The sequence below is a fragment of the Paenibacillus sp. USHLN196 genome, assembly GCF_037144955.1.
Lineage (GTDB): Bacteria > Bacillota > Bacilli > Paenibacillales > Paenibacillaceae > Paenibacillus > Paenibacillus xylanexedens_C.
Window position 1 is genome coordinate 1 of the sequence record NZ_JBBCYH010000026.1, and the last position, 55,767, is coordinate 55,767.

At 46.0% G+C, this 55,767-nt stretch carries 69 protein-coding genes, 1 rRNA gene and 1 other annotated feature (1 of these 71 only partly in view); of the genes, 69 read left to right on the plus strand and 1 reads right to left on the minus strand.

What is annotated here, in order from left to right:
* The 9 genes from rrf to pssA all read left to right on the plus strand — a co-directional run.
* Window positions 1–109: ribosomal RNA gene (gene rrf / locus WFI24_RS32510) — 5S ribosomal RNA — on the plus strand; the annotation flags it as partial.
* A 188-nt stretch (window positions 110–297) separates the two neighbouring features.
* Entirely contained in the window at window positions 298–1,473 is a 1,176-nt protein-coding gene (locus tag WFI24_RS32515; RefSeq protein ID WP_336765969.1) for a GNAT family N-acetyltransferase, read from the plus strand.
* 461 nt (window positions 1,474–1,934) lie between these two features.
* Window positions 1,935–2,396 (plus strand): CtsR family transcriptional regulator, encoded by a 462-nt coding sequence (locus tag WFI24_RS32520; protein WP_062836165.1) that lies wholly within the window; start codon window positions 1,935–1,937, stop codon window positions 2,394–2,396.
* A gap of 31 nt (window positions 2,397–2,427) precedes the next feature.
* Complete coding sequence (locus tag WFI24_RS32525; protein ID WP_336765970.1) at window positions 2,428–2,952, plus strand: UvrB/UvrC motif-containing protein; 525 nt, start codon at window positions 2,428–2,430, stop codon at window positions 2,950–2,952.
* A gap of 28 nt (window positions 2,953–2,980) precedes the next feature.
* Window positions 2,981–4,051, plus strand: coding sequence for a protein arginine kinase (locus tag WFI24_RS32530; protein ID WP_145326582.1), 1,071 nt, complete (start codon window positions 2,981–2,983; stop codon window positions 4,049–4,051).
* A 182-nt stretch (window positions 4,052–4,233) separates the two neighbouring features.
* Window positions 4,234–6,696 carry an ATP-dependent Clp protease ATP-binding subunit gene (locus WFI24_RS32535; protein WP_145326581.1) on the plus strand — a complete coding sequence of 821 codons (2,463 nt, stop codon included), beginning with the start codon at window positions 4,234–4,236 and terminating at the stop codon, window positions 6,694–6,696.
* 255 nt (window positions 6,697–6,951) lie between these two features.
* Window positions 6,952–8,319 (plus strand): DNA repair protein RadA, encoded by a 1,368-nt coding sequence (radA, locus tag WFI24_RS32540; protein WP_036671578.1) that lies wholly within the window; start codon window positions 6,952–6,954, stop codon window positions 8,317–8,319.
* Between the two features lie 13 nt (window positions 8,320–8,332).
* Window positions 8,333–9,409: a DNA integrity scanning diadenylate cyclase DisA gene (disA, locus tag WFI24_RS32545; RefSeq protein ID WP_062836168.1), complete on the plus strand. Its 1,077-nt coding sequence runs from the start codon at window positions 8,333–8,335 to the stop codon at window positions 9,407–9,409.
* Window positions 9,410–9,453: 44 nt separating this feature from the next.
* Window positions 9,454–10,185: a CDP-diacylglycerol--serine O-phosphatidyltransferase gene (gene pssA, locus WFI24_RS32550; protein ID WP_145326580.1), complete on the plus strand. Its 732-nt coding sequence runs from the start codon at window positions 9,454–9,456 to the stop codon at window positions 10,183–10,185.
* 123 nt (window positions 10,186–10,308) lie between these two features.
* On the opposite strand, the gene WFI24_RS32555 is transcribed toward pssA, so the two are convergent.
* Window positions 10,309–10,704 (minus strand): hypothetical protein, encoded by a 396-nt coding sequence (locus WFI24_RS32555; RefSeq protein ID WP_017692049.1) that lies wholly within the window; start codon window positions 10,702–10,704, stop codon window positions 10,309–10,311.
* A gap of 173 nt (window positions 10,705–10,877) precedes the next feature.
* Here WFI24_RS32555 and WFI24_RS32560 point away from each other — a divergent pair, with 173 nt between their 5' ends.
* The 60 genes from WFI24_RS32560 to WFI24_RS32855 all read left to right on the plus strand — a co-directional run.
* A complete protein-coding gene (locus tag WFI24_RS32560; protein WP_336765974.1) occupies window positions 10,878–11,963 on the plus strand; it encodes a PIN/TRAM domain-containing protein in 1,086 nt (361 codons plus the stop codon).
* 82 nt (window positions 11,964–12,045) lie between these two features.
* Window positions 12,046–12,738 (plus strand): 2-C-methyl-D-erythritol 4-phosphate cytidylyltransferase, encoded by a 693-nt coding sequence (gene ispD, locus WFI24_RS32565; RefSeq protein ID WP_336765976.1) that lies wholly within the window; start codon window positions 12,046–12,048, stop codon window positions 12,736–12,738.
* Window positions 12,735–13,211, plus strand: coding sequence for a 2-C-methyl-D-erythritol 2,4-cyclodiphosphate synthase (ispF, locus tag WFI24_RS32570; RefSeq protein ID WP_076254730.1), 477 nt, complete (start codon window positions 12,735–12,737; stop codon window positions 13,209–13,211). Before ispD ends, ispF begins: the two co-directional genes overlap by 4 nt.
* A gap of 33 nt (window positions 13,212–13,244) precedes the next feature.
* Window positions 13,245–14,708 carry a glutamate--tRNA ligase gene (gltX, locus tag WFI24_RS32575; protein WP_336765977.1) on the plus strand — a complete coding sequence of 488 codons (1,464 nt, stop codon included), beginning with the start codon at window positions 13,245–13,247 and terminating at the stop codon, window positions 14,706–14,708.
* 530 nt (window positions 14,709–15,238) lie between these two features.
* Window positions 15,239–15,919 (plus strand): serine O-acetyltransferase, encoded by a 681-nt coding sequence (gene cysE, locus WFI24_RS32580; RefSeq protein WP_145326576.1) that lies wholly within the window; start codon window positions 15,239–15,241, stop codon window positions 15,917–15,919.
* Between the two features lie 14 nt (window positions 15,920–15,933).
* Window positions 15,934–17,334, plus strand: coding sequence for a cysteine--tRNA ligase (cysS, locus tag WFI24_RS32585; protein ID WP_145326575.1), 1,401 nt, complete (start codon window positions 15,934–15,936; stop codon window positions 17,332–17,334).
* Window positions 17,331–17,810: a Mini-ribonuclease 3 gene (locus WFI24_RS32590; RefSeq protein WP_336766009.1), complete on the plus strand. Its 480-nt coding sequence runs from the start codon at window positions 17,331–17,333 to the stop codon at window positions 17,808–17,810. Before cysS ends, WFI24_RS32590 begins: the two co-directional genes overlap by 4 nt.
* 43 nt (window positions 17,811–17,853) lie before the next feature.
* A complete protein-coding gene (gene rlmB, locus WFI24_RS32595; protein WP_017692057.1) occupies window positions 17,854–18,600 on the plus strand; it encodes a 23S rRNA (guanosine(2251)-2'-O)-methyltransferase RlmB in 747 nt (248 codons plus the stop codon).
* A 5-nt stretch (window positions 18,601–18,605) separates the two neighbouring features.
* Window positions 18,606–19,127, plus strand: a complete 522-nt coding sequence (locus tag WFI24_RS32600; RefSeq protein ID WP_062836174.1) for an NYN domain-containing protein — start codon at window positions 18,606–18,608, stop codon at window positions 19,125–19,127.
* Window positions 19,128–19,299: 172 nt separating this feature from the next.
* Window positions 19,300–19,944, plus strand: coding sequence for an RNA polymerase sporulation sigma factor SigH (gene sigH, locus WFI24_RS32605; RefSeq protein ID WP_017692059.1), 645 nt, complete (start codon window positions 19,300–19,302; stop codon window positions 19,942–19,944).
* A 303-nt stretch (window positions 19,945–20,247) separates the two neighbouring features.
* The gene (gene rpmG, locus WFI24_RS32610; protein WP_072735843.1) at window positions 20,248–20,397 is read left to right on the plus strand and encodes a 50S ribosomal protein L33; all 150 of its coding nucleotides are present in this window, start codon (window positions 20,248–20,250) and stop codon (window positions 20,395–20,397) included.
* Between the two features lie 17 nt (window positions 20,398–20,414).
* Window positions 20,415–20,606 (plus strand): preprotein translocase subunit SecE, encoded by a 192-nt coding sequence (secE, locus tag WFI24_RS32615; RefSeq protein WP_105406954.1) that lies wholly within the window; start codon window positions 20,415–20,417, stop codon window positions 20,604–20,606.
* Window positions 20,607–20,627: 21 nt separating this feature from the next.
* Window positions 20,628–21,161 (plus strand): transcription termination/antitermination protein NusG, encoded by a 534-nt coding sequence (nusG, locus tag WFI24_RS32620; RefSeq protein WP_024633599.1) that lies wholly within the window; start codon window positions 20,628–20,630, stop codon window positions 21,159–21,161.
* Window positions 21,162–21,229: 68 nt separating this feature from the next.
* Complete coding sequence (rplK, locus tag WFI24_RS32625; protein WP_056697655.1) at window positions 21,230–21,655, plus strand: 50S ribosomal protein L11; 426 nt, start codon at window positions 21,230–21,232, stop codon at window positions 21,653–21,655.
* Between the two features lie 94 nt (window positions 21,656–21,749).
* Window positions 21,750–22,442, plus strand: a complete 693-nt coding sequence (rplA, locus tag WFI24_RS32630; RefSeq protein ID WP_017692063.1) for a 50S ribosomal protein L1 — start codon at window positions 21,750–21,752, stop codon at window positions 22,440–22,442.
* 67 nt (window positions 22,443–22,509) lie between these two features.
* Window positions 22,510–22,657 (plus strand) — a sequence feature (ribosomal protein L10 leader region).
* A 23-nt stretch (window positions 22,658–22,680) separates the two neighbouring features.
* The gene (rplJ, locus tag WFI24_RS32635; RefSeq protein WP_017692064.1) at window positions 22,681–23,184 is read left to right on the plus strand and encodes a 50S ribosomal protein L10; all 504 of its coding nucleotides are present in this window, start codon (window positions 22,681–22,683) and stop codon (window positions 23,182–23,184) included.
* A gap of 73 nt (window positions 23,185–23,257) precedes the next feature.
* Entirely contained in the window at window positions 23,258–23,617 is a 360-nt protein-coding gene (rplL, locus tag WFI24_RS32640; protein WP_145326574.1) for a 50S ribosomal protein L7/L12, read from the plus strand.
* A 96-nt stretch (window positions 23,618–23,713) separates the two neighbouring features.
* Window positions 23,714–24,334: a class I SAM-dependent methyltransferase gene (locus WFI24_RS32645; protein WP_336765981.1), complete on the plus strand. Its 621-nt coding sequence runs from the start codon at window positions 23,714–23,716 to the stop codon at window positions 24,332–24,334.
* A gap of 395 nt (window positions 24,335–24,729) precedes the next feature.
* Complete coding sequence (gene rpoB, locus WFI24_RS32650; protein ID WP_145326572.1) at window positions 24,730–28,275, plus strand: DNA-directed RNA polymerase subunit beta; 3,546 nt, start codon at window positions 24,730–24,732, stop codon at window positions 28,273–28,275.
* Between the two features lie 112 nt (window positions 28,276–28,387).
* Complete coding sequence (gene rpoC / locus WFI24_RS32655; RefSeq protein WP_145326571.1) at window positions 28,388–32,002, plus strand: DNA-directed RNA polymerase subunit beta'; 3,615 nt, start codon at window positions 28,388–28,390, stop codon at window positions 32,000–32,002.
* 207 nt (window positions 32,003–32,209) lie between these two features.
* Window positions 32,210–32,458, plus strand: coding sequence for a ribosomal L7Ae/L30e/S12e/Gadd45 family protein (locus WFI24_RS32660; RefSeq protein ID WP_017692069.1), 249 nt, complete (start codon window positions 32,210–32,212; stop codon window positions 32,456–32,458).
* 153 nt (window positions 32,459–32,611) lie between these two features.
* The gene (rpsL, locus tag WFI24_RS32665; protein WP_017692070.1) at window positions 32,612–33,034 is read left to right on the plus strand and encodes a 30S ribosomal protein S12; all 423 of its coding nucleotides are present in this window, start codon (window positions 32,612–32,614) and stop codon (window positions 33,032–33,034) included.
* Between the two features lie 87 nt (window positions 33,035–33,121).
* Window positions 33,122–33,592, plus strand: a complete 471-nt coding sequence (rpsG, locus tag WFI24_RS32670) for a 30S ribosomal protein S7 (protein ID WP_018753997.1) — start codon at window positions 33,122–33,124, stop codon at window positions 33,590–33,592.
* Between the two features lie 48 nt (window positions 33,593–33,640).
* Window positions 33,641–35,719: an elongation factor G gene (gene fusA / locus WFI24_RS32675; RefSeq protein ID WP_124118838.1), complete on the plus strand. Its 2,079-nt coding sequence runs from the start codon at window positions 33,641–33,643 to the stop codon at window positions 35,717–35,719.
* 95 nt (window positions 35,720–35,814) lie between these two features.
* Window positions 35,815–37,005: an elongation factor Tu gene (gene tuf / locus WFI24_RS32680; protein ID WP_062836181.1), complete on the plus strand. Its 1,191-nt coding sequence runs from the start codon at window positions 35,815–35,817 to the stop codon at window positions 37,003–37,005.
* Between the two features lie 437 nt (window positions 37,006–37,442).
* The gene (gene rpsJ / locus WFI24_RS32685; protein ID WP_017692074.1) at window positions 37,443–37,751 is read left to right on the plus strand and encodes a 30S ribosomal protein S10; all 309 of its coding nucleotides are present in this window, start codon (window positions 37,443–37,445) and stop codon (window positions 37,749–37,751) included.
* A 46-nt stretch (window positions 37,752–37,797) separates the two neighbouring features.
* Window positions 37,798–38,421 carry a 50S ribosomal protein L3 gene (gene rplC / locus WFI24_RS32690; protein WP_024633587.1) on the plus strand — a complete coding sequence of 208 codons (624 nt, stop codon included), beginning with the start codon at window positions 37,798–37,800 and terminating at the stop codon, window positions 38,419–38,421.
* Between the two features lie 25 nt (window positions 38,422–38,446).
* Window positions 38,447–39,070, plus strand: a complete 624-nt coding sequence (gene rplD, locus WFI24_RS32695; protein ID WP_017692076.1) for a 50S ribosomal protein L4 — start codon at window positions 38,447–38,449, stop codon at window positions 39,068–39,070.
* Window positions 39,070–39,360, plus strand: a complete 291-nt coding sequence (gene rplW / locus WFI24_RS32700; protein ID WP_017692077.1) for a 50S ribosomal protein L23 — start codon at window positions 39,070–39,072, stop codon at window positions 39,358–39,360. The genes rplD and rplW overlap by 1 nt, the downstream gene beginning before the upstream one ends.
* A gap of 30 nt (window positions 39,361–39,390) precedes the next feature.
* Window positions 39,391–40,221: a 50S ribosomal protein L2 gene (gene rplB, locus WFI24_RS32705; protein ID WP_017692078.1), complete on the plus strand. Its 831-nt coding sequence runs from the start codon at window positions 39,391–39,393 to the stop codon at window positions 40,219–40,221.
* Between the two features lie 71 nt (window positions 40,222–40,292).
* The gene (gene rpsS, locus WFI24_RS32710) at window positions 40,293–40,571 is read left to right on the plus strand and encodes a 30S ribosomal protein S19 (RefSeq protein ID WP_062836183.1); all 279 of its coding nucleotides are present in this window, start codon (window positions 40,293–40,295) and stop codon (window positions 40,569–40,571) included.
* 36 nt (window positions 40,572–40,607) lie between these two features.
* Complete coding sequence (rplV, locus tag WFI24_RS32715) at window positions 40,608–40,940, plus strand: 50S ribosomal protein L22 (protein ID WP_024633583.1); 333 nt, start codon at window positions 40,608–40,610, stop codon at window positions 40,938–40,940.
* Window positions 40,941–40,955: 15 nt separating this feature from the next.
* Entirely contained in the window at window positions 40,956–41,621 is a 666-nt protein-coding gene (gene rpsC / locus WFI24_RS32720) for a 30S ribosomal protein S3 (RefSeq protein ID WP_076216858.1), read from the plus strand.
* Window positions 41,622–41,623: 2 nt separating this feature from the next.
* Window positions 41,624–42,058: a 50S ribosomal protein L16 gene (gene rplP, locus WFI24_RS32725; RefSeq protein WP_017692082.1), complete on the plus strand. Its 435-nt coding sequence runs from the start codon at window positions 41,624–41,626 to the stop codon at window positions 42,056–42,058.
* Window positions 42,048–42,245, plus strand: coding sequence for a 50S ribosomal protein L29 (rpmC, locus tag WFI24_RS32730; protein WP_017692083.1), 198 nt, complete (start codon window positions 42,048–42,050; stop codon window positions 42,243–42,245). The genes rplP and rpmC overlap by 11 nt, the downstream gene beginning before the upstream one ends.
* A 48-nt stretch (window positions 42,246–42,293) precedes the next feature.
* Window positions 42,294–42,560, plus strand: a complete 267-nt coding sequence (rpsQ, locus tag WFI24_RS32735; RefSeq protein WP_017692084.1) for a 30S ribosomal protein S17 — start codon at window positions 42,294–42,296, stop codon at window positions 42,558–42,560.
* A gap of 34 nt (window positions 42,561–42,594) precedes the next feature.
* Window positions 42,595–42,963, plus strand: coding sequence for a 50S ribosomal protein L14 (gene rplN, locus WFI24_RS32740; RefSeq protein WP_017692085.1), 369 nt, complete (start codon window positions 42,595–42,597; stop codon window positions 42,961–42,963).
* A 39-nt stretch (window positions 42,964–43,002) separates the two neighbouring features.
* Window positions 43,003–43,356: a 50S ribosomal protein L24 gene (gene rplX / locus WFI24_RS32745; RefSeq protein WP_017692086.1), complete on the plus strand. Its 354-nt coding sequence runs from the start codon at window positions 43,003–43,005 to the stop codon at window positions 43,354–43,356.
* Window positions 43,357–43,388: 32 nt separating this feature from the next.
* Entirely contained in the window at window positions 43,389–43,931 is a 543-nt protein-coding gene (gene rplE / locus WFI24_RS32750) for a 50S ribosomal protein L5 (RefSeq protein ID WP_062836185.1), read from the plus strand.
* A 73-nt stretch (window positions 43,932–44,004) separates the two neighbouring features.
* Entirely contained in the window at window positions 44,005–44,190 is a 186-nt protein-coding gene (locus WFI24_RS32755) for a type Z 30S ribosomal protein S14 (RefSeq protein WP_013312154.1), read from the plus strand.
* Between the two features lie 32 nt (window positions 44,191–44,222).
* Window positions 44,223–44,621 carry a 30S ribosomal protein S8 gene (gene rpsH / locus WFI24_RS32760; protein WP_017692088.1) on the plus strand — a complete coding sequence of 133 codons (399 nt, stop codon included), beginning with the start codon at window positions 44,223–44,225 and terminating at the stop codon, window positions 44,619–44,621.
* Between the two features lie 30 nt (window positions 44,622–44,651).
* Window positions 44,652–45,194, plus strand: a complete 543-nt coding sequence (rplF, locus tag WFI24_RS32765; protein WP_017692089.1) for a 50S ribosomal protein L6 — start codon at window positions 44,652–44,654, stop codon at window positions 45,192–45,194.
* A 117-nt stretch (window positions 45,195–45,311) separates the two neighbouring features.
* Window positions 45,312–45,680, plus strand: a complete 369-nt coding sequence (rplR, locus tag WFI24_RS32770; RefSeq protein WP_017692090.1) for a 50S ribosomal protein L18 — start codon at window positions 45,312–45,314, stop codon at window positions 45,678–45,680.
* A 27-nt stretch (window positions 45,681–45,707) separates the two neighbouring features.
* On the plus strand, window positions 45,708–46,205 hold the full coding sequence (gene rpsE, locus WFI24_RS32775; protein WP_017692091.1) for a 30S ribosomal protein S5: 498 nt from the start codon (window positions 45,708–45,710) through the stop codon (window positions 46,203–46,205).
* Between the two features lie 13 nt (window positions 46,206–46,218).
* A complete protein-coding gene (rpmD, locus tag WFI24_RS32780; RefSeq protein ID WP_017692092.1) occupies window positions 46,219–46,404 on the plus strand; it encodes a 50S ribosomal protein L30 in 186 nt (61 codons plus the stop codon).
* 43 nt (window positions 46,405–46,447) lie between these two features.
* Window positions 46,448–46,888: a 50S ribosomal protein L15 gene (rplO, locus tag WFI24_RS32785; RefSeq protein ID WP_062836188.1), complete on the plus strand. Its 441-nt coding sequence runs from the start codon at window positions 46,448–46,450 to the stop codon at window positions 46,886–46,888.
* Window positions 46,888–48,186, plus strand: coding sequence for a preprotein translocase subunit SecY (secY, locus tag WFI24_RS32790; protein ID WP_047841120.1), 1,299 nt, complete (start codon window positions 46,888–46,890; stop codon window positions 48,184–48,186). Before rplO ends, secY begins: the two co-directional genes overlap by 1 nt.
* Window positions 48,187–48,276: 90 nt before the next feature.
* Window positions 48,277–48,921 carry an adenylate kinase gene (locus tag WFI24_RS32795; protein WP_145326568.1) on the plus strand — a complete coding sequence of 215 codons (645 nt, stop codon included), beginning with the start codon at window positions 48,277–48,279 and terminating at the stop codon, window positions 48,919–48,921.
* 3 nt (window positions 48,922–48,924) lie between these two features.
* Window positions 48,925–49,677 carry a type I methionyl aminopeptidase gene (gene map, locus WFI24_RS32800; protein ID WP_062836189.1) on the plus strand — a complete coding sequence of 251 codons (753 nt, stop codon included), beginning with the start codon at window positions 48,925–48,927 and terminating at the stop codon, window positions 49,675–49,677.
* A 10-nt stretch (window positions 49,678–49,687) separates the two neighbouring features.
* Window positions 49,688–49,996: a KOW domain-containing RNA-binding protein gene (locus WFI24_RS32805; RefSeq protein WP_145326567.1), complete on the plus strand. Its 309-nt coding sequence runs from the start codon at window positions 49,688–49,690 to the stop codon at window positions 49,994–49,996.
* A 3-nt stretch (window positions 49,997–49,999) separates the two neighbouring features.
* Window positions 50,000–50,215, plus strand: coding sequence for a translation initiation factor IF-1 (infA, locus tag WFI24_RS32810; RefSeq protein ID WP_017692098.1), 216 nt, complete (start codon window positions 50,000–50,002; stop codon window positions 50,213–50,215).
* Between the two features lie 152 nt (window positions 50,216–50,367).
* Window positions 50,368–50,481, plus strand: coding sequence for a 50S ribosomal protein L36 (rpmJ, locus tag WFI24_RS32815; RefSeq protein WP_003333770.1), 114 nt, complete (start codon window positions 50,368–50,370; stop codon window positions 50,479–50,481).
* A 20-nt stretch (window positions 50,482–50,501) separates the two neighbouring features.
* Window positions 50,502–50,870: a 30S ribosomal protein S13 gene (gene rpsM / locus WFI24_RS32820; protein ID WP_062329455.1), complete on the plus strand. Its 369-nt coding sequence runs from the start codon at window positions 50,502–50,504 to the stop codon at window positions 50,868–50,870.
* A gap of 19 nt (window positions 50,871–50,889) precedes the next feature.
* On the plus strand, window positions 50,890–51,285 hold the full coding sequence (rpsK, locus tag WFI24_RS32825) for a 30S ribosomal protein S11 (protein WP_017692100.1): 396 nt from the start codon (window positions 50,890–50,892) through the stop codon (window positions 51,283–51,285).
* A 136-nt stretch (window positions 51,286–51,421) separates the two neighbouring features.
* Window positions 51,422–52,366 carry a DNA-directed RNA polymerase subunit alpha gene (locus tag WFI24_RS32830; protein WP_017692101.1) on the plus strand — a complete coding sequence of 315 codons (945 nt, stop codon included), beginning with the start codon at window positions 51,422–51,424 and terminating at the stop codon, window positions 52,364–52,366.
* A gap of 34 nt (window positions 52,367–52,400) precedes the next feature.
* Entirely contained in the window at window positions 52,401–52,766 is a 366-nt protein-coding gene (rplQ, locus tag WFI24_RS32835) for a 50S ribosomal protein L17 (RefSeq protein WP_017692102.1), read from the plus strand.
* A gap of 160 nt (window positions 52,767–52,926) precedes the next feature.
* Window positions 52,927–53,700, plus strand: a complete 774-nt coding sequence (gene truA / locus WFI24_RS32840; RefSeq protein ID WP_336765995.1) for a tRNA pseudouridine(38-40) synthase TruA — start codon at window positions 52,927–52,929, stop codon at window positions 53,698–53,700.
* 205 nt (window positions 53,701–53,905) lie between these two features.
* The gene (rplM, locus tag WFI24_RS32845; protein ID WP_024633564.1) at window positions 53,906–54,343 is read left to right on the plus strand and encodes a 50S ribosomal protein L13; all 438 of its coding nucleotides are present in this window, start codon (window positions 53,906–53,908) and stop codon (window positions 54,341–54,343) included.
* A 19-nt stretch (window positions 54,344–54,362) separates the two neighbouring features.
* Window positions 54,363–54,755: a 30S ribosomal protein S9 gene (gene rpsI, locus WFI24_RS32850; protein ID WP_017692105.1), complete on the plus strand. Its 393-nt coding sequence runs from the start codon at window positions 54,363–54,365 to the stop codon at window positions 54,753–54,755.
* A 785-nt stretch (window positions 54,756–55,540) separates the two neighbouring features.
* Window positions 55,541–55,767 carry the 5' end (the start) of a phosphoadenylyl-sulfate reductase gene (locus WFI24_RS32855; RefSeq protein WP_336765998.1) on the plus strand. The gene runs 466 nt beyond the window's last position, so only the first 227 of its 693 coding nucleotides appear in the window; it begins with the start codon at window positions 55,541–55,543; the stop codon falls past the right edge of the window.

A 55,767-nucleotide genomic window follows, 5' to 3' on the forward strand; every position in this document is an offset into this window, starting at 1 on the left:
CGATGGCGGAGGGGTTCCACACGTACCCATCCCGAACACGACCGTTAAGCCCTCTAGCGCCGATGGTACTTGGACCGCAGGGTCCTGGGAGAGTAGGACGCCGCCAAGCAACACAGAGACACACTTGAATGATTTCGAGTGTGTCTTTTTTATTTGTTTATTCAAGGGGATGCGAAAGCATCTCTTATTTGACTTTGTAGGAATCCTCTGACACACTCATAGTGGATATATAGATTGCGTATCAGACTTTCATATGAAAATGATCTCAACATTCTAGAGAACGGGGTGCAGGATGAGATGGAAATTCAGAAATTGACGGTAGATGATTTTGAACCAGCGATGGCACTCTCCCAATATGCTTTTCAAGTGGTAATGAGTGAAGAACAAAAAGAAAAGCGGCGGAGTCAGTTTTCGTCACAGGATATATGGGGTGTATACGAGGAAGGGCAATTAGGAGCCAAACTTCACATTATCCCTTTTCAAACTTATATTCATGGTAGATCGTTCGAAATGGGTGGTATTGCCGGTGTAGCCACCTGGCCAGAGTATAGACGCAAAGGCTGGGTAGCGGGTCTGCTGAAGCATGCGTTGGAAGAAATGAACCGCAACAAACAAAGTATATCGTTCTTGCATCCATTCTCTTTTGCTTTCTATCGGAAATACGGATGGGAAACCTATGTTGAATTTAAACGATATAAAGTGCCTACAGCGCATTTGCCTTCGAAAAAAGCGACACCTGGAACGATTCGGCGTGGCGATCCGGGTCTCAGCACATTAAAGCAAGTATACAGTGCTTATGCTGAGCGTTATAACGGAACCTTGGTCCGGGATGATGCACGGTGGGATAATTCAGTTCTTGTACATGGGACCAGCCAGAAGGCTGTATATTACAATGAAAATGATGAAGCACAAGGTTATCTCTTATATGAGGTGAAGGAAAGTAAATTTACCATTAAAGAGATTATCTATCTGAATGAAGAGGCTAGGCAAGGGCTATGGACCTTTATTGCCAATCATGATTCCATGATTGAGGAAGTGACGTTGCAGGCACCTGCCAGTGATACGCTTGCTTTCCAATTGGATAACCCACGGATTCAACAGGAGATTGTACCTTATTTTATGGCACGCATCGTTAGTGTAGAGCAGTTTATATCCCAGTATCCCTTTGCAAGCCAGGACTCACCGGTGCAGATTGTTCTTCAGGTAGAAGATGCCCACGCTCCATGGAATGAAGGGGTATGGCAACTAAACGTTGCAATGAACGGAACGGCGTCCATATGGAAGACATCCGAGCCAATCAATGATGATCAGACCATTAAGGTGGATATTCAATCCCTTACCGCGGTCTTGATGGGGTATCGCAGACCGACGGAAATGGCACGGATCGGAAGAATTCAAGGACCAGAAGCAGCCATCAAGGCTTTGGAACAAGCGATTCCTGTACGAGAAACCTACTTGCTTGATTTCTTTTGATTACGATTTCTCTTCTTCATTTAACTTGATTATCTTATATAGAAATACAGCGTTATTGTAAGACAAATGGACTTCTCCGGCAATTTTGGAGAGGTTTTTTTGTGTCTGGCGAATATTTCGTGTAAAATCGTAAAAAATGAATAGTGACCCCACTTGGCAAACCCACAAAATATGCTATAATGTATATAAAGTCAAAGAAAGTCAAAGTCAACTAAAGGTTTAATACTTAAGTAGCTTTTCTTTCTGCAATCTGATGGATGAGCGCCCATATACGGTATTCATTTCATCGGAGGATCAAGGGAATATTAAAGGACCTTCGTGCTTCCTTCGCTCTCCTGTTAACGTCTGTGGAAGCAAGATTCGCTGTTTCCCTGATTGGTTAAATGGGTAGAGAAGGTGTACTCTGTGGGGGCGTGTGGGTCCTTATTGACTTAACGTTTCAGACAGTGGAGGATGATTGGATGCGTAATATCTCTGATATTATCGAACGATATCTGAAGAGTATTTTGCATGAAAGTCCCGAAGGAATGGTTGAAATTCAGCGTAATGATCTGGCAGATCAATTTTCATGTGTACCTTCCCAGATCAATTATGTCATCAGCACACGTTTTACCCTCGAGAAGGGATACCTGGTAGAGAGTAAACGCGGCGGTGGTGGTTATGTTCGCATACAGCGCATTGAATTACCGGCCCAATCAGCTCTGCATAATCATTTGCACCATAGTATTGGTGATGAGATCGGGCAGACTGCTGCCGAAGGTCTGATCTATCAACTGGAAGAAGCACGTTTCTTGAGCAAGCGGGAAGCCGGGTTGATGCGAGCGGCTGTATCTAGAGAGGTTATATTGGTCAAACTTCCTTACCGGGATCAAATTCGTGCCAGAATGTTGAAGGCGATGTTAATATCTTTGCTCGGTAAATGAAAACTATCGGGGTCAAAGGAGGTACATCAATATGCTGTGCCAAGAATGCAATAAACGTCCGGCGACACTTCATTTTACGAAGATCGTGAATGGAGAGAAGACGGAATTCCATATTTGTGAGTCATGTGCCCGTGAAAAAGGGGAGATGATCCCTGGAACAGCAGGAGGATTTTCCATTCACAACTTGTTGTCCGGGTTGCTTGATTTTGATCCAGCTGGCAAAAGTGGATCTGCAGGATCACCACCTGCAAAAGCACTTCAATGTGAAGAGTGTGGTATGACGTACTCACAATTTAGCAAAATAGGCCGTTTCGGCTGCAGTTCATGTTATAAATATTTTGACAGTCGTCTGGACCCTTTGTTCAAGCGGGTTCATGGTAGTACATCCCATGTGGGCAAAGTGCCAGCACGTGCTGGTGGTCGCATCAAGGTGAAACGGCAAATCGCCGATCTGAAGCGTGAGCTTCAGGAGAGTATCGCCCAAGAGGAATTTGAAGAGGCGGCTCAGATCCGTGACCAGATTAGAGGACTTGAAAAAGGAATAGCTCAGGAGTAAAGTTTGTCATGAGTAGGAGGGATGCGTAATGCCTAATCTGCGCTTTACAGAGAAGGCGCTCAGCGACTGGATGCGTAGTGATGCGGCTGATTCCGAAATCGTCATTAGCAGCCGTGTCCGGATCGCACGCAACCTTCAGCATGTTCCGTTTCCGATGCTGGCTTCCAATGAGCAATCGGAAGAGGTGCTGAATAAGCTGAGCGAAGTACTTCAATACGATGACGTTCATGCCTTTGGGGATTTTCATACGCTGGATCTGCTCGATATTGACGAACTCGACAAACGAGTGCTGGTGGAGAAACATCTCATCAGTCCAAGTCTTGCGAATGAATCCAGGAATGGTGCGGTTATTCTCAGTGAGGATGAGTCTGTCAGTATTATGATTAACGAAGAGGATCATCTTCGTATCCAGTGCCTCTATCCGGGGTTCCAGGTGAAAGAAGCCTGGGAGAAAGCTTCCGCAATAGATGATGCTTTTGAAGCGCATGTGGATTATGCTTTTGATGATCGAAGAGGATACTTAACCAGTTGTCCTACCAATGTAGGTACAGGTGTCAGAGCATCGGTTATGATGCACCTGCCTGCCCTGGTGATGACGCAGCAGATAGGCCGTATTCTAACCGCAGTTTCCCAAGTGGGATTGACGGTAAGAGGAATATACGGTGAAGGTAGCGAGGCGATGGGTAACCTGTTCCAGATCTCGAACCAGATTACATTGGGACAGACCGAACAGGAAGTCATCGAGAACCTGCATGGTGTTGTATTACAGATGATAGGTCATGAGCGTACAGCCAGAGAACGGTTAATTACCGACTCCAAACTCCGTATTACGGATCGTGTCATGCGCTCTTACGGCATATTGTCTCATGCAGCTATTGTCGATTCAAAGGAAGCTGCACAGCGCTTATCGGATGTACGTCTTGGCGTGGATCTCGGCTTACTGGATGGATTGTCCATCACAGTAATGAATGAGTTGAATGTGATGACTCAGCCGGGATTCTTGCAGAAAACATTCGGGGAAGATATGCGCACAGATGAGCGTGACATCTACCGTGCTCAGTTGATTCGTGATACGATCAATGCAGCGAAGCAGTCCTAGCTTAGCCTGATATTGTATTGAATTATGGTTTCATGCCGCATTGCGGCTTTTATATAATAAGGCATGTATGAATGCCGAATGACTTTATTCGCAGCACGGCTGCAAACAAAAATGATATAAGAATACGATGGGTAACATTTGAATCCCTTCGTTTTATCCAAAACCATGGAGGTGCAGGAGATATGATGTTTGGAAGATTTACGGAACGGGCCCAAAAGGTGCTCGCACTCGCCCAGGAAGAAGCTGTCCGTCTCGGTCATAATAACATCGGTACTGAGCATATTTTGCTCGGCCTCATTCGTGAAGGTGAAGGCATCGCAGCCAAAGCACTGATCGGCCTGGGACTCGGATTGGAAAAAATTCAGGATGAAGTAGAAACGCTGATTGGCCGTGGCCAAGAGCAACCTACCAACATTGCATATACGCCACGTGCGAAAAAAGTAATTGAACTGTCTATGGACGAAGCTCGTAAATTGGGCCACACCTATGTAGGCACAGAGCATATCTTGCTCGGATTGATTCGTGAAGGCGAGGGTGTTGCAGCACGTGTGCTCAACAACCTGGGTATTAGCCTGAACAAAGCACGTCAACAAGTGCTGCAATTGCTTGGCAGCAGTGAAGCTGTATCCAGTCATAATGGAACACCTGCCAATGTAAGCACACCAACGCTGGATAGTCTGGCACGTGACCTTACGGCTTATGCCAGAGAGAATAACCTGGACCCAGTTATTGGACGTAGCAAAGAAATTGAGCGTGTCATTCAGGTACTCAGCCGTCGTACCAAGAACAACCCGGTATTGATCGGTGAGCCTGGTGTAGGTAAAACAGCGATTGCTGAAGGCCTTGCACAAAAAATCATTGCGAATGAGATTCCGGAAACATTGCGTGACAAACGTGTAATGACCCTGGATATGGGTTCGGTAGTAGCTGGAACCAAATATCGTGGTGAGTTCGAAGATCGTCTGAAAAAAATCATGGATGAGATTCGCCAAGCAGGTAACATTGTCCTGTTTATCGACGAATTGCATACCTTGATTGGTGCAGGTGGAGCTGAAGGTGCCATCGATGCTTCTAACATTTTGAAACCGGCTCTGGCTCGTGGAGAATTGCAGTGCATTGGTGCAACAACGCTGGATGAGTATCGTAAATACATCGAAAAGGATGCAGCGCTTGAGCGTCGTTTCCAACCGATTACTGTAGATCAGCCTTCGCCGGAAGAAGCGATTCAGATCTTGCACGGCTTGCGTGACCGTTATGAGGCGCATCACCGCGTGAAAATTACGGATGAAGCGATTGTACAGGCGGTTAAATTGTCTGACCGTTACATTACAGACCGTTTCTTGCCAGACAAAGCGATTGACCTGATTGATGAAGCGGGCTCCAAAGTAAGATTGAACTCTTATACAATCCCACCAAACCTGAAACAACTGGAAAGCCGTCTGGAAGATATCCGTAAGGAAAAAGACGCTGCGGTTCAAAGCCAGGAGTTCGAAAAAGCAGCTGCTCTGCGTGATACGGAACAAAAAATCCGTGAAGAGCTGGATGTAACGAAGAACCAATGGAAAGAAAAACAAGGTCGCACGGATTCCGAAGTAACACCTGAGGATATCGCACAAGTGGTAGCCAACTGGACAGGAATTCCGGTGAACAAGCTAAAAGAAGAAGAGACACAACGTCTGATGAATCTGGAATCGATTCTGCATGAACGTGTCATTGGCCAGGATGAGGCTGTGAAATCGGTCAGCCGTGCGGTTCGTCGTGCTCGTGCTGGACTCAAAGATCCAAAACGTCCGATGGGTTCATTCATTTTCCTCGGTCCTACAGGGGTAGGTAAAACAGAACTTGCTCGCGCTCTGGCTGAAGCGATGTTCGGCGATGAAAATGCAGTGATCCGTATCGATATGTCCGAGTATGGCGAGAAGCATTCGACTTCCCGACTCGTCGGAGCGCCTCCTGGATACGTTGGATACGAAGAAGGTGGCCAGCTGACAGAGAAAGTTCGTCGCAAACCATATTCTGTAGTCCTGCTCGATGAGATCGAGAAAGCACATCCGGAAGTATTCAATATCTTGCTGCAAGTCCTTGAGGATGGTCGTCTGACGGATTCCAAAGGTCGCGTGGTTGACTTCCGGAATACGCTGATTATCCTGACATCCAACGTGGGTGCCGAAGCGATCAAACGTAACTCTACACTTGGCTTCACAGCGGTTGTGGATGCAGGTGCGGACTACGATAACATGAAGGGTAAAGTCATGGATGAGCTGAAGAAAAGTTTCCGTCCAGAGTTCCTTAACCGGATTGATGAAATTATCGTATTCCACTCTCTGGAACAGAAACACATTGCAGAGATTGTTACCCTCATGAGCGAGGAGCTTCGGAAACGTCTACGTGAATACGAGGTTGATTTCGAACTCACCGACAATGCCAAGGATTTCCTTGCCAAAGCCGGCTTCGATCCAGCTTACGGTGCGCGTCCGCTTCGTCGGGCGATCCAGAAGCATATCGAAGACAAATTGTCTGAGGAGTTGCTCACAGGTAACGTAACCAAAGGTGATTCGTTGCTCATTGACGAAGAGAACGGTGCACTGTCTGTAACAAAAAAAGACGTGATTGTTCCTACTAATGAGGAAATCGAAACCAAATAATATATAGCAAGCTGAGTTAAACTCCAGCTTGTAGTGATCCTTAATCCTTCTCGGCTTCGGCCGGGGAGGATTTTTTGCATTTTGGACAGAAGACGGACATGATTATGTCAGGAACATGTGTAAAGTTTGCGATTATCCTTTACGAAAAATCTCAAACAATGGTAAACTTTTAGTAACCCTGCGCGTCAGGGAGTTAGGCAAAATTCGTCGAATAATGCAAAATGCTGTTATAAAACTAATTATAGGAGTGCTGAAGTGGCCAAAGTTAAAACTAAGTTTCAATGTACGGAATGCGGCTATGAAGCCCCCAAATGGTACGGTAAGTGTCCAGGTTGTCAGTCATGGAATTCAATGGTGGAAGAAACAGAGACGGTAGTCAAAACACAAGGAAGAAATTCTCCCCTGTTTGACAGTAAAGATAAACCGCTTCCTATCATAGATATAGATAGTGGTCAGGAACCGCGTGTACAGACTGGAATCGGAGAGTTGAACCGGGTATTGGGTGGCGGAATCGTTCCAGGCTCACTCGTTCTGGTGGGCGGAGATCCGGGTATCGGTAAATCAACGTTGATGTTGCAGACGTCCCATGCTTTAACGCACTCGGGTTTGCGTGTGTTATATGTTTCCGGTGAGGAATCAGTAAAGCAAACCAAACTGCGGGCGGACCGTCTCGGGGCACTATCTGCCGAGTTGTATGTGCTGTGTGAAACCAATATGGAACGTGTAGAGGAAGCGGTGGATCAGATCCAGCCGCATTTTCTTGTCATCGACTCCATTCAGACGGTATATCTTCCCGAAGTTACCAGTGCGCCTGGTAGTGTAGCACAGGTAAGGGAATGTACGTCAAGGTTCATGCGGATTGCGAAAGGCAGGGGCATTGCAACGGTTCTTGTGGGGCATGTTACCAAAGAAGGAGCCATTGCCGGTCCACGTATGTTAGAGCATATGGTGGATTGCGTGCTTTATTTTGAAGGAGAGCGTCACCATACGTATCGCCTACTGCGTGCGGTGAAGAACCGTTTTGGTTCCACCAATGAGATTGGTATTTTTGAAATGGGCGAGGATGGACTTCGTGAAGTGGGCAATCCGTCTGAACTCTTCTTGTCGGAACGCCCACTGGGTGTAGCGGGTTCTACGGTAGTTGCCAGTATGGAGGGTACACGTCCTTTGCTTGTGGAATTGCAGGCATTGATCTCAACCACTCATTTCCCTTCTCCCCGCCGCATGGCAACAGGGGTAGATCTGCATCGATTAAATCTGATCATTGCAGTGCTAGAGAAACGAATGGGCATGTTTTTACAGACCCAGGATGCATATCTGAATGTAGCTGGAGGAGTGAGGCTGGATGAGCCCGCTGTAGACTTGGCGGTTGCCGTCAGCATTGCATCCAGTTTGAGAGATGTACCGACCAAGCCGGACGACGTCATCTTTGGCGAGATCGGTCTGACAGGTGAAGTTCGAGCCGTATCACGGGCCGAACAACGAGTAAAGGAAGCCGCAAAGCTGGGCTTCAAGCGAGTCATTTTACCGGAAAAAAGCTTAAAGGGCTGGAAACATCCTCGCGGGATACAACTGATCGGTGTGAATACCGTGGCAGATGCACTAGCGGTTGCTTTAGATTAGGGGGCATAACAAGATGAAAGATTCGAGCCAACTGGATAATATGAATGAATTGTTAAGGCTGATCGCACCAGGTACACCTTTCCGCGAAGGTCTGGAAAATGTGCTGCGCGCCAAAACGGGCGCACTGCTTGTTGTAGGATACAGCCCTGAAGTAATGGAAGTGGTGGATGGGGGATTCTCGATTAACTGTGATTTCTCCCCGAACTATCTGTACGAACTCGCCAAGATGGATGGTGCAATTATTCTTAGCGAGGATTTGAAGCGTATTCTTTATGCCAATACCCAGTTAATCCCAGACTCCTCGATCTCTTCTTCAGAGACGGGGATTCGTCACCGGACAGCAGAGCGTGTAGCGAAGCAAACGGGTAAATTGGTCGTATCCATATCACAGCGCCGGAATATCATTACCTTGTATCAGGGAACACTTCGGTATTCCCTCAAGGAAATCGGGGTTATTTTGACCAAAGCGAATCAAGCGATTCAAACACTGGAGAAATACAAAGCGGTATTAACACAGTCCCTTACGAATCTGAGTGCTTCGGAATTTGAGGAATTGGTAACGATTCCTGAAGTGGTCAATGTGATTCAGCGTACCGAAATGGTGATGCGGATCAAAACCGAAATCAAACGATACATTCATGAGTTGGGGAATGAGGGACGACTCATCTCCATGCAAATGGAAGAACTCGTGGGTACAACGGAAGAAGAAGCTTGGTTGCTGTATAAAGACTATGCCCGTGACGACAGTGATGACAAAATCCGTGAAATTATCGTGGGACTGAAAAGATTGTCGGACGATGAATTGCTGGATGCACATCATATTGTCCGTCTGCTCGGCTATCCTTCTTCAGCGGCTACTTCTGAGGATTCGGTTGCACCTCGCGGATTCCGGGTATTAAATAAGATCCCCCGCCTGCCCAATGTCATTATCCATAACCTGGTGGATCAATTCGAGCAATTGCCTCATGTGATTATGGCTACAATAGAAGAACTGGACGAAGTGGACGGTATCGGTGAAGTTCGTGCCCGGACCATTAAGGAAGGCCTTAAACGTTTGCAGGAGCAGATGTTTATCGATAGACAGATGTAAGGTTTGCCTGTATAAAGGCTTGAAATGGATGAGGTGAAACAACGATGCTAACCAGATTCATTCCGAATCTCTTTACCCTGGGTAATCTGTTTCTTGGAATGATGGCAATTTTGCTTGCGATTGATGGAAACTACAGTTTGGCTGCTATTATGGTCATTGTAGCGATGCTGCTGGATGGTTTGGATGGCCGAGTGGCACGTGCGCTCAATGCCCAAAGTGAATTCGGCAAGGAACTGGATTCCTTGTCTGACATGGTTTCCTTTGGTGCAGCACCGGCACTGATCATATTTATGGTGTCGTTTCAAGATTCCATGCCGATCCTCGCCTGGGTTGCGACAGCTGCTTTTCCGATCTGTGGAGCCATTCGTCTTGCACGGTTTAACGTTCGTCCGGGAATTCCTGGATACTTCACAGGTCTGCCGATTCCGGCAGCCGGCGGGGTACTGGCCACACTGTCCTTGTTCAACAAGGATATCGGTCCGGTCAGCATGATGATTGCTACGTTGCTGTTATCGTACCTGATGGTGAGTTCGCTTAAATATCCCAATTTCAAAAAGGTGGGTTTGCCGCGTAAGGCAATCTGGATCGCACCATGGGTTGTGTTATTTGCGATAGCCGTAGCTGTTATTTTCCCGGAGCAGTTATCCAAATTGATCTTCATTCCGCTGGTGTTATACGCTTTGTATGGTATGAAGCACAATGTGCGGACAGCGGCCTCGCGTAGTCGAGCCAAGAAGCGCAAGGATGAGAAATCTTCCCGTCCTTCCGATCGTTAAGTATGGAGCACAGACATAATACAAAGAAAGCACGTACTCTCCCGAACAGGAGAATGCGTGCTTTTTGCTTATTCAGATCTATTTACGGTAAAAGAAACCCTTACGAACGACATACATATCTTTTTACGACAGATTAAACATCCCTAACGTCGAACACTTCTGTGATTCGTGATTCACGACCTCTTCCATGTTGATGTCCAGCAGATTGCAGAGAGCCGACATGTAGAACAGGTTTCGCCCCAGTTCAGAGCTGATGACCTCTCTGCAGTTCTCACACAATTCACCTTCCACATGCGTTTCCAACAAGCCTTTGGTTTGAGCGATATCGCTCTCTGGGGCATATTTCTGCTTGGTGGCGTGCAGCTCGATGCAGCCGCATTCGGTAATGGCCTTGGACACCGCACGGTTAACAGACGCTCCGGCTTGTCCTGTTTTGGACAGTACATCAATCAGACTGCGATGACGCAGCAACAGTTCAGAAACTTGATCCTGGAAAGCCTGTAAACTTAGCGTACTCATTTTGCCACTCACCTCGGGATATGAATTGAATTCATTATATGCCAATAATTTACCTACTTTCAACTGACGATTGCAACATTTCCAAAAAGTTCTTTCGAATGGGATTAGCAATTCAGGAATTGGATCATACTGGATATAAAGATCAAGATACATTGAAGGAGGTGCAGGGACTAATGTGGAAAAAAGGCATTTTAACTTTTACAGGATTGTGCGGTGCATGGTTCGGCTACACGGCATATCATCTGGCAGGAAAATCGGTCCCATGGATGGCTGAGTGGATTCAGTCAGCAGGATTACTGGGAGCTGGCATATCGACGCTGCTGGGAGCTGTAATGTTTATGGCTGTATGTAATATTGGTGGTACATTGATGGCAGACAGGCTGCATAGTGGAATTGATTCATTGGCAAAAGTACCTATGAACGAACTGGCTGCAGGTGCCACAGGTACCGTTGCAGGATTGCTGGTGGCCTTGTTGCTCTACCCTGTTGTGGGATGGATGGGGACGGCAGGAGAAGTGCTGCAAGTGGCGCTGACGGTGATTAGTGCTTATTCCGGCTATACCCTTGCCATGGCGAAGAAAGACGATCTGGGGGCCTTCTGGATGTCTGGGCGATGGGGTCATCCGGAGGTAGACGAGGATAGACGGATGGAAGAACATAAAATTCTGGATACCAGCGTCATTATTGATGGGCGTATTGCTGATATATGCAAAACCGGATTCATTGAAGGCACGATCGTAATTCCGGAATTCGTTCTGGAGGAGCTGCAGCATATTGCGGATTCATCGGATCTGCTCAAGCGGAACAGAGGACGGCGAGGACTGGACATTTTGAACAAAATCCAGAAGGAACTTGATGTAAAAGTCCTTATCTATGAAGGGGATTTCGAGGAAATCTCCGAGGTGGACAGCAAACTGGTTAAACTGGCTAAAGTGCTTCAGGGCAAAGTGGTCACCAATGACTTTAACCTGAATAAAGTGTGCGAACTCCAGGGTGTATCTGTGTTGAACATTAATGATCTCGCCAATGCGGTCAAGCCGGTCGTTCTGCCAGGCGAGGAGATCATGGTGCAGATCATCAAGGATGGCAAGGAGCACGGTCAAGGTGTAGCCTATCTGGATGATGGAACAATGATCGTTGTGGAAGGCGGACGCGAGTATATCGGCATGATGATGGAAGTGCTGGTGACCAGTGTGCTGCAGACTTCAGCGGGACGAATGATTTTTGCCAAGCCGAAACTGTTGGAAAAAGCCCAATAAAGCGGTATGATGGGTAGTGTATCGTTGAATGATATTGTATATCTTTGGACGATAAACTGACAGACAAGGCAGGGATTGCGGCATGAATAAAGGGTGGGGCGTTGTCATTGTGGCAGCAGGTCGCGGAACCCGGATGGGGACGACCGAGAGCAAGCAGTTTCTGTTGCTGCAGGACAAGCCCGTTTTCATACATACGCTTGAGGTATTTGCTGCGCTGGACGAGATCCGCGAGATGGTGCTGGTCACAGGAGCTGCAGATGTTGAACGCTGCCAGGATTGGGTAAAAGAATACCAATTGGATTCACGTGTCCGTGTTATCCCCGGAGGGAAAGAGAGACAACATTCTGTCCATAAAGGCCTTGAGGCACTTGGGACGGATTGGGTGCTCGTTCACGACGGGGTACGTCCTTTTGTGAACCATGAGCAGATCAAGGGATGCATGGAGGCCGCCATGTCCGGTGGAGCAGCCGTACTGGCCGTCCCAGTGAAGGATACGATCAAACAAGTGAATGCGGAAGGAGTCGTTACGGCGACGCCAGACCGCAGCAGTCTGTGGAGCATTCAAACCCCGCAGGCTTTTCGTCTTTCTTCCCTGCTCTCCGCCTACGCATCAGCCGAGCAGGACGGATTTCTGGGGACAGATGATGCCATGCTGGCTGAACGTCAGGGAATGTCGGTCAAGGTTGTGGAAGGCAATTATACCAATATCAAATTAACGACGCCGGAAGATTTGGAATACGCCGCGTTTTTGCTGGGGGGAGAGAAGAAGCGATGATACGTGTAGGACAGGGATTTGATGTACATCAGCTGGTGGAGGGACGCCCGTGCATTATTGGCGGAGTAACGATTCCTTATGAAAAAGGACTGCTGGGTCACTCAGACGCAGACGTGCTGTTGCACGCGATTAGTGATGCGATTTTGGGTGCGCTGGCACTCGGGGATATCGGCAAGCACTTCCCGGATACCGATCCAGAATTCAAGGATGCCGACAGTCTGAAATTGCTGGAGCATGTATGGCAGCTTGTGAAGGATCGCGGATACCGGTTAGGGAATATCGATTCAACGATTATTGCCCAGAAGCCGAAGATGGCTCCTTACATCCCACAGATGGCTGAGGTTATTGCCAAAGCACTGGAAGCGGATGTAACGCAGGTGAACGTGAAAGCAACAACAACAGAGCAACTGGGATTCCCGGGACGCGGAGAGGGCATTGCTGCTCAATCCGTTGTTTGCCTTGTTCGAGTGTGATATCATCAATCAATTAGTGACGGAGGGGATCATATGAGCACGGAAATTCGTGTGCGTTACGCGCCGAGCCCAACGGGACACCTGCATATCGGGAATGCCCGTACGGCGCTGTTTAACTATCTATATGCCAAACATAATAACGGTAAATTCATTATTCGTATTGAAGATACAGACGTGAAACGGAATATTGCCGGTGGTGAAGAAAGCCAGCTGAAATACCTGAAATGGCTCGGAATTGAGTGGGATGAGAGTATTGATGTGGGCGGAGAATACGGACCATACCGTCAAACGGAACGTCTGGATCTCTATCGTAAATATACGCAGGAATTGCTGGATAAAGGTCTGGCTTACCGTTGCTTCTGCACGGAAGAGGAATTGGAGCAAGAGCGCGAGGAACAGTCAGCACGTGGAGAAACGCCTCGTTATTCTGGCAAACACCGTGACCTGACTCCAGAGCAAATTAGTGCGTTTGAAGCGGAAGGCCGCGTAGCGAGTATTCGTTTCCGTGTGCCGGAAGAGCGCACATATACGTTTGAAGATATGGTTAAAGGCACAATCTCGTTCAACAGCAAGGAATCCGGTGACTTCGTCATTGTGAAAAAGGATGGCATTCCCACATACAACTATGCCGTTGCTGTGGATGATCACTTGATGAAGATCTCCCACGTTCTGCGTGGGGAAGATCACATCTCGAACACGCCGCGTCAACTGATGATCTATGAAGCGCTCGGCTGGGAGCCGCCGCAATTCGGTCATATGACGCTGATCGTGAATGAAAACCACAAGAAGCTGAGTAAACGGGATGAGTCCGTTATTCAGTTTATTGAGCAGTATGATCAACTCGGCTATTTGCCTGAAGCGATGTTTAACTTCATTTCCCTGCTCGGCTGGTCGCCGGAAGGAGAAGAAGAGATCTTCTCGCAAGAGCAACTGATCTCCATTTTTGATACGAAACGTCTGTCCAAGAGCCCAGCGGTATTTGACACGCACAAGCTGGCTCACTTGAACAACCACTATATCAAACATGCAGACTCGGAACGTATTGCCGAAATGGCTATTCCGCATCTGCAAAAGGCTGGACGGATTCCTTCCGAGCTGTCTGCTGAACAAAAAGAATGGGCATATACTTTGGTACACCTCTACCAGGAGCAGATGAATTCTGCCTCTGATATCGTGGAATTGTCAGAAGTGTTCTTCCGTTCCAATCTGGAGCTGGAAAGTGAAGGAGAAGCTGTACTTGCTGAGGAGCAAGTGCCAACGGTGCTGAAGGCATTTGCGGATAAAGTGCAGGCTAGCGAAGAGTTCACGCCAAGCAAAATGGCTGCATTGATCAAGGAAGTGCAGAAAGAGACCGGCTTTAAGGGCAAACAGCTCTTTATGCCAATCCGTGTTGCTTTGACGGGACAGACGCATGGACGGGATCTGAATCAAACGATCGTCCTGCTAGGCCGTGATACGGTGATCGAACGTTTGCTTGCACAAGTAAAGGGTGCTTAATCAATACGTCCGGTTATTTGGATCTGAACCGGGGTTTATTTTCCATGGATACGAGGGAAGGTTATTGTCAGTCTGAGGCCTTTTCGCTATAATAACAACACAACGATTAAATGATATGATTTATCTAATAGAACAGCAAAGATCGGGAGGAGTAGACTGCCCCGGACAGATTCAGAGAGGATGGTCCCGCAGCAAAGAGAGATTTCTTTGTTTGCGGTGGCTGTGAGCCATCCACTGTCCAGCAGTCGAAATGCGCCCGTGAGCTGCATAGCCGAATCCAGCCCCGCCTTTGTCGATCATGACAAGGGAAAACGTTAGGATAGGTTGTGACGATTGGTTTCCGTTACCAAACCGCTTGAGGGCTCATTCTATTAAGAATGGACCGAGCAGAGTGGGACCGCGATAAACGCCTCTGCAGCTGAAATAGCTGCAGAGGCGTTTTTTTGTTTAGGCGAGTGTGCAGTACACTACCAAGGAACGCGCCGTCCGGTAAGCCGGAGGACGGGAACCTGAACAAGAGGGGAACGAGCATGTTCAAGAAGATCAGATCAGATATCCAGGCGGTGTTCGAAAACGATCCGGCAGCTCGGGGATGGTTTGAAGTGGTATTTACCTACTCAGGGTTGCATGCGATATGGGCACACCGGATCGCTCATTTTTTATACAAGCGAAGATGGTTCTCGTTTGCCCGGTTCATTTCGCAGGTTAGTCGTTTTATGACAGGAATAGAGATACACCCTGGAGCTACGATCGGAAATCGGTTGTTTATTGACCATGGAATGGGCGTCGTTATTGGAGAAACATGTGAGATTGGCGATGATGTCGTTATCTATCAGGGGGTTACCCTTGGCGGAACAGGGAAAGAAAAAGGAAAGAGACATCCGACCATTGGTAATAATGTGGTTATCTCGTCCGGAGCGAAAGTGCTGGGTTCATTTAGCGTGGGGGATCAATGTAACATTGGTGCCAACTCCGTTGTGCTTAAGGAAGTCCCTTCCAACAGTACCGTGGTGGGCATACCCGGCAGAATTGTTAAACAGGACGGTCGACGGGTAGATCGCCTCAGTCAACAGTTGCCCGATCCGGTCGTTGACTCCTTGCGGAGCATGCAACAAGAACTCGAACGATTGCAGCAAGAAATACGTACACTGCAGAATGCCCGTGAAAATGAGACTGTGCGTGATACAATAAATAAAGGCAGTATAGGATGAAAGGATAAGTGACCATGACGCTTCAGATTTATAATACGATGAGTCGTACAAAAGAGGATTTTGTTCCCCAAGAGCCAGGGAAAGTAAAAATGTATGTGTGCGGACCCACGGTATATGACTACATTCATATCGGGAATGCACGCCCCGTTATCTTTTTCGACACAGTTCGCGGATACCTGGAACAGACAGGACATGAAGTGAACTATGTGGTGAACTTCACCGATGTGGATGACAAACTGATCCGCAAAGCAGAACAACTTGGAACAGATGTCCCTCACGTGGCGGAGAAGTTTATTGCTGCCTATTATGAAGACCTTGAGGGATTGGGTATTCCCAAGGCAAGCAGCAACCCGAGAGTAACGGAAAACATGCCGCTCATTATTGATTTTATCCGTGAGCTGGTTGAAAAAGGATTTGCATATGAAAATGGCGGTGACGTCTATTATCGTACAGGCAAATTCAGCGAATACGGCAAACTCTCGAAACAAAACCTGCAGGAGCTGCAATTCGGAATCCGTGTGGGTGTGGACGAGCGCAAAGAGCATCCCGAAGATTTCGTGCTCTGGAAAGCTGCTAAACCAGGCGAGATCTATTGGTCTAGCCCTTGGGGCGATGGTCGACCAGGCTGGCATATCGAATGCTCTGCTATGGCTAGGGAGTACCTTGGGGATACGCTGGACATTCATGGGGGTGGACAGGATTTGCAGTTCCCACACCATGAGTGCGAATGCGCACAATCTGAAGTATTGACGGGTAAGCCACTAGCTAACTATTGGATGCATAATGGCTTTATCCGTATCGATAACGAGAAAATGTCGAAATCACTCGGCAATGGTGTTCTCGTTAAAGACTTGCGGAATCAGTATAAACGAGAAGCTATTCGTTATTTCATGTTGTCCACCCACTATCGCAACCCATTGAACTTCACGGATGATACGATGGAGCAGGCACAGAACAGTGTGGATCGGATTGCCAATGCCGTGGGTAACCTGAACCATCGTCTGAATGCGGTATCCGTAGATCAGGATATCTCAGCAGATTTTGCGGCAAGACTTGACCAGATTCGTCAACAGTATCACGAGAAGATGCAGGACGATTTCAATACACCTGATGCAATCACAGCTATGTTTGAGTGGACTGGGGAAGCCAACCAACTGTTGCAGAAAGAAGTAGTTAATGCGGCAGACATTCGTGCACTCCTCGAATTGTTCAATGAACTGAATGCTGTACTGCGCATTTATACTGACGCAGAAACAGAACTTTTGGATGAAGAAGTAGAGCGTCTGATTGAAGAGCGTGTCGAAGCGCGTAAGTCCAAAAACTGGGCAAGAGCGGATGAAATTCGCGATGAATTGTCTGCACGTGGCATCCTGCTTGAGGATACAGCGCAGGGGATGAGATGGCGGCGCAAATGAGCGAGGACTATTCGAATACACCAAAACAACAGGAGCAGGGTTCAGAAGGAGGATGGTTCCCATATCCCCCTTCCAGACCTGCGAGGTTGATTCCTCCTATTGCCCTGGCCTATATTGGTGATGCGGTATATGAGGTGGCAGTTCGTCAGTATTTGTTGTCAAAGGCTAACATGCGTCCCAATCATCTGCACCGTAGTGCGACTGGATTGGTATCAGCGAAGGCACAGAGCCGCATACTTACAAGTATTGAGGCTGAACTGACGGAAGAAGAACGGGATATCGTCCGGCAAGGGCGGAATGCCAAGTCCGGTAGTATCCCCAAAAATGCAGATGTTTTAGAATACAGACATGCTACGGCATTTGAGTGTCTCATTGGTTACCTCTACAGCAGTGGTCGTCATGATCGCATGATTGAACTGATCGGGCTTGGCATTGAGCAAGCGGAACAACAATCGCCATCACCGACAAAAAAATAGAAATTTCAACAAAACAACGCATTACAGAGAGGATCGAACAACGATGGAAGAAGAATGGATCGCCGGTAAACACTCCGTGACGGAGGCGCTGCGTTCAGGCCGGACCATTAATAAAATATGGATTGCGGATACAGCACAGAAACATCTGACTCAACCTATTATCTCGGAAGCTAAAAAACTCGGTATTGTCATTCAGCATGTGGACAAGCGTAAATTGGATCAAACCGTACCAGGCATTCAGCATCAGGGGGTAGTCGCACAAGCGGCACCTTACGCTTATGTAGAGGTAGAGGACATTCTTGCCGCAGCGAAAGCGAAGAATGAACATCCTTTCCTAATCCTCTTGGATGAGATTGAAGACCCTCATAATCTGGGTTCGATTTTGCGGACAGCAGACTGCACAGGTGCGCATGGCGTCATTGTACCCAAACGTCGCTCGGCAGCGGTAACGGTGACAGTATCCAAAACGTCAGCAGGCGCCGTGGAGTATGTACCTGTGGCTCGTGTAAGTAATCTTGGACAGACCATTGATCGCCTCAAAGAGGAAGGTGTATGGGTTGTGGGGACAGATGTCACTGCTCATGAAGGTGTCTTTGGTAACGGTGTCTTTACCGGTCCTGTTGCACTGGTAATCGGCAATGAGAACAAGGGAATGGGACGACTCATTCGCGAGAAATGCGATGTGCTGATCAAATTACCGATGCAAGGTCAGATTAATTCCCTGAATGCTTCCGTGGCAGCGGGGGTTGTCATGTATGAAGTGCTCCGCTCGCGTCAAGCGCAGGAATAGAAGGTATGGCTGATTCCCGTGATGTGCTTCTTGTAGACGGGTACAACATGATTGGCGACTGGCCGGAATTAACCAGACTGGCGGAAAGTGGGCTGGAAGAGGCGCGCAACAGGCTTCTCTTTCGTCTCGCTGACTACCAGGCTTTCTCCGGCCGTCGAGTCATTGTTGTGTTTGACGCCTACCTCGTGCCTGGACTCGGTAAATCCTTTACACAGAGCAAAGTGCAGATCTATTTTACAAAGGAAAAAGAGACGGCAGACGAATGCATTGAGAGACTCGTTCGGGAACTAAGCATGCGAAGACGCCAAATCTATGTGGCTACGAGCGATATGGTAGAGCAACATGTCATATTCGGACAGGGTGCACTGCGCGTATCTGCAAGGGAGTTGCTGATTGAAGTGGAGCAGAACGAAAAAGAGTTAAAGAAACGACTGGAAGAAGATCAGGCGAAGACAACACGAAATACACTCGGAGGCAAGTTAAGTCCGGATGTATTGAAAGAGTTTGAACGCTGGAGACGGGAATAATAGCGCGCTTTTTACAATATTTAGAATATTGAAAGTCTTGACATTTATGTTATTGATGTTCTTTTTTAGGCAGAGCGTGGTTGACGGTGTGAGGTACCATCATATATACTGATCGTATATTTCATAGAGTAGAGTAACGGGGTACCTTGCGTTGCAGCCGGAGGGATTGTCTGTGAGTGTCGACCTCAAAGATATCATGTTATCCAAGTATGATTACCAAAGTGACGAAGACATTGTCGAAGCTTTCCGTGAAGGCGAAAGCGAAGCGTTAGAGTTTTTGATTAACAAATATCGTAACTTTGTACGCGCCAAGGCAAGATCTTATTTTCTGATTGGGGCAGACCGGGAAGATATTATTCAAGAAGGAATGATTGGCCTCTACAAATCCATTCGAGATTTCAAAGGGGACAAGCTGGCTTCGTTCAAGGCTTTTGCCGAACTGTGTATTACAAGACAGATCATCACGGCCATTAAGACAGCAACACGTCAGAAACATATTCCGCTTAATTCTTATGTATCTCTGGACAAGCCTATTTATGACGAAGAGTCTGATCGTACGTTACTCGATGTGATTTGTGGAACCCAGGTCAGTGATCCGGAAGAACTTATCATTAATCAGGAAGAGTTTGTGGGCCTGGAAGATAAAATGTCCGAGATTCTGAGTGATCTGGAACGTAAAGTATTGATGTTGTATCTGGACGGGAGATCTTATCAAGAGATTGCAGTAGATTTGGACAGACATGTGAAGTCCATTGATAATGCACTTCAGCGCGTTAAGCGCAAACTTGAAAAGTACCTGGAAGTTCGAGATAATTAAACACATGTTGTCGTTGACGGAAAAGGCTCGGTGTTTGAGTCTTTTTTTAGTGTCTCAAGTTTATAAAATCAAAGAATGTTTATACTAGTAATCGCTCGGTCCATGTAGGAGAAGAGGAAAACAGAGATTTGAAACAAGAGTAAGGTGTGCGGAAGTAATACCCAATAAATGAAAGGCTATTCTTTCATTGACATGGTTATACCCTTGTGATAAAGTGTTTAGGTAGGCCTAAATTTATGGCTTTTTTTCAGGATCAATTTAGAGACTCTGCTTGAATGTGGAAGTCTTCGGGAGGTGTACATCATGCGGGTAATTATTACTTTGGCTTGTACGAACTGCAAACAAAGAAATTACACTACGACAAAAAACAAGCGTAATCACCCCGACCGCATGGAGATGAAGAAATTTTGCAAGTTTTGTAACGAGCAGACTTCTCATCGCGAAACCAGATAGTTTTTGGAGGTGTCGGCGTGAAACGAAGTTTCAAATCTCTGATTTCCTTTTTCACAGAAAGCTGGGCTGAACTTAAAAAAGTTCGCTGGCCTAATCGTAAAGAGCTGACCAACTACACATTGATCGTACTTGGTACTGTTGTGGTTATGACGCTGTTTTTTTGGGTCATTGACATTGGCATCTCCTTTGTGATCGAAGCGATTATTTAAGAAGGGTTCCGGTGGCTTGATATGGAAAAAAGATGGTACGTCGTTCATACCTATTCAGGGTATGAGAATAAGGTCAAAGCCAATTTGGAAAAACGCGTAGAGTCTATGGGCATGGAAGACAAGATATTCCGCGTTCTTGTTCCTATGGAAGAAGAAGTGGTAAACAAGGACGGTAAGAAAAAAACCGTTATGCGTAAAGTTTATCCCGGTTATGTCTTGGTGGAAATGGTACAGACGGATGATTCTTGGTATGTTGTTCGCAACACACCAGGTGTTACAGGATTTGTCGGTTCGACAGGTTCTGGGTCCAAACCAACTGCCTTGTTGCCTGAAGAAGTGGAACAAATTCTGAAGCACATGGGTATGGTTGAACCTAAGCCGAAAATTGAGTTCGATATTAAGGAATCCGTACGTATTAAAGTCGGTCCTTTTGCGAATTTTGTAGGCTCCGTGGAAGAAATTTTGGTAGACAAAAGCAAGTTGAAAGTGCACGTGAACATGTTTGGACGGGAAACGCCGCTTGAGTTGGAATACACGCAAGTGGAGAAGATATAGTCTCTTCAAGTTTCTTGTGGGAGGGTTGAAAAACCCGTTAACCACTATTTTGCAAGGAGGTGTCAATCATGGCGAAAAAAGTTATTAAAATGGTAAAACTGCAGATTCCAGCAGGTAAAGCAAACCCAGCACCACCAGTAGGTCCAGCTTTGGGTCAAGCAGGTGTCAACATCATGGCATTCTGTAAAGAATTCAACGCTCGTACAGCTGATCAAGCGGGATTGATTATTCCAGTTGAAATTTCTGTATTCGAGGACCGTTCCTTTACTTTCATCACTAAAACTCCACCAGCAGCAGTTCTGTTGAAAGTGGCAGCTAAAGTTGAAAAAGGATCCGGCGAACCGAACAAGAAAAAAGTTGCTACTGTTAAACGTGATGCGGTTCGTCAAATCGCAGAACAAAAAATGCCTGACCTGAATGCAGCTGACGTTGAGTCTGCTATGCGTATGGTCGAAGGTACTGCCCGCAGCATGGGTATCACCATCGAAGACTAATTTTCATAAGAAACATGGCTTCGTAAAACCGGTCGATTCGCGACCGGTTGATGTGGGAGGTATATCCGCTAACACCACAAAGGAGGAATAAAACATGGCTAAACACGGTAAAAAATACCTGGAAGCTGCTAAGCTGATTGACAGCGAAGCAACTTACGAGCCTTCAGAAGCTGTAGAGCTTGTGAAAAAGGCAGCTACTGCAAAATTCGATGAAACAATCGAAGCAGCAGTTCGTTTGGGTGTAGACCCTCGTAAGCAAGACCAGGCTGTACGTGGTGTTGTTGTCTTGCCACACGGCACAGGTAAAACACAACGCGTATTGGTATTTGCAAAAGGTGACAAAGCGAAAGAAGCGGAAGCGGCTGGCGCGGACTATGTTGGTGATGCAGACATGATCAACAAAATCCAACAAGGCTGGTTCGAATTCGACGTCTGCGTAGCGACACCAGATATGATGAGTGAAGTAGGTAAATTGGGCCGACTGCTAGGCGGTAAAGGTCTGATGCCTAACCCTAAAGCCGGAACGGTAACTTTCGATGTAACTAAGGCTGTTCAAGAAATTAAAGCCGGTAAAATCGAATATCGTCTGGATCGTGCAGGTCAAATTCATGCACCGATCGGTAAAGCTTCTTTCTCTTCTGAGCAACTGAATGAGAACTTTAAAGCTCTCATGGAAGCTCTGAATCGTGCTAAACCGGCGGCAGCAAAAGGTGTTTATCTGAAGAATGTTAGTCTTTCTTCCACGATGGGCCCTGGCGCACGCGTGAACGCAGCAGCTTTTAGATAATAGTTCTTGACAGGGTTGACCTGTTTTGATAAGATATAAAAGTTGTGAGTCCGAGTGACTGACCGTTGACATTTGAATATGCTTACCGTAGACAGTAGGTGCCATTTGGCTTAATTTCCTGCCGAGGTGTGATTATAGAACTTAGAACGATGCAAATCGGTTGTGAGTATATATCAAGCCTTCGTGAATCTACGGAGGCTTTTCTTAATGGGATAAATTTGATCAGGAGGTGTACAGATTGGCAAACGCAAAAGTGATTCAAGCAAAACAAGAGTCCGTTGATGCAGTAACAGCAAAATTGCGCGAGAGCGTTACAACTGTTGTTGTTGACTATCGCGGATTGAACGTTGCCCAAGTAACTGAGTTGCGTAAGCAACTTCGTGAAGCAGGGATCGAATTCCAAGTGCTGAAAAACTCGTTGCTTCGCCGTGCAGCTGCAGCAGCAGAACTGACAGAACTCGATAGTGTTCTTACAGGTCCTACTGCAATTGCATTCAGCGTAGATGACGTTGTGGCTCCAGCTAAAATTCTGAACGACTTCGCGAAAAAGAACGATGCACTGGAATTGAAAGGTGCAGTCGTAGAAGGTCGCGTAATCGGAGTAGAAGAAGTTAAGGCGTTGGCAGAATTGCCATCCCGCGATGGACTCCTCTCCATGCTCCTCAGCGTGCTTCAAGCGCCAGTGCGCAACTTCGCGCTTGCGGTTAAAGCAGTTGCAGAGAAAGAAGAACAAGGCGCGTAAGCAACTTGATCTGAACGCCGCTTAGGTGGCAAATGAATTTAAAAAAAATAATATTATATATGGAGGTTCACTCATGAGTAAAGAGCAAATCTTGGAAGCAATCAAAGGCATGACTGTACTGGAATTGAACGATCTTGTTAAAGCAATCGAAGAAGAATTCGGCGTAACTGCTGCAGCTCCAGTAGCTGCTGCAGGTGCAGTAGCTTCTGCTGAAGCTGAGCAATCCGAGTTCGACGTAATCTTGACTAGCGCTGGTGCTTCCAAAATCAACGTTATCAAAGCAGTTCGCGAAATCACAGGTCTTGGCCTGAAAGAAGCAAAAGAACTGGTTGACAACGCTCCAAAAGCACTGAAAGAAAAAGTTGCTAAAGAAGAAGCAGAAGCGGTTAAAGCTAAGCTTGAAGAAGCTGGCGCTACAATCGAAGTTAAATAATTTAGCTTTTACAAGCTAGATGAACAAAACAACAAACCCCTTGACTTATATCAAGGGGTTTGTTGCTGTAATTGTAAATGGAAAGTGAGTGATGACATGTCCAATCACTATTATTCGGACAAACCGCAAGTAGCGCATGATCGCAAAGCAACTGAAGCGGTTCTTCGCGGATTCAGTCTGCGACTCGTGACTGACGCCGGTGTATTTTCCAAAAACGGAATCGATTATGGTAGCAGAGTATTGATTGATGCGATAGAGTTGCCACCCGGAGCTCATGTTCTCGATGTGGGTTGCGGGTATGGCCCGATGGGTCTTACAGCAGCCAAGCTTGTACCGGATGGGCATGTCACCATGATCGATATCAACGAGAGAGCTGTTGAGCTTTCCAAGGAAAATGCAAAAGCGAACGGAATCAGCAATGTTACAGTATTGCAAAGTAATCTACTGACTGAAGTGAAAAAGCAAGATTTTGACGTTGTACTGACCAATCCACCTATACGGGCTGGGAAAGAAACGGTTCATGCTATTTTCGAACAGGCACATCGTCATTTGAAGGTAGGCGGTTCGTTATGGATTGTCATTCAGAAGAAGCAAGGTGCCCCATCAGCGAAAGCGAAATTGGAATCTTTGTTTGGACGAGTGGAAGAAGTGACGAAGGATAAAGGCTATCGGATTTTTAAAGCGGTGAAAGCGGAAGAAGCATCTACTAGAAGCTAAATCCGAGTTTGTAAAGTAAGCAGGCGATCATTTTTTTTGCAATAGGACTATTGACTTGAAATTCAGGTCGTGGTATTATTGTAAAATGTCAGTATTAAGATGCCCTACTTGGCTTTAGCTAACTAAAAATGTCAACCTTTTTTTTACGCCGAACGGGCTTATTATGCCTAAGTTTGGCGTATAATATGTACATTTTGGGCAAACTGGGGATAAGAATGATTTGGAAAGACATCCGCCGATCAAAGTTGCTCTTTTTTCGAACGACATTTCGAGTAAGGGCTTTTCTTTATTTGTGGATGCATTGCTTTGCTCTGTATGTGTACCATTATAAGGTTACAAACAGAGGTTCGCAACGAAATTTTTAAAGTGAGTAGACATTGAGGGGTGAGTTTAAGTTGGCAGGACATCTTGTTCAATATGGTCGACGCACTCGGCGCAGTTATGCACGAATTAACGAGATACTCGAAGTTCCGAACCTGATCGAGATCCAACAAAAATCCTATGATTGGTTTTTGGAGGAAGGGTTGCGCGAAATGTTCCAGGATATCTCGCCGATCCAGGATTTTACAGGTAACTTGATTTTGGAATTTATCGATTACAGTCTCGGTGAACCGAAGTATACAGTAGACGACGCGAAAGAGCGTGACGTTACTTATGCAGCACCGCTTCGGGTCAAAGTCCGGCTCATTAATAAGGAAACCGGCGAAGTCAAAGAGCAGGAAGTATTCATGGGAGATTTCCCGCTGATGACCAACACGGGCACATTTATTATTAATGGTGCGGAACGGGTTATTGTCAGCCAGTTGGTTCGCTCTCCTAGCGTTTACTTCAGTACCAAAGTAGATAAAAACGCCAAAAAAACGTATACCGCTACAGTTATTCCTAACCGCGGCGCTTGGCTGGAACTGGAGATGGACGCGAAGGATGTTGTTTACGTCCGGATCGACCGTACACGTAAAATACCAGTTACGGTTCTCCTGCGTTCACTTGGTTTTGGCACAGATGCTGAGATTCTGGATCTGCTCGGTAATGACGAATATATCCGCAACACACTGGACAAAGACAACACGGATTCCACGGAGAAAGCACTCATTGAGATCTATGAGCGTCTTCGTCCGGGCGAGCCGCCAACGCTTGATAATGCGAAAAGCTTGCTCGTAGCGCGTTTCTTTGATCCAAAACGTTATGACCTGGCTAATGTAGGTCGTTACAAAATGAACAAGAAGCTTCACATCAAAAACCGTTTGTTTAACCAGCGTTTGGCTGAGTCACTTGTGGACGCTGAAACAGGTGAAATTATCGCTGAAGCAGGTCAAATGGTTGATCGTCGCTTGTTGGATGAGATCATGCCGTATCTTGAGAAAAGCGTTGGGTTCCGCACGTATCACGTGGGTAACGGCGTTTTGGATGCCAATGATATCCCTATGCAAACGATTGATGTGTTCTCACCAACAGAAGATGGTAAAGTAGTCAAACTGATTGCCAATGGAATCATTGACAAGTCCGTTAAAAACGTGACGCCGGCGGATATTATTTCGTCCATCAGTTATTTCCTTAACCTTCTGCAGGGAATTGGTAGCACGGATGATATTGACCATCTGGGTAACCGTCGTTTGCGTTCGGTGGGTGAACTCCTGCAGAACCAGTTCCGTATCGGTTTGTCCCGTATGGAGCGTGTGGTTCGTGAGAGAATGTCCATTCAGGATGCTAACGTAATTACACCACAGGCATTGATCAACATACGTCCTGTTATTGCATCGATTAAAGAGTTCTTTGGTAGCTCCCAATTGTCACAGTTTATGGATCAAACGAACCCACTGGGTGAGTTGACACATAAACGTCGTTTGTCCGCACTCGGACCCGGTGGTTTGACGCGTGAACGCGCAGGTATGGAAGTGCGTGACGTCCATCCATCCCACTATGGCCGGATGTGTCCAATCGAGACTCCAGAGGGACCAAACATCGGTTTGATCAACTCCTTGTCTACGTTTGCCCGTGTGAATGAATATGGCTTCATTGAAGCTCCATATCGTTGGGTTGATCCGAAGACAGGTATTGTAACCGAGCAAATTGATTACCTGACAGCGGACGAAGAGGACAACTATGTCATCGCGCAAGCGAATGCGAAGTTGAACGAAGACGGTACGTTTGAAGAAGAAGCGATCATTGTACGTTACAACAAACAGTCGGATAACATCCTTACGATGCCGAGTGAGCGAGTTGACTACATGGACGTATCTCCTAAACAGGTTGTATCCGTCGCTACAGCGCTGATCCCGTTCCTTGAGAACGATGACTCCAACCGTGCACTCATGGGATCCAACATGCAGCGGCAGGCCGTTCCACTCTTGATTCCTAAAGCACCACTTGTAGGAACAGGTATGGAGCACAAAGCTGCAAAAGATTCTGGTGTATGTATTGTCTCCGATTATGACGGAATTATTGAACGTTCTTCTGCGAACGAAATTTGGCTCCGTCGTGTTGAAGAAGTGGATGGTCAGGAAGTCAAAGGCGATATCGTTAAATATAAATTACACAAATTTATGCGTTCGAACCAAGGAACATGCATTAACCAACGTCCGATTGTCAAAAGAGGAGCCGCTGTCAAAGCTGGCGATATCCTCGCTGATGGTCCTTCAACGGAAATGGGTGAATTGGCTCTGGGACGTAACGTCGTTGTTGCCTTCATGACTTGGGAAGGTTACAACTACGAGGATGCGATCTTGCTCAGTGAGAAACTCGTTAAGGAAGATGTATACACATCCATCCATATCGAAGAGTATGAGTCAGAAGCACGTGATACCAAACTCGGACCTGAAGAGATCACACGTGACATCCCTAACGTTGGGGAAGAAGCGTTGCGTAACTTGGATGAGCGCGGTATTATCCGCATCGGTGCTGAGATTAGCGCTGGCGACATTCTTGTTGGTAAAGTAACACCTAAGGGTGTAACAGAGCTGACTGCAGAAGAACGTCTCTTGCATGCGATCTTTGGTGAGAAAGCACGTGAAGTACGTGATACTTCCTTGCGTGTACCACATGGTACTGATGGTATCGTAGTAGACGTGAAAGTATTTACCCGTGAAAACGGTGATGAGCTGCCTCCAGGTGTTAACCAGCTCGTTCGTGTATATATCGCTCAAAAACGGAAAATTTCCGAGGGTGATAAAATGGCCGGACGTCACGGTAACAAAGGGGTCGTGGCCCGGATCTTGCCGGAAGAAGATATGCCTTTCCTGCCAGACGGTACACCGGTTCAGATCGTTCTTAACCCACTGGGCGTACCTTCCCGGATGAACATCGGTCAAGTACTCGAGGTTCACTTGGGTATGGCCGCGATGCAACTGGGTATTCACGTAGCAACACCTGTATTCGACGGAGCGAAGGAGTATGATGTCTTCGATACGATGGAAGAAGCAGGTATGCAACGTAATGGTAAAACCGTCCTGTATGATGGTCGTACAGGTGAAGAGTTCGAACGTGAAGTTACTGTGGGTGTCATGCACATGATCAAATTGGCACACATGGTTGATGATAAAATCCATGCCCGTTCCACGGGTCCTTACTCACTTGTTACGCAACAGCCATTGGGTGGTAAAGCCCAATTCGGTGGACAGCGTTTCGGGGAGATGGAAGTATGGGCGCTTGAGGCATACGGTGCTGCTTATACACTGCAAGAAATCTTGACTGTTAAGTCCGATGATGTAGTTGGTCGGGTTAAAACGTATGAATCCATCGTCAAAGGCGAGAATGTTCCGGAACCAGGCGTTCCTGAGTCATTCAAAGTATTGATCAAAGAGCTGCAAAGCTTGGGTATGGACGTTAAGATTTTGAGTGAAGATGAGCAAGAGATTGAAATGAGAGAAATGGACGATGAAGATGACGCTGCGAGCGATAAGCTCAGCCTCAACCTTGAGGGTACAGAGGTCGGAGCGGAATAACCGCTTCGAGCGCATGATGACCGGCGTTTTTCATCAGGCTCGCGTCTTGCTCCGGCTTCGGCCGGAGAGGGCGTAACCTAGAATACAGGAATTGGTTAAGGAGGGTTGCTCCTTGTTGGACGTCAACAATTTCGAATACATGAAGATCGGGCTTGCTTCCCCAGAGAAAATTCGTTCTTGGTCCCGCGGAGAAGTGAAAAAACCGGAAACGATCAACTATCGTACGTTGAAACCGGAAAAAGAAGGGCTGTTCTGCGAAAAGATTTTTGGCCCTACAAAAGACTGGGAATGTCATTGCGGTAAATACAAACGCGTCCGTTATAAAGGCGTTGTCTGTGATCGTTGTGGCGTTGAAGTAACACGTGCGAAAGTACGCCGCGAACGGATGGGCCATATTGAGCTCGCTGCTCCGGTATCGCATATCTGGTACTTCAAAGGTATTCCGAGCCGTATGGGTCTTGCGCTGGATATGTCTCCAAGATCACTCGAAGAGATTATTTATTTTGCATCATATGTTGTAACTGATCCAGGAGAAACTCCACTGGAGAAAAAACAGCTGTTGTCCGAGAAAGAATACCGCAGCTACCGTGAAAAATACGGCTATGGTTTCCAGGCTGGCATGGGCGCAGAAGCGGTTAAAAAATTGCTTCAAGACCTTGACATAGACAAAGAGCTCGAGTTCCTGAAAGAAGAGCTCCGGACTGCGCAAGGGCAACGTCGTAATCGTGCAATCAAACGTCTGGAAGTTATCGAAGCATTCCGCAACTCCGGCAACAAGCCAGAGTGGATGATTATGGATGTACTTCCTGTTATCCCGCCGGAACTTCGTCCAATGGTACAGCTGGATGGTGGACGTTTTGCAACGTCTGACCTGAATGACTTGTATCGCCGTGTAATTAACCGGAACAACCGTCTGAAACGTCTGCTTGATCTGGGCGCGCCAGATATTATCGTACAAAATGAAAAACGGATGTTGCAGGAAGCTGTTGACGCATTGATCGATAATGGTCGTCGCGGACGCCCGGTAACGGGTCCTGGTAACCGTCCTTTGAAATCCCTCAGCCACATGCTGAAAGGTAAACAAGGACGTTTCCGTCAGAACTTGCTCGGTAAACGGGTTGACTATTCTGGTCGTTCCGTTATCGTTGTCGGACCTTACCTGAAAATGTATCAGTGTGGTCTGCCAAAAGATATGGCACTGGAACTGTTCAAGCCTTTCGTTATGAAAGAGCTCGTTAATAAAGGCCTTGCCCACAACATCAAGAGCGCAAAACGTAAAGTTGAGCGTGTAAGTCCTGAAGTATGGGATGTTCTTGAAGAAGTAATCAAGGAGCATCCGGTTCTGTTGAACCGTGCCCCTACGCTTCACAGACTCGGTATTCAAGCATTTGAACCGATTCTCGTTGAAGGTAAAGCAATTCGTCTTCACCCACTCGTATGTACAGCATACAATGCCGACTTTGACGGTGACCAAATGGCCGTGCACGTTCCGTTGTCCGCTGAAGCTCAAGCGGAAGCACGTATCCTGATGCTCGCATCAGGTAACATTTTGAACCCGAAAGACGGTAAACCGGTTGTTACTCCTTCCCAGGATATGGTGCTTGGTTCTTATTACCTCACTATGGACAACAAGGAAGAAAAGGGCACAGGTATGATCTTGCGTACAGTTAACGAAGCTGTATCGGCATACCAACGTGGTACTGCTGGTCTGCATGCGCGTGTGGCTATTCCGGTTAAGGCGCTTGGTAAAACAAGCTTCACGGATGAACAGCAAGAAGGAATGTTGCTGACAACGATTGGTAAAATTATCTTTAACGAAATTTTCCCGGCAAGCTTCCCGTATATCAATGACGCGACTCGTGCGAACCTGTACCAAGGTACTGCAGATCACTCATTTGTATATGAAAAAGGTGCTGATCTCAGAGAAGCTATTATGAATGCTCCTCTGGCTGGCGGTGTCGGCAAAGAATATCTGGGATCCATCATTGCACGTTGTTTTGAAATTTATCACACAACGGAAACAGCCGTTATTTTGGATAAAATCAAACAACTCGGATTCACATATTCTACTCGTGCCGGTATTACGGTTGCGGTTTCTGATGTTATCGTTCCGCCTGAGAAGTTTGAAATTCTTAGACAGTCTGAGGAAAAGGCACAAATCGTTACGAACCAGTACCGTCGTGGTCTGATTACGAATGAAGAGCGCTATGACCGTATCATTGATATCTGGTCAAAATCCAAAGATGACATCACGGAGATTTTGATGAAATCCATGGATCGATACAACTCGATCATGATGATGGTAGACTCCAAAGCACGGGGTAACAAATCGCAAATCACCCAATTGGGCGGTATGCGTGGTCTGATGGCCAACCCATCCGGTCGTATTATCGAACTCCCAATCAAATCGAACTTCCGTGAAGGTCTGACGGTACTCGAGTACTTTATCTCCACTCACGGAGCGCGTAAAGGTTTGGCGGATACAGCCCTGCGTACAGCCGATTCAGGTTACCTGACTCGTCGTCTCGTAGACGTAGCCCAAGACGTAATTGTGCGTGATGATGATTGTGGTACAGATAAAGGCTTTACGGTAAGTCGTATCCAGGATGGTAAAGAGGTTATTGAAGATCTCTACGACCGTATTGAAGGCAGATATTGCTTCGAGACAGTTCGTCATCCGGAAACGAAAGAAATCATTGCAGGTCGCAATGAATTGATTGACTCCGATAAAGCAGAGGCGATCATCAAAGCGGGAATCACCAAATTGCAAATTCGCTCCGTACTCAGCTGCCGTGCAAGTCATGGTGTCTGCAAGAAGTGTTACGGTCGCAACCTTGCGACAGGTAAACACGTGGAGATCGGTGAAGCAGTTGGGATTATTGCAGCACAATCCATTGGTGAGCCAGGAACACAGCTTACAATGCGTACGTTCCATACCGGCGGTGTAGCCGGAGACGATATTACGCAAGGTTTGCCGCGTATCCAAGAGTTGTTTGAAGCTCGTAATCCTAAGGGTCAAGCAACAATCAGTGAGATTGATGGTGTAGTTAAAGAGATTCGCGAAGCGAAAGATCGTCGTGAAATTGAAATTCAAGGTGAAGCGGAATCTAAAGTATACTCCGTTACCTACGGTTCCCGTGTGCGCGTAAGCGAAGGCATGGAAATTGAAGCGGGTGACGAGTTGACAGACGGTTCTATCGATCCAAAAGAAATGCTGCGCATTAAAGGCGTACGTGGCGTACAAAACTACATTTTGCAGGAAGTACAGCGCGTATACCGTAACCAAGGCGTAGAAATCAATGATAAGCACGTTGAAGTTATGATCCGTCAAATGCTGCGTAAAATCCGCATCGTAGATGCAGGGGATACAACGTTGCTGCCAGGATCGTTCGTAGATACGCATGAGTACGAAAGAGCTAACAAAATTGCGATTCTTAGTGATAAAGAGCCAGCGGTTGCAAAACCAATCTTGCTCGGTATTACAAAAGCATCCCTGGAAACAGACTCCTTCCTCTCGGCGGCTTCGTTCCAAGAAACTACACGTGTACTGACAGATGCAGCGATCAAAGGTAAAGTCGATCAGTTGCTCGGTCTGAAGGAAAATGTAATCATCGGTAAATTGATTCCTGCAGGTACAGGTATGCACCGTTACCGCAGCATCAAATTTGCTGAGCCAGAAGATGGCCAATCTTCAGTAGAAGAACTCGAGCCAGTTTCCGTTGATTAAATAGATTTCTCCTCTACATGAGTAGAATGAAAGTTTTGTACGTCAGGAGGCGGACGCTTGTATAATACAGGCGGACGATTCCTGATGTACGAAAACTTTTGAAAAAATGTTTTAGGATTAGCATTGACATTGCTTGCGCTAGATGCTAATATATCAAAGGTGCGTGGGCAGCTGATTGTACATGGTTTATATTCGGAGGAATGCACAATGTCTAATGAAAAAGCCTTGCAAGATGCTCATGTCAAAATTGGTACCAAACAGACCATGCGGATGGTGCAGACAGGTATGGCTTCCGAAGTCTATGTCGCAGAAGATAGTGATCCGCAGCTCACTTCCAAAATCATTGCACTGTGTGAACAACACAATGTGAAATGCACGAAAGTGGATACAATGAAAAATCTCGGCAAGGCTTGCGGGATTGGAGTGGGAGCAGCTATGGCTGCTGTCGTAAAATGATAGTGTAAGGAACGTTTTTGTCCGAGAACTTTTAGGGATTCTCCAAGGCAAAAACTTTTCATTTGTCTTTTTATGAACCGCCTGGGTCTGTGGACTTAGCGAAAAGAGGTTTATAAAGAAACATGAATATTTGAGGAAGGGGGTGGCAATCACATGCCAACTATTAACCAACTGGTTCGTAAAGGACGTCAAGCAAAAGTTGAGAAGTCAAAATCTCCAGCTTTGCAAAAAGGATTCAACGCTTTGAAACGTGAATCTACTAACATCAGTGCCCCACAAAAACGTGGTGTCTGCACTCGTGTAGGTACAATGACTCCACGTAAACCAAACTCTGCACTTCGTAAGTATGCCCGTGTTCGTTTGACGAACCGTCTCGAGGTAACTGCTTATATCCCGGGAATCGGACATAACCTTCAAGAGCACAGTGTGGTATTGATCCGCGGAGGTAAAGTTAAAGACCTTGCAGGAGTTCGTTATCACATCGTTCGTGGAGCTCTCGATACTGCAGGCGTGAACAACCGTATGCAAGCTCGTTCGAAATACGGTGCGAAGCGTCCAAAAGCTAAAAAAGCCTAAACCATTATAAGCAGTAAGCCTGAATGCCTTCTGGCCTAAGTCTGGAAGGTACAGGATCTGCTGAACAAGAAAGAAAGGGGGATATCCATGCCACGCAAAGGTCCAGTTACGAAAAGAGACGTGTTGCCTGATCCGGTATACAACAGCAAGTTGGTTACTCGTTTGATCAATCGCATCATGCTCGACGGAAAACGCGGTGTTGCTCAAAGCATTCTGTATAATGCGTTCAAGTTGATTCAAGAACGTACGGGTAATGACCCGATGGAAGTATTTGAAGCAGCTATCAAGAATATCATGCCAGTCCTGGAAGTTAAAGCTCGCCGTGTCGGCGGTGCCAACTACCAAGTACCAATCGAGGTAAAACCAGAGAGACGTACTGCTCTGGGACTACGTTGGCTCGTGAACTACTCCCGCAACCGCGGTGAGAAAACAATGGAAGAGCGTTTGGCGGCTGAGATCATCGACGCTTCCAACAACACAGGCGCTTCCGTTAAAAAACGTGAAGATACGCACAAAATGGCTGAAGCGAACAAAGCGTTTGCTCACTACCGTTGGTAGGATTCAGTTCACAATAAAAAACTTCAATTTTGAAGGGAGACCCATTTCATGGCTAGAGAGTTCTCCTTGAAAAATACACGTAATATCGGGATCATGGCTCATATTGATGCGGGTAAAACCACGACAACTGAGCGGATCTTGTTCTACACAGGACGTACGCACAAAATCGGTGAAGTACACGAAGGCGCTGCGACAATGGACTGGATGGAACAGGAACAGGAGCGCGGAATTACGATTACTTCCGCTGCAACTACCGCTGCTTGGAAAGGCCACCGCGTTAATATTATTGATACCCCGGGACACGTTGACTTCACTGTTGAAGTTGAACGTTCCCTTCGTGTATTGGACGGAGCAGTTGGTGTATTCAGTGCGAAAGAAGGCGTTGAGCCTCAGTCGGAAACCGTATGGAGACAGGCTGACAAGTACGGCGTACCTCGTATCGCATATGTAAACAAAATGGATATCATCGGTGCTGACTTCCTGAACGTTGTATCTGACATGCGTGATCGCCTTCAAGCGAACGCTGTTGCGATTCAACTTCCAATCGGCGCTGAAAATGATTTCAAAGGTATCATCGATATCGTTGCACAAAGAGCTCATATGTATAAAGATGATCTTGGACAAGATATCGAAGAAACCGACATTCCTGCAGAATTTGCAGATCAAGTTGAAGAACTTCGCAACGAGTTGATTGAGCGCGTTGCTGAACTGGACGAAGATTTGACAATGAAATACCTGGAAGGCGAAGAGATCACAATTGATGAGATCAAATCGGTACTCCGTAAAGGTGTTGTAGATGTTAAGATCTTCCCAGTTATCTGTGGATCCTCATACCGTAACAAAGGTGTTCAACTGATGTTGGACGCTGTTATCGACTACTTGCCAGCTCCAACAGATGTACCATCAATCACTGGTCATCTTGAAGATGGAACTGAAGCAGTTCGTAAGTCCTCTGATGAAGAGCCATTCTCCGCATTGGCATTCAAAATCATGACTGACCCTTACGTTGGTAAATTGACATTCTTCCGCGTATACTCCGGTGTTCTTCAATCCGGTTCTTATGTATTGAATGCTACTAAAAACAAACGTGAGCGTATCGGTCGTATCCTTCAAATGCATGCGAACAGCCGTCAAGAGATCACTGAAGTTTACTCCGGTGATATTGCAGCTGCCGTAGGTTTGAAAGATACGGGTACAGGTGATACACTATGTGATGAGAAAAATCCGGTTATCCTGGAGTCAATGAACTTCCCTGATCCGGTTATCGAAATCGCCGTTGAACCTAAAACCAAAGCTGACCAAGATAAAATGGGTGTTGCTCTCGGTAAGTTGACTGAAGAGGATCCAACTCTTCGAGCTCATACTGACGAAGAAACAGGTCAAACAATCTTGGCAGGTATGGGTGAGCTTCACCTTGATATCATCATCGATCGTATGCGTCGTGAGTTCAAGGTTGAAACTACTGTGGGTAAACCACAAGTAGCTTACCGTGAAACATTCCGTGCTCCAGCGCGCGTTGAAGGTAAATTCGTACGTCAATCCGGTGGTCGTGGTCAATACGGTCACGTATGGGTTGAGTTCGAACCTCTCGAGCCGGGTACAGGCAGCCAGTTCGAAAGTAAGGTTGTCGGTGGTTCCGTTCCAAGAGAATACATTCAACCTGCACTGTCAGGGATTGAAGAGCAAATGAAAAACGGCGTTATCGCAGGCTTCCCGCTTGTAGACGTTAAGGCTACAATCGTAGACGGATCTTACCATGATGTCGATTCCAATGAGATGGCGTTTAAAATTGCCGGATCTATGGCGCTGAAAGCAGCAAAAGACAAGTGTAAACCAGTTCTGCTTGAGCCAATCATGAAAGTAGAAGTAACAGTTCCAGAAGAGTACATGGGTGACGTAATGGGTATGTTGAATTCCCGTCGTGGCCGCATCGAAGGTATGGATTCCCGTAGTGGAGCTCAAATCATCCGTGCTAAGGTACCTTTGTCTGAAATGTTTGGTTACTCTACAACTCTTCGTTCCGGTACTCAAGGACGCGGCGTATTCTCCATGGAACTCTCTCACTATGAAGAAGTTCCTAAGAGCATCGCTGAAGAAATCGTTGCCAAAACAAAAGGCACCGAGTAGTTTTCTCACACTGGATGTAAGTGCATAAGAATTTAATTCGGAGCACTTCATTCAGTGAAAACATAAAATTATAATTTTAAGGAGGCCACGTTCAAATGGCAAAGGCTAAATACGAACGTAATAAACCCCACGTTAACATCGGTACTATCGGTCACGTCGATCACGGTAAAACAACTCTGACTGCTGCAATCACAACTGTATTGTCCAAAACTTACGGTGGTGCTGCTGTAGCATTCGACCAAATCGACAAAGCTCCAGAAGAGCGCGAGCGCGGTATCACTATCTCCACAGCACACGTTGAGTACGAAACTGACACTCGTCACTACGCTCACGTAGACTGCCCAGGTCACGCCGACTATGTTAAAAACATGATCACTGGCGCGGCACAAATGGACGGAGCTATCTTGGTAGTATCCGCAGCTGACGGCCCAATGCCACAAACTCGTGAGCACATCTTGCTCTCCCGTCAAGTAGGCGTACCTTACATTGTTGTATTCTTGAACAAATGTGACATGGTTGAAGACGAAGAGTTGTTGGAATTGGTTGAGATGGAAGTTCGCGACCTTCTTAACGAATATGAGTTCCCAGGTGACGATACTCCAATCACTCGTGGATCCGCTCGTGAAGCATTGGCTAACCCTGATGGTGAGTGGGCTCAAAAAATCGTTGAGATGTTCAAAGAGATCGACACTTACATCCCACTGCCTGAGCGTCAAACTGACAAGCCTTTCTTGATGCCTGTCGAGGACGTATTCTCCATCACTGGTCGTGGTACTGTTGCTACTGGCCGCGTAGAGCGTGGTACTGTTAAAGTCGGCGAAGAGATCGAAATCGTTGGTATCACTGAAGAAACTAAAAAATCTGTTGTAACAGGCGTTGAGATGTTCCGCAAATTGCTGGATTCCGCTCAAGCTGGTGACAACATCGGAGCACTTCTTCGTGGTGTTGACCGTAACAACATCGAGCGTGGCCAAGTATTGGCTAAACCGGGTTCTGTTAAGCCACACACAGAATTCACAGCTCAAATCTACGTTCTGACTAAAGAAGAGGGCGGACGTCACAAGCCATTCTTCACTGGTTACCGTCCACAGTTCTACTTCCGTACAACTGACGTAACAGGCATCATCAACTTGCCTGAAGGTACTGAAATGGTAATGCCTGGTGATAACATCACTGTTACTGTTTCCCTGATCTCCCCAATCGCGATTGAAGAAGGAACTAAGTTCTCCATTCGTGAAGGCGGACGTACAGTAGGTGCCGGTTCCGTAGCATCTATCCAAAAATAATTTGGCTTAACGCTGAATAAAGCATATGCAACAGTGTACTGGAACGAGTAACAGTGTATTGTAACGAAGCTTCGGAAGAGTTCTTTATCCGACATCGGATAAAGAACTCTTTTATTATGTGTAAAGTTTCGGAACCTGCGTCATGCGAAAGGAACATCATTTACGAGTTTAGAAGGATTGGCTAGGCAGCCTGGATATTGAAGATAAACACTGCAGTAAACGAAGTCATTTCATCAGAAAAGATAAGTTTAAATGTTTTTCTTAAATATGCTTGCAATACGGCCATCTTTTCTATATAATAATAAATGTTGTTCTGTGACGTTGCGATGATGTGAGAGGTTACTGGCACACCCGGCCCCTTTGCCATGGGACAGTGGCTAGAAAATTTTCACGGAGTATGTCCGATAAAAAATTGGGCGATAGAAGGAGGGACTAAAATGGCAAAGCAAAAAATTCGTATTCGTTTGAAAGCTTACGACCACAGAATTCTTGATCAATCCGCGGAGAAAATTGTTGAAACAGCAAAACGTTCGGGTGCAGGTGTATCCGGTCCGATTCCGCTTCCTACTGAAAAACAAATCATTACTATTCTTCGTGCGGTGCACAAGTACAAGGATTCTCGGGAGCAATTCGAACAACGCACACATAAGCGTTTGATCGACATCGTTAACCCGACTCCACAAACTGTGGATGCCTTGATGCGCTTGGATCTGCCGTCCGGTGTAGATATCGAAATTAAATTGTAATATAAGCTACAACAAAGACCATGTATAAAGGAAAAGAGGTGTCAACATGAAAGCAATCTTAGGAAAAAAACTCGGAATGACTCAAGTATTTACACCTGAGGGTAACGTTGTACCAGTAACGGTTATCGAAGCAGGCCCTTGTGTTGTTTTGCAAAAGAAAGACATTGAGAATGATGGCTACGAAGCAATTCAAATCGGTTACTCCGATAAGAAAGAGAAAAACGCTAACAAGCCAGAAGCAGGTCACGCTAAAAAAGCGAACACTGCCCCTAAGCGCTACGTTCGTGAAGTTCGCGGTATCAACATCGCAGAATATGAAGTTGGCCAAGAACTGAAAGCTGACATTTTCGCTGAAGGCGAATTCGTTGATGTAACGGGTATTTCTAAAGGTAAAGGTTTTGCCGGCGTTATCAAACGTTGGGGACAAAGCACTGGACCTATGTCACACGGTTCGCGTTACCACCGTGGCCCAGGTTCAATGGGTTCGATCCAAGCTAACCGCGTTCCTAAAGGCAAACGCCTGCCAGGACACATGGGACATGATACTGTTACAATCCAACGTCTTGAAGTAGTTAAAGTAGACGCTGAGCGTAACGTGTTGCTCGTGAAAGGATCCATTCCTGGACCGAAAAACAGTCTCATTAAAGTTAAAGAAACGGTGAAAAAATAACCACTGAAGAAAGGAGGAACACAAAATGCCAAAAGTATCAGTTTACAATGTAGATGGTAGCCAAGTAGGCGAAGTTGAATTGAACGATGCGGTTTTCGGAATTGAACCGAACCAACACGTTCTGTACGATGCAGTTCTTATGCAACGCGCTTCCCTTCGTCAAGGTACCCACAAAGTAAAAGGACGTTCTGAAGTACGTGGCGGTGGACGTAAGCCTTGGAAACAAAAAGGTACAGGTCGCGCTCGTCAAGGTTCAATTCGTTCACCACAATGGAAAGGCGGCGGTATCGTATTTGGTCCAACACCACGGAGCTATGCGTATAAACTGCCTAAGAAAGTTCGCCGTTTGGCGATCAAATCAGCCCTTTCATCCAAAGTGCTTGACAATGACATTATCGTTTTGGACGCTCTCACGTTGAGCACACCTAAAACTAAAGAATTCGCAGCCATCTTGAGTAACCTCAAAGTGGGACGTAAAGCTTTGATCGTAGCTCCTAGCTATGATGATAATGTAGCTCTTTCCGCACGGAATATTCCAGGCGTGAAATTCGTAGCTGCTGACGGCATTAATGTTCTTGACGTGCTTTCGCACGACAAATTGATCATTACGAAAGAAGCAGTTCAGAAGGTAGAGGAGGTGCTCGCGTAATGAAGGATCCTCGTGATATTGTAAAACGTCCGATTATTACGGAACGTACTGCTGACATGATGAACGACTTGAAATATGTATTTGAAGTCGATATCCGTGCAAACAAAACCGAGATCAAAAAGGCAGTAGAAGCTATTTTCAATGTAAAAGTGAAAAACGTGAACACGCTTCGTGTTCCAGCTAAGCCAAAACGGTACGGACGTTATTCCGGATATACTAGCGAATGGAAAAAAGCGTTTGTAACGCTGACAAAAGACAGCAAAACGCTTGAGTTCTTTGAAACTGTATAATTGAATTTTTGAAGTAAGGAGGGAAACCCAGTGCCAATTAAAAAGTATAAACCAACATCCCCGGCAAGACGGAACATGTCCGTTTCTACATTTGAGGAAATCACCACAAATCAGCCGGAGAAATCGTTGTTGGCCCCACTGAGCAAACAAGCAGGCCGCAACAACCAAGGTAAAATTACAGTTCGTCACCATGGTGGTGGACACAAACGTAAATACCGTATCATCGACTTCAAACGTACTAAAGATGGAATACCGGGCCGCGTTGCTACGATTGAGTATGACCCGAACCGTACATCTAACATCGCTCTGATTCACTATGCTGATGGTGAGAAACGTTATATCATCGCTCCTAAAGGTTTGAAAGTTGGAGATCAAGTATTCTCCGGACCTGAATCAGACATCAAAATCGGTAACGCACTGCCACTCGAAAACATTCCAGTAGGTACCGTTATCCACAACATCGAGTTGAAACCAGGTAAAGGCGGACAATTGGTTCGTGCTGCTGGTACAGAAGCTCAATTGCTTGGTAAAGAAGAAAAATACGTTTCCGTTCGTCTCTCTTCCGGAGAAGTTCGTCGTATTTTGAAAGTTTGCCGCGCGACAATCGGATCTGTTGGTAACCAAGACCACGAGCTCATCAAAATCGGTAAAGCCGGTCGTAGCCGTTGGTTGGGTAAACGTCCAGAGGTTCGTGGTGTAGTAATGAACCCTAACGATCACCCACACGGTGGTGGTGAAGGTCGTGCTCCAATCGGACGTAAATCGCCAATGTCACCATGGGGTAAACCTACTCTTGGTTACAAAACGCGTAAGAAAAATAAAGCTTCTGATAAATACATCATTCGCCGCCGCACGAAGTAATACACATTGTGCATAACTTCGTGAGGCATCTGCGGATGCATAATAGCTACGTTTGAAGGGAGGATCTCCACATGGGTCGCAGTTTGAAAAAAGGGCCATTCATTGATGGCTACATGCTCAAAAAGGTAGAAGAGATGGAAGCTTCAGGTAAGAAGAACGTAATCAAAACCTGGTCCCGTCGTTCTACAATTTTCCCGCAATTCATCGGACACACATTTGGCGTTTACGATGGTCGTAAACACGTGCCAGTGTATGTAACTGAGGACATGGTCGGACACAAACTGGGTGAGTTCGCTCCAACCCGTACGTACAAAGGCCATACTGATGATGATAAGAAAACAAGAAGATAAATGAACATCTTTTAATGTTTGAGAGGAGGTTACACAATGGAAGCAAAAGCACATGCTAAGTTTATCCGGATTGCTCCTCGTAAAGTTCAACTCGTTGTTGACTTGATTCGCGGCAAGCAAGTAGGTGAGGCGGTTGCCATTCTCCGTCACACTCCGAAATCCGCTTCTCCTATCGTTGAGAAGTTGCTTAACTCCGCTATTGCGAATGCGGAACATAACTATTCTTTGGATGTTAATAACTTGGTTATCTCGCAAGCTTACGTGAACCAAGGACCGACAATGAAACGTTTCCGCCCTCGTGCAATGGGACGTGCAAGTCGTATTAACAAACGTACTAGCCACATCACTTTGGTGGTATCTGAGAAGTAGAAGGAGGGGAAATGTGTGGGCCAAAAGGTAAATCCAGTCGGACTCCGTGTCGGAATTATCCGTGACTGGGAATCTAAGTGGTATGCAGGCAAAGACTTCGGTGATCTTTTGATGGAAGACGTGAGAATTCGTGAATTCCTGAAAAATAAATTGAAAGACTCCGCTTTATCTCGTGTAGAAATTGAGAGAGCGGCTAACCGCGTAAACGTAACGATTCACACTGCTAAACCAGGTATGGTTATTGGTAAGGGTGGTTCGGAAGTTGAAAATCTTCGTAACCAAATTACGAAAATTGCTGGCGGTAAAAAAGTACACATCAACATTTCTGAAATTAAAAACCAAGACCTGGACGCTGTTCTTGTAGCTGAAAGCATTGCACAACAATTGGAACGTCGCGTTTCTTTCCGTCGTGCTCTGAAACAAGCAATTCAAAGAACTATGCGCTCTGGTGCTAAAGGTATCAAAACTCAAGTAGGCGGACGTCTTGGCGGTGCTGAGATCGCACGTTCTGAAGGCTACAGCGAAGGAACTGTTCCACTGCACACACTGCGTGCTGACATTGACTATGGTACAGCAGAGGCTCATACTACTTACGGACGTATCGGCGTAAAAGTATGGATCTATCGTGGAGAGGTTCTTCCTACGGCTAAGAAACAAGCTGCTAAGGAAGGAGGCAACTAATCATGTTGGTACCAAAACGCGTAAAACACCGTAAGCAACAACGTGGACATATGAAAGGCCAAGCTAAAGGCGGAACGACTCTGAACTTTGGCGAATACGGTCTGCAAGCTACGGAACCGGCTTGGATTACGAACCGTCAGATCGAAGCGGCTCGTATTGCGATGACTCGTTACATCAAACGTGGTGGTAAAGTTTGGATCAAAATCTTCCCAGACAAACCAATCACTCAAAAGCCTCTCGAGGTTCGGATGGGTAGCGGTAAAGGTAACGTAGAAAAATGGGTTGCAGTAGTGAAACCAGGTAAGATCATGTTTGAACTTGCTGGTGTACCGGAGGAAATTGCACGCGAAGCAATGCGTCTTGCCGCTCACAAACTGCCAATCAAAACGAAGTTCGTGAAACGTGAAGAATTGGGTGGTGAAGCAAATGAAAGCTAGTGAATTTCGCAACCTAACCTCTGCTGAAATCGAGCAAAAGATTGCCGGATTTAAAGAAGAACTCTTTAACCTCCGCTTTCAATTAGCTACCGGTCAGCTGGATAACCCGACTCGCATCCGTGATGTGCGGAAAGAAATAGCTCGTGCTAAAACCATTATCCGTGAGAGAGAATTGGGAATCGGTTAATTAGGGATAGGATGTACAATCCGTCCGTAATCAGGAAGGAGGCCAACAATGAGCGAAGAACGTAACGCACGTAAAGTGCAAACTGGTAAAGTGGTCAGCGATAAAATGGACAAAACAATTGTTGTTGCTGTAGAAACTTACAAAAAACACAACTTGTACCATAAACGCATTAAGGTTACTAAAAAATTCAAAGCACATGACGAAGAAAACACTGCGAAAATCGGTGACACGGTGAAAATCATGGAGACTCGTCCGCTTTCGAAAGATAAACGCTGGAGACTTACTGAAATCGTAGAAAAAGCGGTTATCATCTAATGCTCAGCAGCACTGCTGAAAGGAGGAATACTAAATGATTCAACCATTTACACGTTTGACTGTGGCTGACAACTCCGGTGCGAAGGAACTGATGTGTATCCGCGTACTCGGCGGTACGGGACGTCGTACAGCTCAAATCGGTGATCTGATCGTTTGTTCTGTTAAACAAGCAACACCAGGCGGCGTTGTCAAAAAAGGTGATGTAGTTAGAGCGGTTGTCGTTCGTACGAAACGTTCTGTACGTCGTAAAGACGGTTCCTACATCGGTTTTGATGAAAATGCAGCGGTTGTTGTAAAAGACGACAGAAGCCCACGTGGAACACGTATTTTCGGACCAGTTGCTCGCGAACTTCGCGATAAAGACTTCATGAAAATCGTTTCCTTGGCTCCAGAAGTTATCTAAAGCTTAATCTCGTGATGTTAGAAACAGGAGGTGTACGAAATGCCAAGAGTGAAAAAAGTTCTGGAATCCCATAACAACAAACTTCACGTTAAAAAGGAAGATACGGTTATGGTGATCAGCGGTAAAGACAAAGGTAAAAAAGGCCGTGTCATCGCTGCTTATCCTCGTGAGAACCGCGTCCTTGTGGAAGGTGTTAACATGGTGAAAAAACACCAGAAGCCTAACCAGCAAAATCCGCAAGGCGGCATTATCGAGAAGGAAGCTCCGATTCACGTTTCCAACGTAATGCACATCGATCCGAAGAGCGGAAAAGTAACCCGTGTAGGTTACAAAGTTTTGGATAACGGAAAGAAAGTGCGCGTTGCTAAACGTTCCGGAGAAATTATCGACTAATTGAACCGAATGAGAAAGGAGGGCTATGATTCATGGCATCAAGAATGAAAGAACGTTACCTGCAAGAAATCGCTCCTGCTTTGATGCAGAAGTTTAACTATACAACGGTAATGCAAGTGCCGAAAATCGAGAAAATCGTTATCAACATGGGTGTGGGCGACGCTGTCCAAAACTCCAAAGTGTTGGATTCCGCAGTAAGCGATTTGCAACTGATCGCAGGTCAAAAACCTGTAATCACTCGTGCTAAAAAATCTATCGCAGGATTCAAACTGCGTGAGAATATGCCTATCGGTGTTAAAGTAACATTGCGCGGCGAGCGTATGTACTTCTTCCTCGATAAACTGTTCAACGTTACGCTTCCTCGTGTCCGCGACTTCCGCGGTGTATCTAGCAAAGCTTTCGACGGACGTGGTAACTACACACTGGGTCTGAAAGAACAATTGATCTTCCCAGAGATCGAGTATGATAAAGTTGATAAAGTCCGCGGTATGGATATTGTCATCGTAACAACGGCGAAAACAGACGAAGAGTCCCGCGAATTGCTCACGCAAATGGGAATGCCTTTCGTTAAGTAATGTTGGCATAACGTTTCCGGGTGTCTGGAAAGACTCCCTTTTCTCCGAAATTATTTAGGAGGTGTCAGGCTAAGTGGCAAAAACTTCGATGAAAGTTAAACAACAACGTACACCTAAGTTTAAAGTACGTGCATATACACGCTGTGAGCGTTGCGGACGTCCACATTCGGTCCTGCAAAAGTTCAAAATTTGCAGAATTTGTTTCCGTGAATTAGCTTATAAAGGCCAGATCCCTGGCGTGAAAAAAGCAAGCTGGTAAAAAGTCCTGAACGGGAAGGAGGTTAACTCACAATGACTATGTCTGATCCAATTGCAGATATGCTTACTCGTATTCGTAACGCGAACACTGTTCGTCACGAAACGGTAGAAATGCCTGCTTCGACAATGAAAAAACAAATCGCCGATATCCTGAAGCGTGAAGGTTTCATCCGTGACGCTGAAGTTATCGATGATAACAAACAAGGGATTATCCGTGTTTTCCTGAAATATGGTCAAAATAACGAGCGCGTTATCACTGGTCTGAAAAGAATCAGTAAACCTGGTCTTCGTGTTTACACGAAAAGCAACGAAGTACCTCGTGTACTTGGTGGCCTGGGAATCGCGATCATCTCGACATCTAAAGGTATCATGACGGACAAAGAAGCTCGTCAATCGAAATCCGGCGGAGAAGTCGTTTGCTACGTTTGGTAATATAACGTCACAAGATAGGAGGTGCAACATATGTCTCGTATTGGTCGCAAACCAATCACAGTACCAAGTGGTGTAGACATCACCCTGGACAACACCGTTATTACGGTAAAAGGACCAAAAGGAACTTTGACTCGTGAGCTTCATAAAGACATGAAGGTTACAGTTGAAAATAACGAAATCACAGTTGTGCGTCCTTCCGATAACAAAACTCACCGTTCTTTGCACGGCACAACGCGTAGCGTTGTAAACAATATGGTGAGCGGCGTTACTGAAGGATTCGCAAAATCTCTGGAATTGGTTGGGGTCGGATATCGTGCAAGCAAATCCGGAGATAAAATCGTTCTGAACGTTGGCTACTCTCACCCGGTTGAAATTACACCGGAAGCGGGAATCGAATTCGAAGTACCTTCGAATACGAAAATCATCGTTCGCGGAATCGATAAAGAGCGTGTAGGTGCTTACGCTGCTAAAATCCGTTCCGTTCGTGAACCTGAGCCGTACAAAGGTAAAGGTATTAAATATGAAGGCGAGCGTATCATCCGTAAGGAAGGTAAAGCCGGTAAGAAGAAATAAGATTTCTCTTACCGCCTTTGCGCGGCTTTCGGCTTGCTTGCTTCGTGTGTTTCTAATATACCCCGTGGCTTCTGCTTTGAAGCCAGCGAGGTAACCTGAAAGGAGTGAATCTTTGAGATGATTACGAAACCAGATAAAAACAAGGCTCGTCTGAAAAGACACCTTCGTGTTCGTAAGAAAATCCAAGGAACGGCAGCACGTCCTCGTTTGAACGTATTCCGTTCTGGTAAACATATGTACGCTCAAATTATCGATGATGTTGCTGGTGTAACAATCGCTTCCGCGTCTACTGTAGACAAAGAATTGAGCACTGACATCAAAAATGGCGCATCTGTTGAATCAGCTCGTAAAGTCGGCGAACTCGTTGCTAAACGTGCGAAAGACAAAGGTGTTTCCAACATCGTATTTGACCGTAGCGGATATCTGTACCATGGTCGTATCGCAGCTTTGGCTGAAGCGGCTCGTGAAGCAGGACTTGAGTTTTAAGATATTTTTCAAAAGGAGGTTAACGACTTGCGTGTAGATCCGAATACTTTGGAACTGACTGAAAGAGTTGTAAATATTAATCGCGTAGCTAAAGTAGTAAAAGGCGGACGCCGTTTCAGCTTTAGCGCACTGGTTGTAGTCGGCGACGGCAACGGCTGGGTTGGAGCTGGTATCGGTAAAGCGGGCGAAGTACCTGATGCAATTCGCAAAGGTATTGAAGACGCTAAGAAAAACCTTGTACACGTTCCACTCGTAGGAACATCGATTCCTCACTTGGTAACAGGTAAGTTCGGCGCAGGACGTGTGCTGTTGAAACCAGCATCTGAAGGTACTGGTGTTATCGCTGGTGGTCCTGTACGTGCGGTTCTCGAACTTGCTGGTGTAGGTGACATTTTGACAAAATCTCTGGGTTCTTCGAATTCCATGAACATGGTCAATGCGACTTTGGAAGGTTTGTCCCGTTTGAAGCGTGCTGAAGACGTGGCTAAACTGCGCGGAAAATCCGTCGAAGAGCTTCTGGGTTAAGGAGGGAATTCTCATGGCGAAATTAGAAATTACCCTCGTCCGCAGCTTGATCGGACGTCCGGAGACGCAAAGAACAACTGTGAAAACATTGGGTTTGCGCAAAATCAATAGCAAAGTGGTTCAAAACGATAATCCTGCCATTCGTGGTATGATTAACAAAGTAAGCCACTTGGTTGCTGTTAAAGAAGTAGAAGCTTAATAACGGGTTAATCCCACAAATCTTTAAGGAGGTGCAACGAACGATGAAGTTACATGAGCTTTCACCATCTCCTGGATCCCGCAAAGAACGTAAACGTCTTGGTCGCGGTCCAAGTAGTGGTACAGGTAAAACATCAGGTCGCGGTCACAAAGGACAAAACGCTCGTTCTGGCGGTGGAGTACGTCCAGGCTTCGAAGGTGGACAAAATCCATTGTATCGTCGCTTGCCAAAACGTGGTTTTGTAAACCCAACTCGCAAAGAATATGCAGTTGTGAATACTGAAGACCTGAACAGTTTTGCTGCGGGTACTGAAGTAACTCCAGAATTCTTGATGACGAACGGCGTAGTTAAAAACGCTAAATCCGGAATCAAAATCCTGGGTAACGGTGATGTCACTGTGAAGCTGACTGTTAAAGCTAACAAGTTTTCTCAATCTGCTATTGAGAAAATTGAAGCTGCCGGCGGTACAACTGAGGTGATTTAATGTTCAAGACCCTAAAGAATATCTGGCGGGTTGAAGATCTGCGCAAAAGGGTATTATTTACCCTTTTTGTACTGATCATTTACCGCATCGGCTCCTTTGTTCCCGTACCGGGAGTTAACAAAGATGTGTTCGAAGCGACAAATTCTGCGGGTAAAGAAGTTTTTGGACTTCTCAATACGTTCTCGGGTGGAGCGCTCTTCCAGTTCTCGATATTTGCGCTCGGGATCGTGCCTTACATCACTGCGTCTATCATAGTACAGTTGCTTTCCATGGACGTTATTCCTAAATTAGCGGAGTGGGCAAAGCAAGGTGAACAAGGTAAGAAGAAATCTGCACAGTTGACCCGTTACTTAACCATCGGGCTGGCATTGATTCAAGCGTTTGGTACGTCGATCGGATTCAACCGCTTGTACAATACAGAGATGGTGCCTAACGCTACATTTGCAGATTATATCTTGATTGCGATTGTACTTACGGCCGGTACTTCATTCCTGATGTGGCTTGGTGAGCAGATCACCGAGAAGGGCATAGGAAACGGGATTTCGATCTTGATCTTTGCGGGTATCCTATCAACGGTGCCTAATATTATCAAACAAACGATCGAATCTGACTTCATTCAACCTGACCAACTGTTTATGAATATTCTTAAAGGTGTAATCATCGCAATTGTTATTGTGTTGATCATCATAGGGGTCATTTACATTCAGCAGGCGATTCGGAAAATTCCGGTACAGTACGCTAAACGTGTCGTAGGTAACAAAATGTACGGTGGACAGAATACACATATCCCGCTGAAAATTAATGCAGCAGGTGTTATCCCTGTCATCTTTGCTTCATCGCTGTTGATGTTCCCAACGATCATCGCCAACTTCTGGGCAGATCGCCTTTGGGCACAGTGGATCGGACAAAACCTGACTACACACAAACCTCTGGGTATGTTGCTGTATGTCGTGATGATCTTCGGTTTCACATTCTTCTATACTTTCGTACAGATGAATCCACAGCAGATGGCTGATAATATGAAAAAGAACGGCGGTTACATCCCAGGCATTCGCCCGGGTAAAGCAACCGAGAAATATCTGACCCGTGTCATGACTCGTTTGACAATGGCCGGAGCCATCTTCTTGGCAGTCATTTCCGTTCTGCCTGTATTCTTAGGGGCACTTTCTGGTTTGCCTCAATCTGCGCAAATTGGAGGAACATCCCTCCTGATCGTTATCGGTGTTGCGCTGGATACGATGAAGCAAATCGAAAGCCAATTGATCAAACGCCACTACAAAGGTTTTATCAATAAATAGGCAATAGGTACCGGTCAAGCTAAGATTTACTTGCCGGCACCTATTGTGCTGTTTGTTGATGTAGGGTAGTCTTGGAGGGAGTGACATAACGTGAACATCCTATTCATGGGCCCTCCGGGGGCAGGAAAAGGAACACAAGCAGACGTCATCGTGAAAGAGTTCGGTATTCCCCATATTTCAACAGGCGATGCATTTCGTCTCGCGATCAAACAGGGAACTCCCATTGGCCTGAAAGCCAAGGAATATATGGATCAAGGATTGCTTGTACCAGATGATGTGACCATTGGCATCGTTGAAGAACGTTTGCAGCAGCCTGACTGCAGAGAAGGTTTCCTCTTGGATGGATTTCCAAGAACCCTGTCGCAAGCAGAAGCGCTCGATGGCATTCTGGATCGATTGAACTCAGGTCTCGATCATGTAATCAACCTGAAAGTGGATCGCAACAAATTGCTCGCTCGTCTGACGGGCCGTCGAATTTGTAAGAACTGTGGTTCCACTTATCATGTGGTGTTCAATCCGCCTAAGCAGGAAGGTATTTGTGATAAATGCGCTGGTGAGTTGTATCAACGCTCTGATGATAATGAAGAGAGTGTAGGTACCCGACTGGACGAGTATATCAACAAAACAGCACCACTCCTCACGTTCTATGAGACTAAAGGTCTTCTTCGTCAAATGAACGGAGAACAGGATATCGATCAAGTTTCTAAAGAAATCGTGTCCTTACTGAGAGGTTAATTGATGATCATTGGTAAGTCCGAAACGGAACTGGGCTTGATGAGGGAAGCAGGGAGAATTGTTGCGGAAACGCATCGTCTCTTGGCAGAGCATATCGCTCCCGGTATTACGACTGGAGAACTTGACCATATGGCTGATCAATACATTCGCAGTCAAGGAGCTGTGCCGTCTTTCAAAGGTTATAACGGTTTCCCTGCCAGTGTGTGCGCTTCAGTAAATGAAGAGTTGGTACATGGATTTCCCGGCAAACGCAAGTTGAACGAGGGCGATATCGTTACGTTTGACATTGGCGCGCAGTACCAGGGGTATCATGGAGATTCCGCCTGGACTTATCCGGTCGGCCGTATTTCCGAAGAAGCCCGTCGTCTTCTGGACGTTACCGAGGCTTCGTTATACGCAGGTCTGGCGCTGGTAAAACCGGACGTTCGCTTGTTTACAATATCTCATGCGATTCAGAAATATATTGAAGATGAAGGGTTCTCCGTAGTTCGTGAATATGTCGGTCACGGCATAGGCGCGGATCTGCACGAAGAACCACAGATTCCGAACTATGGTCTTCCCGATCGGGGACCACGGCTTAAAGCGGGCATGGTGCTGGCCATAGAGCCGATGGTTAACGTAGGTAGACGGTATGTGAAAACGTTGGAAGATAACTGGACTGTCGTCACGGTTGATGGAACGTTATGTGCCCACTTTGAACACACCGTAGCAGTTACACCTGATGGTATGGAAATTTTCACGAAACTGAATGCGTAGGTGATGAGGCATGAACAATCAGTCTAATCCGCAGCTCGGTCAACTTGTGAAGATCCGTAAAGGCCGCAATGCGGACCAAGCCGCAGTAATTGTTGCTATAGCGGACAGTAAGTTCGTGTATATTGCGGATGGAGACAAACGTAAGTTTGATCAACCCAAGAAGAAGAATATTCTTCATCTTGAACTCCAGCCCATGATTAGCAGCGAGGTTGTAAACAGTTTAAACGAGTGTGGTCGGGTGACAAATGGAAAGCTCCGCTATGCGGTTCATTCATTTCTGGAATCCACCAACATTCAAGCTGATGAGAAAGGAGACTGACTAATGGCCAAGGAAGATGTCATTGAAGTGGAAGGTACGGTTCTCGAACCGCTACCGAACGCAACATTCAAGGTTGAGCTTGAGAACGGTCATCAAATTCTCGCTCACGTTTCCGGAAAACTACGGATGCACTTTATCCGTATCCTGACTGGAGACAAAGTAGTTGTTCAGTTGTCACCTTATGATTTAACAAAAGGTCGTATAACTTACCGTAAATAGTAGTAGACAGTTGCAATGAACTGTGAAGCTTATGTAGCGGGTTTTGCCCGGCAAAACTTGCGAAAGCTTCGAAGCCGGTTTTACAATAGTAGAACAAGGTCAATGCTTACGAAGAGGGTTTTGCTTAGCAAAACTTTGAGGAGGTAATTCACATGAAGGTAAGACCTTCGGTCAAGCCGATTTGCGAAAAGTGCAAAGTCATTCGCCGCAAAGGGAATGTTATGGTTATCTGTGAAAATCCGAAACACAAACAAAAACAAGGTTAAAGAAGGGGGTGTAGCGTAAAATGGCACGTATAGCTGGTGTGGATTTGCCACGTGATAAGCGCGTTGAGATCGCCTTGACTTATATTTTCGGAATCGGTAAAACGACTTCCCAGAAAATTCTGAGCACAACAGGCATCAATCCGGACACTCGTGTTCGTGATTTGACGGAAGATGAAGTCAGCAAATTGCGTGAAAGTATCGATAAAGAGGTCAAAGTTGAAGGTGACCTGCGTCGAGAAATCTCTTTGAATATTAAACGTTTGACGGAGATCGGTTGTTACCGTGGAGTTCGTCATCGTCGTGGTCTGCCTGTTCGTGGACAACGTACGAAAACGAATGCTCGTACTCGTAAAGGTCCTCGTCGTACAGTAGCGAACAAGAAGAAATAATAAGGGGGGATAAGAGAAAATGGCTAAACCGAAAAAAGTCGTACGTACTAAACGTCGTGACCGTAAGAATATTGAATCTGGCGTGGCGCATATCCGTTCCACTTTCAATAACACTATCGTTACTATTACGGATCCTCACGGAAATGCAATTTCGTGGGCAAGCTCCGGCGGCCTCGGATTCAGAGGTTCCCGTAAATCGACTCCGTTTGCTGCACAAATGGCTGCTGAGACTGCTGCCAAAGCTGCAATGGAACATGGGATGAAAGCCGTTGAGGTTATGGTTAAAGGACCAGGCGCAGGCCGTGAAGCAGCGATCCGCTCTTTGCAAGCTGCTGGTCTTGAAGTTAACCTGATCAAAGACGTAACTCCAGTCCCGCATAACGGATGCCGTCCTCCAAAACGTCGTCGTGTCTAATGAGATTTGCCCCTGCGTGTGGTATATTTCCGGCACAATCTGCTAATAATGGTTGTTTAGGCATACTACTACATGTTTTCGCAAGAGAAGGTAAATGTTTCATAGAGGACCGACGTTTTGAAGGAGGGGTATTGCAGTGATTGAAATCGAAAAGCCGAAAATTGAGACGGTAGACGTCAACGATGATGGCACCTATGGGAAATTCGTAGTAGAACCGCTTGAGCGCGGATACGGTACGACGCTTGGAAACTCGCTTCGCCGAATCTTGCTCTCGTCACTGCCGGGTGCGGCAGTGTCTTCGGTTCAAATCGATGGCGTTCTGCATGAATTTGCTACAGTTCCTGGCGTAATGGAAGATGTTACGGAGGTTATTCTTAACCTGAAAGCTTTGTCGCTTAAGATTCATTCGGATGAGGAGAAAGTTCTCGAGATTGATGCTGAAGGCGAAGGAGCAATTACGGCTGGAGATATCCGTGCTGACTCCGATGTAGAAATCCTTAACCCGGATTTGCACATTGCTACGCTCGGACCAGGTTCGAGACTTCACATGCGTATTTTTGCCAATCGCGGTCGCGGCTACGTCCAGGCAGATCGGAATAAACGCGATGACCAGCCGATCGGCGTCATCCCAGTCGATTCCATCTTCACCCCGATCAGTCGCGTTAACTACGCTGTGGAAAATACGCGTGTCGGTCAAGTGACCAACTATGACAAGCTCACGTTGGAAGTTTGGACTGATGGAAGTATTCGTCCTGAAGAGGCTGTAAGCCTTGGCGCTAAAATTTTGACTGAGCATTTGATGCTCTTCGTGGGTCTTACAGACGAAGCGAAAGATGCAGAGATCATGGTCGAAAAAGAAGAAGACAAAAAAGAAAAAGTACTCGAAATGACGATCGAAGAGCTGGATCTCTCTGTTCGTTCCTACAACTGCCTCAAACGTGCCGGTATTAATACTGTGCAAGAGCTGACTACGAAAACAGAAGAAGACATGATGAAAGTCCGTAACCTCGGACGCAAGTCTTTGGAAGAAGTTCAAGAGAAGCTTGAGGAACTTGGTTTGGGACTCCGTACAGAAGAATAGACAGCCGAGTGCTTGAAGTGAAGGAGGGAAAACAATGGCATACCAAAAGTTGGGCCGTAATTCCAGCGCACGTAAAGCTTTGTTCCGTGACCTGGTAACCGACCTGTTCTTATACGAACGCATTCAGACAACTGAAGCGAAAGCAAAAGAGGTTCGCTCTATTGCTGAAAAACTGATCACTAAAGCGAAAAAGGGAGATCTTCATGCCCGTCGCCAAGTGGCAGCATATGTTCGCCGCGAAACTATCGATGGTGAGCAAGATGCAATCCAAAAACTGTTTAGCGAATTGTCCGGTCGTTACGCTGAGCGTCCAGGTGGATACACTCGTATCCTGAAACTGGGACCTCGTCGTGGTGACGCAGCGCCAATGGTTTACTTGGAACTGGTAGACCGCGCGTAAAACAGATGAGATGAGGAAAGGGGACAGAATCAAATGATTCTGGATTAACCCTTTTTTTCTCTTCATTTCGGAATTCGTGCTGTAATAGAAGCTCCGTAAGGGGCTTCTTTTGCTGTTCGGGATAGGGATATGTATAGTATGGAACAAAGGTGTGGTAATAATGCGGAACTTATGTATGACGTTAACTTATGATGGCACTGCCTATTACGGCTTTCAAGTTCAGCCGGGAGGGAATACCATTCAGGACCATCTTGAAGATGCCATTCGTGCGTTGACCGGTGAGACTGTTAAAATTACAGGATCAGGCCGAACGGATGCAGGCGTTCACGCTCGCAGACAGATCTTCAATTTTCCTACGGAGTCCCAGATCCCGATTGAACGTTGGTGTATTGCACTCAACTCCAGATTACCATCGGATATTGTTGTTATTGATGCGATTGAAGTTTCGGCTGATTTTCATTCTCGCTATGCAGCGAAAAAGAAAACGTATCGTTATACAGTCAATGCGAACCAATTTCCAGATGTTTTCAACAGAAGATTGCAGTATCATCATCATGCGAAGCTGGATATTATGGCAATGCAGGAGGGCTTGCATCATTTCATAGGGACGTATGATTTCACCTCTTTTGCTTCACGCAAGTCTCAGAAAGAGAATCATGTACGTTCGGTATACGAAGCATGGATTGAAGTGGACCGATCAATGTGCAGAGACCATCCGCGCGATCAGGGTGTCATTCACATTTATGTGAGTGGTAACGGCTTTTTGCAGCATATGGTTCGCATCATTGTAGGGACACTGCTGGAGATCGGAGAGGGCAAACGGAAAGCCTCTGATGTACCGAAAATGATTGCTGCATGTAATCGATCTGCTGCAGGACCTACTGCAGTTAGCTGCGGTTTAATGCTCTGGGATCTTGAATACAAAAAAGATTAAATTTGGTGAGTGAAAAGCTTAATTAACACTTGCGATTTAAGCGCCTATCATGTAATATAAAAGTTGTGTTTTCTTAATGGCTTTCCCACAGCCCCAATTAAGAGGTTCACATCGAATTTACAATCCATCAACACCTAAAGTTATAACTTAACGAACGAAGATAAATGAAAATGATGATTTTGAACATTTTAAGGAGGAACTTTTCATGCGTACTACGTACATGGCGAAGCCTAACGAAGTTGAGCGCCAATGGCACATCATTGATGCTGAAGGCAAAACCCTCGGACGTTTGGCGAGCGAAGCAGCTGCTTTGATTCGCGGCAAACACAAGCCACAATTCACTCCACATGTGGACACTGGCGATTTCGTTGTTATCATCAATGCTGAGAAAATCGTATTGACTGGTAAGAAAATGCAAGGTAAAAAATACTACCGTCACTCAATGCACCCAGGTGGTTTGAAAGTAACTACTGCTGAAGAGATGGTTAAAAACAAACCTGAGCGTATGTTGGAATTGGCTGTTCGCGGTATGCTTCCTAAAACTCGCATGGGCGAGAAAATGAAGTTGAGACTTAAAGCGTACAGAGGCACTGAGCATCCACATGCAGCACAAAAACCAGAAGTTTACGAACTTCGCGGTTAATTAAAAGGAGGACAGTTTCATGGCACAAGTACAATACTATGGGACAGGTCGTCGTAAACATTCGGTAGCACGTGTTCGCCTTGTACCGGGTGAAGGACGCATTGTCATCAATAAACGTGATATTAATGAATACTTCGGTTTGGAAACACTCAAACTGATCGTAAAACAACCACTGAACTTGACAGAAACGCTCAACAACTATGACGTTCTTGTTATTGCTCATGGTGGCGGAATCTCCGGTCAAGCCGGCGCAATCCGTCATGGTATCTCCCGCGCTTTGCTGAAAGCAGATCCGGAATACCGTGCATCCCTGAAAAAAGCAGGATTCCTGACTCGTGACCCACGTATGAAAGAGCGTAAAAAATACGGTCTTAAAGCGGCTCGTCGCGCACCTCAGTTCTCCAAACGTTAATATGTTTAAAAGCCTTTGGCCTCGGCCGAAGGCTTTTTTTATTGATGTATGGCTATGTGGTCATACAATGGTTCACCTTTTTCAATGGATCTCATATCTCTCCGATGTATATATTAATTTCATGCATAGCCCTTTTAAACACCCTAATGTGCCTCCGGATGCTTACTTTAATATGTACACCCATGTGCCTTTAATATCCCCTATACCCCTTAAACGGTTCTCTCGATGTACTCGTGCGCATCTTTACTACCCTCTCCATAACAGTTTCTTTATTAGTCTATCTAGTCGACTCATACTTCTTTCCTGAATGTGTTCAGTATGTTGGTATCAATGATCTTTTAGTGTTAGTCTCATCAGTTTTTCTTATGGATACGATAAATGTCTCTTACATATCAATTGCGACATGTTGCAATCTTGCTCAGCTTAAAACTTGTTCTTTTCATACCTCAATTCCAATCGACCAGTGAAATTTTGGTTTTATTCTTAGTAACACAGACTTTCCAAACCCAGTTGCAGCAAAGGTTTCCAACGTTAATGGGCAGATTGTTACCTTCCGGGAGATTTGGGCCAACCTGATTGGTTTTATCTGGATAAAAGATAATTGCACAAATTAAGCTAAAATATTCTCTGAAAAGCCAGTTAAAACTGGATAGGAACTCATCATTATTACCAGATGGTAGGCATTGACATCCCCAACGAAAGATTTATACTATACATAATTCATATTAGATTAGTCGGCTTTAAGATTAAGAAGTATTGAAATGCAGAATGGGGGAAATTCAGAGATGAACTTGTTGGAGAAAGAAGAACTGGCACGTACAAAGGCAGAGGAACTGGAACATGCCAGTCCAGAGGATATTATTCGTTATGCCATTGAAACATTTCCAAATATCACTTTTGCATGTAGCTTTGGTGCAGAAGATGTTGTACTTGTAGATATGCTTCAGAAGATCAGCCCATCCACAGATATTTTTTATCTGGATACGGATTTTCATTTTAAGGAAACGTACGA

What these genes read in the sequence shown, in the direction of transcription:
- WFI24_RS32515 (WP_336765969.1), top strand. Translation starts at nt 298, where the DNA reads ATGGAAATTCAGAAATTGACGGTAGATGATTTTGAACCAGCGATGGCA.
- WFI24_RS32520 (WP_062836165.1), top strand. Translation starts at nt 1,935, where the DNA reads ATGCGTAATATCTCTGATATTATCGAACGATATCTGAAGAGTATTTTG.
- WFI24_RS32525 (WP_336765970.1), top strand. Translation starts at nt 2,428, where the DNA reads ATGCTGTGCCAAGAATGCAATAAACGTCCGGCGACACTTCATTTTACG.
- WFI24_RS32530 (WP_145326582.1), top strand. Translation starts at nt 2,981, where the DNA reads ATGCCTAATCTGCGCTTTACAGAGAAGGCGCTCAGCGACTGGATGCGT.
- WFI24_RS32535 (WP_145326581.1), top strand. Translation starts at nt 4,234, where the DNA reads ATGATGTTTGGAAGATTTACGGAACGGGCCCAAAAGGTGCTCGCACTC.
- disA (WP_062836168.1), top strand. Translation starts at nt 8,333, where the DNA reads ATGAAAGATTCGAGCCAACTGGATAATATGAATGAATTGTTAAGGCTG.
- pssA (WP_145326580.1), top strand. Translation starts at nt 9,454, where the DNA reads ATGCTAACCAGATTCATTCCGAATCTCTTTACCCTGGGTAATCTGTTT.
- WFI24_RS32555 (WP_017692049.1), bottom strand. Translation starts at nt 10,704, where the DNA reads ATGAGTACGCTAAGTTTACAGGCTTTCCAGGATCAAGTTTCTGAACTG.
- WFI24_RS32560 (WP_336765974.1), top strand. Translation starts at nt 10,878, where the DNA reads ATGTGGAAAAAAGGCATTTTAACTTTTACAGGATTGTGCGGTGCATGG.
- ispD (WP_336765976.1), top strand. Translation starts at nt 12,046, where the DNA reads ATGAATAAAGGGTGGGGCGTTGTCATTGTGGCAGCAGGTCGCGGAACC.
- ispF (WP_076254730.1), top strand. Translation starts at nt 12,735, where the DNA reads ATGATACGTGTAGGACAGGGATTTGATGTACATCAGCTGGTGGAGGGA.
- gltX (WP_336765977.1), top strand. Translation starts at nt 13,245, where the DNA reads ATGAGCACGGAAATTCGTGTGCGTTACGCGCCGAGCCCAACGGGACAC.
- cysE (WP_145326576.1), top strand. Translation starts at nt 15,239, where the DNA reads ATGTTCAAGAAGATCAGATCAGATATCCAGGCGGTGTTCGAAAACGAT.
- cysS (WP_145326575.1), top strand. Translation starts at nt 15,934, where the DNA reads ATGACGCTTCAGATTTATAATACGATGAGTCGTACAAAAGAGGATTTT.
- WFI24_RS32590 (WP_336766009.1), top strand. Translation starts at nt 17,331, where the DNA reads ATGAGCGAGGACTATTCGAATACACCAAAACAACAGGAGCAGGGTTCA.
- rlmB (WP_017692057.1), top strand. Translation starts at nt 17,854, where the DNA reads ATGGAAGAAGAATGGATCGCCGGTAAACACTCCGTGACGGAGGCGCTG.
- WFI24_RS32600 (WP_062836174.1), top strand. Translation starts at nt 18,606, where the DNA reads ATGGCTGATTCCCGTGATGTGCTTCTTGTAGACGGGTACAACATGATT.
- rpmG (WP_072735843.1), top strand. Translation starts at nt 20,248, where the DNA reads ATGCGGGTAATTATTACTTTGGCTTGTACGAACTGCAAACAAAGAAAT.
- nusG (WP_024633599.1), top strand. Translation starts at nt 20,628, where the DNA reads ATGGAAAAAAGATGGTACGTCGTTCATACCTATTCAGGGTATGAGAAT.
- rplK (WP_056697655.1), top strand. Translation starts at nt 21,230, where the DNA reads ATGGCGAAAAAAGTTATTAAAATGGTAAAACTGCAGATTCCAGCAGGT.
- rplA (WP_017692063.1), top strand. Translation starts at nt 21,750, where the DNA reads ATGGCTAAACACGGTAAAAAATACCTGGAAGCTGCTAAGCTGATTGAC.
- rplL (WP_145326574.1), top strand. Translation starts at nt 23,258, where the DNA reads ATGAGTAAAGAGCAAATCTTGGAAGCAATCAAAGGCATGACTGTACTG.
- WFI24_RS32645 (WP_336765981.1), top strand. Translation starts at nt 23,714, where the DNA reads ATGTCCAATCACTATTATTCGGACAAACCGCAAGTAGCGCATGATCGC.
- WFI24_RS32660 (WP_017692069.1), top strand. Translation starts at nt 32,210, where the DNA reads ATGTCTAATGAAAAAGCCTTGCAAGATGCTCATGTCAAAATTGGTACC.
- rpsL (WP_017692070.1), top strand. Translation starts at nt 32,612, where the DNA reads ATGCCAACTATTAACCAACTGGTTCGTAAAGGACGTCAAGCAAAAGTT.
- rpsG (WP_018753997.1), top strand. Translation starts at nt 33,122, where the DNA reads ATGCCACGCAAAGGTCCAGTTACGAAAAGAGACGTGTTGCCTGATCCG.
- fusA (WP_124118838.1), top strand. Translation starts at nt 33,641, where the DNA reads ATGGCTAGAGAGTTCTCCTTGAAAAATACACGTAATATCGGGATCATG.
- tuf (WP_062836181.1), top strand. Translation starts at nt 35,815, where the DNA reads ATGGCAAAGGCTAAATACGAACGTAATAAACCCCACGTTAACATCGGT.
- rpsJ (WP_017692074.1), top strand. Translation starts at nt 37,443, where the DNA reads ATGGCAAAGCAAAAAATTCGTATTCGTTTGAAAGCTTACGACCACAGA.
- rplC (WP_024633587.1), top strand. Translation starts at nt 37,798, where the DNA reads ATGAAAGCAATCTTAGGAAAAAAACTCGGAATGACTCAAGTATTTACA.
- rplD (WP_017692076.1), top strand. Translation starts at nt 38,447, where the DNA reads ATGCCAAAAGTATCAGTTTACAATGTAGATGGTAGCCAAGTAGGCGAA.
- rplW (WP_017692077.1), top strand. Translation starts at nt 39,070, where the DNA reads ATGAAGGATCCTCGTGATATTGTAAAACGTCCGATTATTACGGAACGT.
- rpsS (WP_062836183.1), top strand. Translation starts at nt 40,293, where the DNA reads ATGGGTCGCAGTTTGAAAAAAGGGCCATTCATTGATGGCTACATGCTC.
- rplV (WP_024633583.1), top strand. Translation starts at nt 40,608, where the DNA reads ATGGAAGCAAAAGCACATGCTAAGTTTATCCGGATTGCTCCTCGTAAA.
- rplP (WP_017692082.1), top strand. Translation starts at nt 41,624, where the DNA reads ATGTTGGTACCAAAACGCGTAAAACACCGTAAGCAACAACGTGGACAT.
- rpmC (WP_017692083.1), top strand. Translation starts at nt 42,048, where the DNA reads ATGAAAGCTAGTGAATTTCGCAACCTAACCTCTGCTGAAATCGAGCAA.
- rpsQ (WP_017692084.1), top strand. Translation starts at nt 42,294, where the DNA reads ATGAGCGAAGAACGTAACGCACGTAAAGTGCAAACTGGTAAAGTGGTC.
- rplN (WP_017692085.1), top strand. Translation starts at nt 42,595, where the DNA reads ATGATTCAACCATTTACACGTTTGACTGTGGCTGACAACTCCGGTGCG.
- rplX (WP_017692086.1), top strand. Translation starts at nt 43,003, where the DNA reads ATGCCAAGAGTGAAAAAAGTTCTGGAATCCCATAACAACAAACTTCAC.
- rplE (WP_062836185.1), top strand. Translation starts at nt 43,389, where the DNA reads ATGGCATCAAGAATGAAAGAACGTTACCTGCAAGAAATCGCTCCTGCT.
- rpsH (WP_017692088.1), top strand. Translation starts at nt 44,223, where the DNA reads ATGACTATGTCTGATCCAATTGCAGATATGCTTACTCGTATTCGTAAC.
- rplF (WP_017692089.1), top strand. Translation starts at nt 44,652, where the DNA reads ATGTCTCGTATTGGTCGCAAACCAATCACAGTACCAAGTGGTGTAGAC.
- rplR (WP_017692090.1), top strand. Translation starts at nt 45,312, where the DNA reads ATGATTACGAAACCAGATAAAAACAAGGCTCGTCTGAAAAGACACCTT.
- rpmD (WP_017692092.1), top strand. Translation starts at nt 46,219, where the DNA reads ATGGCGAAATTAGAAATTACCCTCGTCCGCAGCTTGATCGGACGTCCG.
- rplO (WP_062836188.1), top strand. Translation starts at nt 46,448, where the DNA reads ATGAAGTTACATGAGCTTTCACCATCTCCTGGATCCCGCAAAGAACGT.
- secY (WP_047841120.1), top strand. Translation starts at nt 46,888, where the DNA reads ATGTTCAAGACCCTAAAGAATATCTGGCGGGTTGAAGATCTGCGCAAA.
- map (WP_062836189.1), top strand. Translation starts at nt 48,925, where the DNA reads ATGATCATTGGTAAGTCCGAAACGGAACTGGGCTTGATGAGGGAAGCA.
- WFI24_RS32805 (WP_145326567.1), top strand. Translation starts at nt 49,688, where the DNA reads ATGAACAATCAGTCTAATCCGCAGCTCGGTCAACTTGTGAAGATCCGT.
- infA (WP_017692098.1), top strand. Translation starts at nt 50,000, where the DNA reads ATGGCCAAGGAAGATGTCATTGAAGTGGAAGGTACGGTTCTCGAACCG.
- rpmJ (WP_003333770.1), top strand. Translation starts at nt 50,368, where the DNA reads ATGAAGGTAAGACCTTCGGTCAAGCCGATTTGCGAAAAGTGCAAAGTC.
- rpsM (WP_062329455.1), top strand. Translation starts at nt 50,502, where the DNA reads ATGGCACGTATAGCTGGTGTGGATTTGCCACGTGATAAGCGCGTTGAG.
- rpsK (WP_017692100.1), top strand. Translation starts at nt 50,890, where the DNA reads ATGGCTAAACCGAAAAAAGTCGTACGTACTAAACGTCGTGACCGTAAG.
- rplQ (WP_017692102.1), top strand. Translation starts at nt 52,401, where the DNA reads ATGGCATACCAAAAGTTGGGCCGTAATTCCAGCGCACGTAAAGCTTTG.
- truA (WP_336765995.1), top strand. Translation starts at nt 52,927, where the DNA reads ATGCGGAACTTATGTATGACGTTAACTTATGATGGCACTGCCTATTAC.
- rplM (WP_024633564.1), top strand. Translation starts at nt 53,906, where the DNA reads ATGCGTACTACGTACATGGCGAAGCCTAACGAAGTTGAGCGCCAATGG.
- rpsI (WP_017692105.1), top strand. Translation starts at nt 54,363, where the DNA reads ATGGCACAAGTACAATACTATGGGACAGGTCGTCGTAAACATTCGGTA.